We start from the raw sequence: 41,231 nt of genomic DNA, 5'->3' as shown, positions 1-41,231 counted from the left end.
CCGCGACGGAAGGCCTGCCGCAGCGCGAGGCCCCCACCGGTCTGCCGCAGCGTCCTTCGGCCGCACCGTCGCCCACCGGCCTGCCACAGCGGGAACCGGGCGCAACAGTGATGCCGCAGCGCGAGGTGCCGCCGGGAGTCGGTCTGCCGCAACGGGAACGGACGGTGCAGCCCGCCGCGAGCAACGCGGAGCAGGGAGCAGCGCCGAGCGCCCCGGCGGCCGGCCGCGACCCCGGCAGGCACAGCTACAAGTCCAACCCATCGAAGACGGCGTCGTTCTTCCAGACTCGCCTGCAGCCCGCGGACGAGTCCGGGTCGCCGATGGACAGCCCGATCTTCGCCGAGATGATGTCGGCGTGGCTGGCCGATCCGAACCCGGATCGGTCCCAGATCGCGGCCTCCTTCGAGTCGCCGGGCGACGAGGGTTGGCAGGCCGCACGCAGGGCCAGTGAGGCGCAGGCCGAAACAAAGACGGCTGCGGGCTTGCCTCAACGCAATCCGGGCGGGAGGCTGGTCCCCGGCGCCGTCAGCGGCACCGCGGGTCGGGCTGCGAGCCGAGATCCGGAATCGATCAGGTCCAGCTTGAGCCGTCACCAGCAGGGCGTCCGGGATGGCCGTGCGATGAGAGAAATGAACCTAACCGGAGACAAAGGAGACCGATGAACCCCGATCTAGGTGGTACGAACCGTCAGCTGGATTGGCTGGTTTCGAACTTCGCCAACGAGGTTCCTGGCGTAGCTCATGCCGTACTGGTCTCGGCTGACGGCCTACTCATGGCCGCGAGTGCCCAGCTGCCCGTCGACCGCGCTGAACAGCTCTCGGCGGTCACCGCCGGCCTGGCCAGCCTCTCGGTCGGCGTCTCGAACCTGTTCGAGGGCGGCACGGTGCTGCAGTCGGTCGTGGAGATGGAACACGGATACCTGCTGCTGATGGCGGTCGGCGACGGCTCCTATCTCGCGGTGCTGACCAACACGTCCTGCGACATCGGACAGGTCGGCTACGAGATGGCTCTGTTGGTCGAGCGTGTTGGCCAGACGGTACAGGCCACGCCACGCGTCACGATGGGTTCCTGATGGTGGGATGGACATAGAAGATCACCGCGTGGGGAGCGCCGAGCCGAGCCTCGTTCGCCCATACTCGCTGACCGCAGGCCGCACCAGGCCCACGTTCGAGTTGGCGCTCGAGGCCCTCGTCGCATCGCATCCGGTCGCCCTGGAGCGGCAGTTCGAACTGACCAACATCGAGACGTCAATCGTGGAGTTGTGCAGAGAATCGCCGTCCGTTGCCGAAGTAGCGGCACGACTCGGAATTCCGATCGGTGTGGCACGGGTACTCGTGGCCGACCTCATCGAAGCCGGGCATGTACGCGTTTCGGCGACTTTGAAAGACGATTCCAGCGACGATGAACGTCGCGAGCTGATCGAAAGGGTTCTCAGTGGACTCCGGCGTATTTGATTCGACGGCACAGGTCGATACCCGCACCAGCAAGCCCACCTCGGCGAAGATCGTGGTCGCTGGTGGCTTCGGTGTCGGCAAGACCACGTTGGTCGGTGCCGTCTCGGAGATCGTTCCGCTGCGTACCGAGGCATTGGTGACCAATGCCAGTACGGGAATCGATAATCTGACCGGCATTCCGATGAAGTCCACCACCACGGTGGCCATGGACTTCGGCCGGATCAGCCTTGCGGACGATCTGGTGCTGTACTTGTTCGGTACGCCGGGCCAGTACCGGTTCTGGTTCATGTGGGACGACCTGATCCGCGGCGCCATCGGCGCCGTGGTGCTCGTCGACACCCGCAGGCTGGAGGACAGTTTCGCGGCCGTCGACTACTTCGAGGCCCGCAACCTACCTTTCCTGGTTGCGCTCAACGAATTCGACGACGCACCGCGTTATCCGATCGAGGACATCCGGCAGGCACTCGCGGTGCCCGCGGACGTGCCGATCCTGTCCATCGACGCGCGGCGGCGCGAGCCCGCCAAGCAGGCGCTGGTCTCGCTCACCGAGTACGCCCTGCGCAAGGTGATGCAGGGCTACTGATCACCGGGGACGGCCGCGGTTCGCCGCGGCCGTTTTCGTCACCGAACGATCCGCGGCGCGGGCGGCTGTGCCGTCCGACCGTGCGGATATGCTCGCGCGATGCGGATTTCGGCGCGGGAGTGGCTCGGGCAACTGCTCGACGGGGAGTCGTTCGTCAGCTGGGATCGGCCACCGCTCGAGGTCGCCGCGTCCCCGCGCTACCGCGATGATCTGCGTAAAGCCGCGTCGACGGCGGGCACCGACGAGTCGGTGCTCACCGGTGAGGGTCTGCTGCGCGGTCGGCGGGTGGCCGTGATCGCCTGCGAGTTCGGGTTTCTGGCCGGCTCGATCGGCGTCGCGGCGGCCGAACGCATCGTCGCGGCCGTCGAACGGGCCACCGAAATCGGTCTGCCTCTCGTCGCGTCACCGACCTCAGGCGGCACCCGCATGCAGGAGGGCACCGTCGCGTTCGTGCAGATGGTGAAGATCGCGGGCGCGGTCGCCGCGCACAAGGCCGCGGGCCATCCCTATCTCGTCTACCTACGCGACCCGACCATGGGCGGGGTGTTCGCGTCGTGGGGCTCGCTCGGCCACATGACCTTCGCGCAGCCCGGAGCGCTGATCGGCTTCCTCGGTCCGCGCGTCTACAAGGCGCTCTACGGCAAGGACTTCCCGGAGGGCGTTCAGGTCGCGGAGAACCTCTATCACCGTGGCGTCATCGACGGCGTGGTGCCGGTGCACGTCTTCCGCCGGATCGCCCATCGCGCGCTGAGCGTGCTCAGTGGAGAAGTGCGCGACGAAGAGCCGGCCGCGGATCGGCGTCCCGGTCCGGATCCGGCCTCGGTCGCGCACGGTACGGTCGCCGATGCCGATTCCGCCTGGCAATCCGTACTGGCCTCGCGCCGCCCTGACCGCCCCGGACTCCGCCACCTGCTGCGCCATGTGACGCAACGGGTTCCGCTCAGCGGCACCGGCCAGGGCGAGACCGATCGCAGCGTGGTGCACGCGCTCGCCAGATTCCGCGGCCAGCCCTGCGTGGTCTTCGGGCACGACCGTGCCGGACGGCTCGGCGAGACCATGGGCCCGGCCGCGTTGCGCGAGGCGCGCCGCAGCATGGCGTTGGCCGAGGAGTTGCGGTTGCCGCTGGTGCTGGTGATCGACACGGTGGGCGCGGCGCTGTCCAAGGAGGCCGAGGAGCGCGGACTCGCTCCCGAAATCGCCCGCTGCATCTCCGATCTGGTGACACTGGACACCCCGACCGTCTCGGTGCTGCTCGGCCAGGGCACCGGCGGCGGTGCGCTCGCGCTGCTGCCCGCCGACCGAGTCCTGGCCGCCACCAACGCCTGGCTCGCGCCGCTGCCCCCGGAAGGCGCCAGCGCGATCGTCTTCCGCGACACCGAGCACGCACCGGAACTCGCCGAGGCTCAACGCATCAGCGCACCCGCGCTGCTCGCCGACGGCATCGTCGACCGCATCGTCTCGGAAGACCCCGACGCCGCCGACGAACCGGTCGACTTCGCCCGCCGCATGGTCGCCGCCATCGGCGCGGAATTGGCCCGCCTGCGCGCGCTGCCGCTGCACGATCTCGAACGCGCTCGGCGTCAGCGCTACCGCAGGCTCGGGCGTCCGGCCTACTGAACCGAGCGCTGTGTCCGCTATCGTGCAGCAACGGTTTCGCTATCGACGGGCAACGAAATCCGCTTCCAGCGCCGCCGACCCGAGCGCATGGGCGAAATGCCCAGTTCAGCAGCATTATTGCGGGCGAACACGCGGGTAAGCGTCGTTGACGGTTCGCCCGCGCACTTCTACGGTCGGACGGGTGAGCTTCCGAAGCGAAACCTCCGCCGTGCCGTCGATCGTGCTGAACGACGGCAACGTCATCCCGCAGCTCGGATTCGGTGTGTTCCAGGTGCCGCCAGAGGACGTGGCAGACGTCGTAACCGCCGCGCTAGGCGCCGGTTACCGCAGCATCGACACCGCCGCGATCTACGGCAACGAGGAGGGCACCGGGCGGGCGATCCGCGCGGCCGGCCTCCCGCGCGACGAGATCTACGTCACCACGAAGCTGTGGAACGCCGATCAGGGCTACGAAGCCACCTTTCGCGCCTTCGACGCGAGCATGGCGAAGCTCGGCCTCGATTACTTGGATCTTTACCTGATCCACTGGCCGGTGGCCATCGCCGACAAGTTCATCGACACCTTCCGCGCTTTCCAGGAGCTCAAGCGCCAGGGCCGGGTTCGCTCGATCGGTGTGTCCAATTTCACCGTGGCGAACCTGCGGCGGGTGATCGAGGAGACCGGCGAGATCCCGGCGGTCAACCAGATCGAGTTGCACCCCGGTTTCGCCCAGCACGAGCTGCGCGAATTCCACGCCGCCAACGCCATCGCCACCGAGGCGTGGAGCCCGCTCGGCCAGGGCACCATGCTCGAGGACAAGACCATTACCGCGATCGCGAACGAGCTCGGCCGCACCCCGGCGCAGGTGATCATCCGGTGGCACCTGCAACTCGGCAACATCGTCATCCCGAAGTCGGTCACGCCGTCGCGCATGGCCGCCAACTTCGACGTGTTCGGCTTCGAGCTCGCGCCCGGACACATGGACGCGATCGACGCGCTCGACCGCGGCGGGCGCATCGGCCCGAACCCGGACAGCTTCACCGCCGGTCTCTGATCGGACAGCTCAGCCGCAGTCGCCGATACCGAGGTACTCGGTCAGCTCGACGGCGGCCGCCCGGCCGGCGCGGTTCGCGCCGATGGTGCTCGCGGACGGTCCGTAGCCGATCAGGTGGATGCGCGGATCGACCGCGACCTGCGTCGCGAGACGTCCGGTCATGGTGATCCCGCCGCCGGGTCCGCGCAGCCGCAGCGGGGCCAGATGGTCCAGCGCGCTGCGGAACCCGGTGGCCCACAGGATGACATCGGCACGCTGGAACGTGCCGTCCGCCCAGCGGACCCCGTCGGGTTCGATGTGGTCGAACATCGGCTTCCTGCGCAGCGCGCCGCGCGCCTCCGCGGCGCGCAGCCGGTCGTCCCAGCGCAAGCCGGTCACCGAGACCACCGAACCCGGCGGCAGGCCGTTGCGCACCCGGTCCTCCACCAGCGCCACCGCCGCCCGGCCCGCCTCGTCGGTGAACTCCGCGTCACGGAACACCGGCTCGGCCCTGGTGACCCACGTGGTCGTGGTGACCTTCGAGATCTCGTCCAGCAGCTGCACCGCCGAGATGCCGCCGCCGACGATCACGACGTGCTTTCCGGTGAACTCCTCGGCGGCGTGATAGTCGCGGGTGTGCAGCTGACGCCCCGCGAAGTTCTCCTGACCTCGATAGTGGGGGATGAACGGCCGCTCCCAGGTTCCGGTGCCGTTGATCAGTCCGCGCACCCTGATCGTGCCCGCGGTGTCGGTTTCGGCGTTGAGGACGGTCCCGCGCCCGTCGCAGCGCAGGCCGTCCTCGGTGCGGTCGCACACCACGCCGACGGACACCTGCCTGCGCACCCGAAGATCGAAGCGCTTCTCGTACAGCTCGTAGTAGTGCGGCACGGCCGTGGCCGCCTGCGCGCTTTCCGAACCGGGCGGCAAGGTCTCGGCGAACGACATCCCCGGCAGATCGTGCACCCGATTGACGGTGCTCAGCGTGAGCGATGGCCAGCGGAACTGCCAGGCCCCGCCCGGTCCCGGCGCGTGGTCGACGACGAGAAAGTCCACTCCCGGGCGCAGCCCGAGGCGGCGCAGGTGGTAGCCGGCCGACAGCCCCGCCTGACCAGCGCCGATCACCAGGATGTCGAAGTCGGTCGGCACAGCCGCCGATCGTATCGCCTGCGGCATCCCGCTCCGCCGCCTGTGGCAGAGTGAAAGTAACCAAACGACACTTTGAGTCGGGGAGGATGCATGCTCGGAGTTAGCCGAGATGGTGACGTCGTCACCATCGAATTACAACGCGAGGAGCGGCGCAACGCGCTGAACCACGAGCTCGTGACCCGGCTACGCGAGGCCGTGCTGGCCGCCGTCGCCGAGGGGGCGCGGGTGATCGTCCTCACCGGGCGCGGCCCGATCTTCAGCGCGGGTGCGGATCTGTCGGGTGTCTACTCCGACGATTTCCTCTCCGATCTGCTCGACATGCTGCACACCATCGAGTCGGTCCCGGTGCCGGTGATCTCCGCCATCAACGGCGGAGCGCTCGGCGCGGGCGTGCAATTGGCGCTCGCCTCGGATCTGCGGGTGATCGCGCCGGACGCCTACATCGCCATCCCGGCCGCCAAACTCGGCATCACCGTCGACCGGTGGACCGTGCGGCGGCTCGTCTCGCTGATCGGCGGCGGCCCGGCTCGCACCATTCTGCTTGGCGCCGAACGTGTTCCGGCCGCTGACTGCTACTCCTTCGGCTTCGCCAACAAACTCGGCACCCTCGCCGACGCGCAGGAGTGGGCGAAATCCATCGCGGAGCTGGCGCCGCTTTCGCTGCGCCACATGAAACTGGTGCTCAACGACGACGGCACCCGCGAACCGGAATCCGCGCAGCAGCGCGCGGCGCTCGAAGCCGCGTGGACCAGCGCCGACGCCCACGAGGGCCGCACGGCGCGGGCGGAGAAGCGCGCGGCGAAGTTCGTGGGGCGATGATGAGGACGAGGAAGATGCTCGGTTTCGCAGCAGCCGCAGCCGGTCTCACCTGGGTGGTCAGGGCCGCGTGGGGCATACCGTCGTCGATCGGCGCCTCGATGTCGGCCATCCAGCCGTACGCGGCCGGGTCGGTGAGCTACCGCGACCGCCAGTTCCACAACAGCGAGCCGAGCACCCAGATCGCGGCGGGTTCGGTTCCCTCCCTGCTGTATTCGGCGTTCACCAAGCGCAATCTCGGGCGCCCGCGCGGAGTCGTTCCGCTGCAGAAGCCGCAGCCGCCCGCCGAGGCCGCCGATCTCGCGGTGACCTGGTACGGCCACGCGTCGGCGCTGATCGAGGTGGACGGGTATCGGATCCTCACCGATCCCGTATGGAGCGAACGGGTTTCGCCCTCGCCGCTGGTCGGCCCGGCGCGGTTGCACCCGGTGCCGGTCCCACTCGCCGAGCTGCCTCAGGTGGACGCGGTGATCATCTCCCACGACCACTACGACCACCTGGACAAGGAGACCATCCGGGCGCTCGTGGTCGGGCAGTCCACGCCGTTCCTGGTCCCGATCGGAATCGGCGCGCACCTGCGGCACTGGGGTGTTCCCGAACACCGCATCGTCGAATTGGATTGGGGCGGGTCGGTTTCGCTGGCAGCACTGGGCCGGGAGCGGGACGGGACCGATCTGGTGCTCAGCTGCACTGAGGCACGGCACTTCTCGGGCCGCGGCCTGGTGCGGAACACCACGCTGTGGGCGTCCTGGTCCATCGTCGGCCCGACGCGGCGGGTGTATTTCGGCGGCGACACCGGCTACACCAAGTCGTTCGCCGAGGCGGGCGCCGCGCTCGGCCCCTTCGACCTGACGCTGCTGCCGATCGGCGCGTACGATGAGCGCTGGGCCGACGTGCACATGAACCCGGAGGAGGCGGTGCGCGCGCACGCCGATCTGTGTGTCGGCGATCCCGGCCACGGCCTGCTCGTGCCGATCCACTGGGCGACGTTCAATCTGGCCTTCCACGGATGGTCGGAGCCGGTGCACCGGATGGTCGCCGCCGCGCAGGACGCGGGCACCTCGGTCGCGGTGCCGATGCCGGGACAGCGCCTGTCGCCGCATGCCCTGCCTCCCCGCGATTCGTGGTGGGAAAATGTAGGTTGACCTGTCGGTATCTCCGACACCCGATTGGCGGCAGGAAAGGAACGAGGGCGATGAGCCTGACGGACACTCTGAAGGGCCTGGTCGGCAAGGGCAAGGAAGCGGCGGCCAAGAACTCGGGCAAGATCAACGAGGCGGTCGACAAGGCAGGCGACTTCATCGACCAGAAGACGCACGGGAAGTACTCGGACAAGATCGAGAAGGGCAAGGAGGCCGCCAAGAAGGTGGTTCCTCCGGAGCAGCCCGGCCAGGGCCGGTCACCGCAGGCCTGAGGATCGCACGGCCGGGGACCGCCGACCTGTCGGTTCCCGGCCGTACTATCGAGTCATGGTGTCCCGCCGTGCATTCGGTGGTGGTCCGGGCCGACCCGATGTCGAGGTCGAACTCAGCAACCTCGACAAGGTGCTGTATCCGGCGACCGGGACCACCAAGGGCGAGGTGATCGCCTACTACGCGGCCATCGCTCCGGCGATGCTGCCGCATATCGCCGGGCGCCCGGTGACGAGAAAGCGCTGGCCCAACGGGGTCGACCACCCCTCCTTCTTCGAAAAGAATCTCGCCGAACACGCCCCTCCCTGGCTAGAGCGCCGCGCGCTCGCACATTCCGATCGACGGGTGGTCTATCCGCTGATCGATTCCGAGGCCGGTCTGGCCTGGATCGGGCAGCAAGCGTCACTGGAAGTGCATGTGCCGCAATGGCGTTTCGACGACGACGAGATGGGGCCTGCCACCCGCCTCGTCTTCGACCTGGATCCGGGACCCGGCGTCGGACTGCCGGAATGCGCGACGGTCGCCCTGGCCGTGCGGGAGATGGTCGAGGGCATCGGGCTGCACGCGTTCCCGGTCACCAGTGGCAGCAAGGGAATTCACCTCTATGTGCCGCTGGATCGGGTGCTCAGTCCCGGCGGCGCGTCGACCGTGGCCAAGCAGGTGGCGGGCAATCTGGAGAAGCTGCACCCGGACCTGGTCACGGCCGCCATGGCCAAGTCCGTCCGGCGCGGGAAGGTGTTCCTGGACTGGAGCCAGAACAACCCGGCCAAGACCACCATCGCGCCCTATTCGCTGCGCGGCCGCACCGAGCCCAATGCCGCGGCGCCGCGCGCCTGGGCCGAGATCGAGAACCGGAAGAAGCTGCGGCACTTGCGTTTCGAGGAAGTGCTCGTGCGCTACCGGGACGACGGCGATCTGCTCGCCGAGCTGGATCCGCCGGATGCGGGCGGCGCCGACGCGCTGAGCAAGTACCGCTCCATGCGCGATCCGGCGCGCACCCCCGAGCCGGTGCCGTCGGCGCGGCCCGTCGCAAGCGCCGGAAATCGTTTCGTGGTGCAGGAACACCACGCGCGCCGCCTGCACTGGGACGTGCGGCTGGAACGCGACGGCGTCCTGGTGTCCTGGGCGGTGCCGAAAGGTCCGCCGACCTCGACGCGGCAGAACCGGCTCGCGGTGCACACCGAGGATCATCCGCTGGAGTACCTGCACTTCCACGGCGAGATTCCCAAGGGGGAGTACGGCGCGGGGGAGATGACCATCTGGGATACCGGCACCTACGAGACCGAGAAGTGGCGCGACGACGAGGTGATCGTCCGCTTCCACGGCGAGCGGCTCACCGGCCGCTACGCGCTCATCCAGACCAACGGCAACCAGTGGCTGATGCATCTCATGCGCGATCAGCAGCCGGAATCGAAAGACGCCGAAGCGCAGCGAGATTCGTCCCGGAGCCCAGCGAAACGAGAGCCGTCCAACGGATCCGGCGGTGAGTCCGCGGCTCCCGAACCGATCGAACCGCAGGCGCCGACAGGCGACGCGCCGTTTCCCCGTGGTCTCGCGCCGATGCTGGCCACCTCCGGCGATGTGGGCGAATTGGACGAGGTCGAATGGTGCTTCGAGACGAAGTGGGACGGCTTCCGCCTGATCGCCGAGATCGATTCCGGCGCGGTGACCTTGCGCAGCCGCGCGGGCAACATCGTGACCTCGCGCTATCCGGGTATCGGGGTTCTCGCGAAGGAGCTGGTCGGCCACCGTGTCGTCCTGGACGGCGAGGCGGTCGTCTTCGACGACCACGGCGTCGCGAATCTGGGCCTGCTGCAAGCTGATGCGGCCCGCGCCGTCTTCGTCGCGTTCGATGTGCTGTATCTGGACGGCACCTCGCTGGTGCGCAAACGCTATTCGGACCGCAGGCGAGTGCTGGAGGCGCTCGCCGCCAACTCGCCCTCGTTGCGCGTGCCGCCCCGGCTGGATGGTCCCGGGTCCGTGGCGTTGCACTACAGCCAGGAACACGGCATGGAGGGTGTCATCGCCAAGCGCAAGGATTCGGTGTATCTGCCAGGCAAGCGCGGACATTCGTGGGTCAAGCAGCGCAACTGGCGCACCCAGCGGGTGATGGTCGGCGGCTGGCGGCGCAGCGACGCGCGCGAGTTCAAGTCGCTGCTCGTCGGAATTCCGTACCGGGACAGGTTGATCTACGTGGGCCGCGTCGGCACCGGCTTCGGCGAGTCCGGCATGCGCGAGCTGGCCGCCAGGCTGCGCAAGCTGGAACGCAAGACCAGCCCGTTCGACAACCCGCTGACCGCCGAGGAACGCAAGGAGGCGGTGTGGGTGACCCCGAAGATCGCGGGCACCGTGCGCTTCATGAACTGGACCGAGACCGGACGTCTCTGGCATCCCGGCTGGGTCGGCGAGTTCGACTGAGGCACGGGGGTGTGACGCCGGTCGCCAATAGTTTGCCAGACCGGTCGCGCGCGGCTCGGTATCGTGAAATCGCGGTTGTTCGAACTCGAGAACGGGGAGTGCACGGTGGACTTCAAGAACCTGGCCGCCAAGGCGATGGACCTGGCCCAGCAGAACGCGGACAAGGTCGACACGGTGATCGACAAGGCGGGTGACATCATCGATCAGAAGACCGGAGGCAAGTTCGCCGGGCAGGTCGACGCGGCTCAGGACGCCGCCAAGAAGGCCATCCGCAAGGAAGGCTGAGCGGTCTCCCGTCGTCCGGCCAGCGCCGGACGACGGGAAGGTCTCACTCCTTCTCGCCCGCGAGCAGCGGCGTGATGGTCGCGGAATCCGTCACGATCGCATGTCCCTGGAACTCGAAATCCGCGTAGGAACGCGCGATCGCGTCCTGATCGCGGCCGCCGCACGCGTCGCTGATCACGACCGGGACGAACCCGAGATCGGTGGAGTGGACGATCGTCGGCGCGATCCCGATCTCCATCGCGACGCCCATGATCGCGTACGCCCCGATCCCGAGATCCCGCAATGTGCTGGCCAGCGGGGTGCCCTCGAAGGCCGACATCGAGGTCTTGTCGAAGACGATCTCGTCGTGCCGCGGCCGCAGTTCCGGCACCAGCTCGAAGGCCGGGGTGTCGCGCTGCAGAATCGGTTTCAGCTCGTCGACCGAGTCCACCCCCTGCCAGGTCATCGCCATCCGCAGCGCGAACTTGCCGCTGAGCCGGTGCGGAAGGAAGAAGTGCCGCAAGAAGATCACCGGGTAGCCGCCGCGCCGGGCCGCCTCGACCACGGGCACCACCCGCTGGATGATCTCTTGGCCGTCTGGCAGCTGCGCCAGTACCCCGACCTGCATGTCGTAGACGATCACCGCCATCCGGTCCGGGCCGCACACATCGGCGAGCCCTTCCGGGATGTCCAGTCCGTTGCCGTACCGCATTATCAGCTCTCCTTCTCGATGATCGAACGTCGCCGCGACCCACGTCGGGCGGCGAATCGGTTGCGCTGAGGGCACTTTCGCACCACTGTAACCACGAGCGCCTCGCCTGTTGCCGGGCGGTCGCCTCCGCAGTACCGTCGAGTGTGTCGAGGCGGAGATAGCCGCGCCTCGGTGAGCCTTGGAGTCGGGATGAGTACGAAAGGCCTATGTTCGTCGGGGGCTTTCGGTGCGCTTCGCGAGCGCGCGCTTGCCATGTTCTCCCGTTCGCCGAGGGGGGTGAGGGCCCGGAGTCGGCCCGGGTTCCGTGCTTTCGGAGTTGTCTTGCTGGCGGCGGCGCTGTCGCTGAGTCTCGCCGTGCCGGGCGCGGCGATCCCGCGACCCGACGACGATCCGTTCTACGCCGCTCCCGCCGACCTCGCCGGCTACCCAGCGGGCGCGATCGTTCGCTCGCGTCCGATCACGCTATTGGGTCTGCCGCTGCCGGTTTCGGCCTGGCAGGTGCAGTACCGGACCAACGACGCGGACGGCCTTCCGACGCCGGGCATGGCCACCGTGCTGGTGCCGAACCTGCCGTGGTGGGGTGCTGGGGAGCGGCCGCTGCTGTCCTACCAGGTGCCCGAGGACAGCCTCGGCACCCAGTGCGCGCCCTCCTACGCGCTGCGCGGCGGCTGGGAGATGAGCGGTATCACGACCTACACCGACACGCCGTTCTTGGCGGACGCGCTGCGTCGCGGCTGGGCGCTGGTGGTCAGCGATCACGAGGGACCCTGGTCCCGCTTCCTGGACGGGATGAATGCCGGGTACGCCGTGCTCGACGGCATCCGAGCCGCTCGCGCCTTGGCCCCGGGCGGCGTCGGGGCAGCGAGTCCGGTGGGCGCGTACGGGTATTCGGGCGGTGCGTACGCGACGCTGTGGGCCGCGCAGCTGCAACCCGGCTACGCTCCCGATGTCGAGTTCGCGGGTATCACCGCGGGTGGGGTGCCCGCCGACTGGCCCGCGATCGCCCGCGGCGTCGATGGTGGCGCGCAGGCCGGGCTCGCGCTGCTGATCGTGCTGTCGGTCGCGCGTGACCACCCGGGTTACGGCGTCGCCGAGCTGCTGAACGAGCGCGGCCGCGCGCTGCTGGCCGAGGACGGGTCGGCCTGCGGATTGGACCTGGTGCTGAAGTACGCGAATGCGCGCGTCGACGATTTCGCGCTCGAACCGAATCTGCTGTCGCACCCGGCCTTCCTCGCGGCGACGGCGGCGCAGGAGTTGGGCGGGACCGCACCGCGGGTCCCGGCCTACCTCTACCACAGCACCACCGACGACGTGATTCCCGTCGCGGGCTTCACTGTGCTGGTCGACCGCTACTGCGCACTCGGCGCCGACCTGACCGTCACGCATTCGACGCTGTCCGGCCACAATCCGACCGCGATCGTCGAGGCGTTCGGAGCGATGAACTATCTCGGTGACCGCTTCGCGGGCGCGCCCGTGGCGGCGGGGTGTCACGCGCGCTGAGCCGGGCGCCGCAGAGCTCCGGTGCGAGCGGCCGACACCGAAACTCGGCCCGGACGACAAGCGACGCGCACCGACTCGAGGGGTGTAGTCGGTGCGCGTCGCGTTCGGAAAGGGCGGTTCAGTTCACCGGGACCCCGGCCTGCTCCGTCCACTTGGTGGTACCCGGCGCCGCGGTCAATGTGCTGATCAGATCGATACCGGCGACCACCAAGGCGGGGCCTCCCACGAGGATGGTCCCGATGATGCCCCCGATCGAGGCGCCCGTGATGACGCTGGCGATCACGCCGGGACCGGTGATGATGCCGGACAGACCGATGAGGGCGCCGAGCGCGGTGCCGATGAATCCGCCGACCGCGGTCGCGATTCCGAACTGCGAGGCGAACGCGTTCATCGCCTGCTGGTTCTCCATCAGTGACGCGACGGGGACGGCCTGCACGGGCCGGGCCTGCGCGGTGTTCTTGACCGCCGTCAGCTCCAGCACCCGCCCGTCGTCGCGAACCTTGTGCGGCAGCGGGTATTCCAGTCCGTCCTGCCGGACCGAGAGCGGCAGGGTGACGACCGCGTTGCCCTTCGAGTCCTTGATGGCTACCGAGTTGCCGGTCAGCTCGAAGGAACCGTTCGTCAGTGTGGTGATGATCGTGTCGCCGATCAGCTTCGCCTCGTACCCGATGTCGGGCACGGGCGCGGCAGCCGGTTGTGCGTGCACAGCGCCCGCGCCGACGGCGACAGCGGCGACGAGCGGTACGACGACCGCGGTGATCTTGCGAAGAATCATTTTGCGGTGTTCCAATCTTCGTCAGGATTTCATGCCCTACGAACACCCCGCACGCCGAAAAACCTTCCCCCTCAACGCGCGCGAAGCCTGGATGTGATTCAGAGAACAGCAGCGCTAGGTGTCACATTACTGGGCGATCGCTGGTTTGGGCCGCAAAACTGCGGGTAATGGTGCCTCTTGTCGATCGCGGTCGTCACCCCCTTGTCGAAGGCGGTATGTCACTTGGCTATATGTGCACGTCAAACCGTTTTCGTGTGAATAACCAAGGGCTTGCTACAAGGTCTGATACGCGACGCGCCGGAAGGCGGCGCGCCGTTGCCGCTGTCCAACGGATCGCGCCGTCGGCTCGGCGGATCCCGTTCGAGATCAGATCAGCACGTCGAGCAGCACCGAACCCGCGCAGACGAGCACGACCAGGCCGAGCGCGACCGCGTCGCGGCGACCCGGCGCGCTGGGCCGGGCGGTGAGCTGTCCGGTGCCGCCGCGGGCGGTGATGGCCTCCCCCAGCTCGGTGGCGCGGCGGGTGGCCACGGCCATGGCCGCGGTGAGGATGTCGATGATCGGGCTGTCGGACGCCCGGTCCAGCAGGCGGTCCTTCGGCCGCAGCCGCCGGGCCGCGCGCAGCACCCGGATCTCCTCCAGCAGCAGCGGCAGTCCGCGCAGCGTCAGCGCCACCACGACGGCCCACTCGTCCACCGGCACTTCGAGTTTGCGCAGCGGCGCGCCCAATCTGGCAAGGGCGGGAGCGATCTCGCCCATCGGAGTGGTCCATGCGATGAGGAACGAGGCGGCCACCAGGATCAGGCCGAAGACCATCGTCTGGGTGTAGCGCAGTACCGCGGCGCCGCCCACCGGCACGTTGATCAGCGCGCCCGCGCCGATCAGCGCCCAGAACCACCACGGCAGCCTCGGGAGGGTGCCGAGCGGAAGCCGGGCGATCAGCCCGATCGCCAGCAGGAAGACGACCATCGCACCGAGTACCGGCCAGGACGGCCAGAACATCAGCAGCAGGCTGATCAGGAACGCGGCGATCATCTTGGTGCCCGCCCAGAGGTTGTGCACCGGGCTGGACACCGGCACCCGGCGGAACAGGACCGTGCTCATTTCGCGCCTCCGTGTCCGAAGCGCCACGCCGCGTCACCGGAGTGCGGCGTCGCCGATCGCGGGCCGCGGTGCGGGTCGAAGCGACGCGCCGCGGTGGCGGCGTCGGAGGCCGGCTGAGCCTCCAGGATGCGGCCCGAGCTCAGGTGCACGGTGCGGTCGCACACGGCGGACATGTCCTCGACGTCGTGTGAGATGACGATCAGCGTCAGCCCCGAATCCCGCAGCCGCGCAAGCAGTTCCACGATGTCGGCGCGGCCCTCTGGATCCAGTCCGGCCAGCGGTTCGTCGAGCACGACCACCTGTGGCCGGCTGGCCACGATGGCGGCGAGCACGACGCGCTTGGCCTGCCCGCCGCTGAGTTCCTCGATGGAGCGCGCGGCCAGCGCGCGGTCGAGGCCGACGGCGTCCAGCGCCTTGCCAACCGCGCCGGATCCGGTGGCCCGCCCACCCCAGTCGGCGATCTCCGCGCCGACCGTCTGTTTCTGCAATTGCAGCCGGGAATGCTGGAACGCCAGCTCGACCCGGCCGATCTGCCGCGTCACCGGGCGGCCGCCGAGTTCACAGCGTCCCGAACTCGGTTCGATCAGGCCCGCGATGATCCAGGCGAGGGTCGACTTACCCGAACCGTTGCCGCCGACCACGAGCAGCGCCTCGCCGCGGCGCACCACCAAGTCGACGCCGTGCAGGGCGGGCGCCTCCCACGGCGTGCCCCGGTTGTAGGTGTGCCGGACGTCGCGCAGTTCCAGAACGCTTTCGCCCATCGGGCGGCGGCGCGCGTCGCGCACCGGCTGCGGCCAGGCGGGCAGCCGGTCGACGGTGCGGCCCGCCGCCAGATGCACCACCCGGTCCGCGGCCGCGGCGTCGGCCTCGTGGTGGGTCACCAGCACCACTGCCATCGGGTGGCGGCGCGGCAGCCGGGCGAGCAGTGCGACCAGTTCGCCGCGGCCCGCCGGATCGATCATCGAGGTGGCTTCGTCGGCGATGAGCAGCGCGGGTCGGCGGGCCAGCGCGGCCGCCACCGCGAGGCGCTGTTGCTGGCCGCCGGAGAGGGTGGTGGTCTCGCGTTCGCCCATGCCCGCCAGACCGACCTCGCCGAGCAGCGCTTCCACGTCCACCTCGGCGGCGAGTTCCTGCGGAAGTCCCCAGACCACGTCGTCGGCGACCTGGACGCCGAGGGTCTGGCTTTCCGGTCGTTGCAGCACCAGCGCCGTCCCGCCGAGGTGGCCGAGGCCCGCGGAGCCCGGTCGCCGCACCTCGCCCGAGGTGGGCGGCAGCCCGGCCAGCAGCCTGGTGAGCGTGGACTTGCCCGAGCCGTTGTGGCCGACGATCGCGATGAACTCCCCGACCCGGACGCTGAGGTCGATATCGCTCAGCGCGTCGGTGCGCGCGCCCGGGTAGCGGAAACCCGCCGCGTAGAGCGTCACCGGCAGCGGGCCGATCGGCCGCTCGTCCACCGGCGCGTCGAGGCGATCCCGAGCGGGCAGCCAGGCCAGCCGGTCCAGTACCGAACCGAGCACGAACCAGGAGAACAGCGCGCTCACCACCACGCCGAGCGCGACGCCGGCGCCTATCCAGACCCACCACCAGGCGAGCACGGTGTCGGTGAATTCCGACGCGGCCCGGCCGAGCGGTTCCAGCGCGGATTGCCGCTCGGCGAGTCGCTGCACGCCGTCGGCGGTATTGCGGATGGTGTCGAACAACAGCTCCCTGGTCCGCCCGGCCACCAGCAGCGATCCGATGGTGAACGCGGCCCACAGCACGCCCGCCAGCAGTGCGAGGAAGAACACCGAGAACAGCCCGCCGCCGCGGCGCTTGACGCCGCCGATGATGCCGCCGATCGTCGCCGAGGCGACAACGCCGAGCGCGGGCATGACGCCTGCGGCGACGAAGGTGACCAGGGTGGCCGAGGCGGCCGCGGTCACCAGCGCGCGCGGCCGGTAGCGGTGCGCGAGCATGCCCATCGGAACCGCGGCGACGATTTGCAGCGCGGCCGCCAGCGGAACCACGGACCCGACGGTGACCAGCCCGACCGTGACCCCGCCGAGCACGGCGCCGGTAGCCAGCTCGATCGGGCGCAGCGGGCCGCGCTCCGCGGAACCGGTCCGGCCGTCGGCCGTGGGCAGATCACTCACGCAACAAGTCTGCCAGCAGGCGCGCCGCGCGGCCGGTTCGCCGGATCAGGCGACCCTGGTCAGGGTGTAGTCGTCGCGGTTAAACCGACGGGTACGGCGGCGGTATCTGGACACGGTGCCAGGCCAGTTGTTCGTGATGCGGCCCGAGGCGGTGCGGTACCAGCTGGTGCAGAAGTTCCACGGCGTGCGGGCCAGTCGTCGCTGGAGCGCGTCGTTGAATTCGCGCTCGAGTTCGTCGCGGACCTCGATGGTGTGGCCTGGCCGGTCGGCGAGCAGCCGCACCGCCTGCCGGATATAGCGGGCCTGCGATTCGATCATGTAGATGATCGAGCCCGCCGCGAGGTTGGTGTTCGGCCCGTAGACAAGGAAGAGGTTCGGGAAGTCGGGCACGGTGATGCCGAGGAAGGCGTGCGCGCCGTCGGCCCACGCGTCGGCGAGTTTGCGGCCGCCGCGGCCGTAGATCCGCATCGGCCAGAGAAATTCGGTTCCCTTGAAACCGGTGCCGTAGATGATCACGTCGGCCTGGTGCAACCTGCCGTCCGCGGTGCGCACGCCCTGGGGAACGACCTCGCTGATCGCCGTGGTCTCGACCGCCACGTTGGGCTGGGTGAGCGCGGGGTAGTAGTCGTTCGAGAACAGCCCGCGCTTGCAGCCGATGGGGTAGTCGGGCGTGAGCTTGGCCCGCAGCTCCGGGTCGGCGACCTGTTTGTGCAGGTGCTTCTCGGCGATGCGGCCGACCATCCGTGCGATGCCGGGGAATTCGACCAGCCCCAACGAGACGAATTCGCCCGCCGACCACCAGCCGAACCGCTCGACCAGCAGCGCGCCGGGCAGTTTCGCGAACAGCTTGTGCTGGATGGGTGAGTAGTCGGTGTCGAACTTGGGGATGACCCAGGCCGCGGTGCGCTGGAACAGCGTCAGGTGCTCGACCTTCGGCTGGATCTCGGGGATGTACTGAATGGCGCTGGCGCCGGTGCCGATGCACAGGACGCGCTTTCCCGTCAGGTCCACGTCGTGGTCCCACTCGGCGGAGTGGAAGGACGCACCGGCGAAGGTGTCGATGCCGGGAAGGTCGGGGAGCTTGGGCCGGGAGAGCTGGCCGACCGCCGAGATCAGCACATCGGCGATCCTGGTGGTGCCGTCGGCGGTGCGGACGGACCACCGGCCGGTCTGCTCGTCGAATTCGGCGTCGGTCACGTCGGCGCCGAAGACGATGGCCTCCAGCAGTTCGTGCCGCCGCGCGACCCCGCGCAGGTAGTCGTGGATGGCGTCGCGGCCGGAGTAGCGCTGCGGCCAATCCGGCTTCGGTTCGTAGGAGTAGGAGTAGAGCGGCGACGGCACGTCGCAGGCCGCGCCAGGGTAGGTGTTCTCCCGCCACACGCCGCCGAGGTCGGCGGCCCGCTCCAGGATCGTGATGTCGCGGATGCCGTTACGGCGCAGCTCGATCGCGGTTCCGATACCGCCGAAACCCGCGCCGATGATGAGAACCGATGGCCGGTCGCCAGCTGTCATGTGACACTCCTCACAACATCCGATGTCTCCACTCTAGAACCGGCGCCGACGGGTGCATCGAGACTTTCGGCCATAATGTGGGCTGTGGAGCGGGTGCTGGCTGCTGGAATCCGCGACTGGAACTTCCCGCGCGGGATCGCCGGCGTGGCCCTGATGGTGGGGTACGCGGGCGAGCACGGTGTGTCCGCGGCCCGCATGCTGGCAGGCACCGGACTGACCGACGCCGTGCTGCGCGACCCCGACGCCCAGATCGACGCGCACACCGAGCTCGCGGTGATCCGCAATCTGGTCCGCGAGGTCGACGAGCCCGCGCTCGGCGTCGAGCTGGGCAGGCGGTACCGGATCACCACCTTCGGCATCTTCGGCTTCGCGTGCGTGAGCAGTCCGACCCTCGGCGAGGCGATCTCCTTCGCGCTGCGGTTCCTCGATCTGAGTTTCGCCTTCTGCCTGCCGGTCGCGCACTGGGAGGCGGGGGAGTTCGTCGCGCGGGTGCACGACGAGTCGGTGCCCGCGGACGTGCGCCAGTTCCTGGTCGAACGCGACGTGACGGCCATGTACCAGGTGATGAGCGATCTGCTCGGACGGCCGGTGCCGCTGTTGCGCGCCGAATTCCGTTTCGCGGAACCTGGATACGTCGACCGGGTGACCGAGGTGCTCGGCGTGCGCCCCGCGTACGGTCGGGCGCACAACGTGTTCACCATCGATCCCGCGATGCTGGAACAGCCACTGCCGCAGGCCAATGAGCACACCTGGGCGATGTGCCTGGCCCAGTGTCGTCAGCTGGTGGATCGCCGCAGGGCGCGCACGGGCATCGCCGCGGAGGTGCGCGAGCTGCTGGTGCCCGGCGGTGCGGACGGTTTCGCCGCGCCGCCGGGTATCGACCTGGTGGCGCGCGAGCTGAACATGAGCACCAGGACGCTGCGCAGACATCTCGACGCGGCGGGCACCAGCTATCGCGTACTGCTGGACGAGGTGCGCCGCGCCCTCGCCGAGGAAATGCTCTCCGCGACACCGCTTTCGGTGAGCGACGTGGCGATCCGCCTCGGCTACGCCGAGTCCTCCACCTTCATCTACGCGTTCAAGCGCTGGACCGGCGTCACGCCTGCCGCGTACCGCCGCGAGCGAGTGACGCTGCGCTGATCAGCCGGGCTGCACGCCGAGATAGCCGCCCATCGAGACGGGGCGGAAATGTGTTGTCAGGCCGCCTTTCTCGTCGATGACGTGCAACGCGACGGCCGGGTCCGGCGCGTAATCCATCACGTGGCCCGGCAATTCGAGCTCCCACTCGCCGCCGAGCACCGAGGCCGTGCTCGGCGCGACCAGCAGCGGGCGACCACCGAAGGTCGTTGTCGCCGCGGAGTGCGCGTGTCCGGTGAGCACGCCGAGAATGCGCTCGTCCCCGGCCACCAGCGCGGCGAGGCGATCGGGGTCGGCGAGGGTGATGCCGTCGATGATCGGGCTGTGCAGGTGCACCGGCGGGTGGTGCATCGCGAGCAGGATGGGTCCGTCGGCGGGCGCGTCGGCGAGCACGCCGTGCAGCCAGTCGTAGGTCTCCTCGGCGAGCGCGCCGCCCGCCTCCCCGGGAATGCTCGAATCCAGCAGGGCCACAGTCAGTTCGCCGATCCGGTGCGCGTGGTTGATCGGCGTGGTCGCGGCGGGCTCGCCGAGCAGCGCGGTGCGGAAGTTGGCGCGATCGTCGTGATTTCCGGGAATGGGGTAGACCGGAATGTCGGCGGCCAGCGCGACGCGGGCCTCGGCGTACTGTTCGGCCTTGCCGGAATCGGTGATGTCACCGGTCACCAGGATGGCGTCGGGCTTGCGGCGTAAATCGGCGAGAAAGGCCATCACCCGCTCCACGCGTTCGGCGTTACGGGCGCCGAGATCGAAGTGTGTATCGCTGACCTGTGCCACCAGGATCATCGGCGTTCGCTTTCTCTGAGGGATCGCTGCGTTGCGTCAGAGTGTGCCCACATCGTGTGCTCGGCACTGTCCCAGGCTAGATGACCTGCGCATTGTCCGTCTTCATGAGGCTCGCCACCGTGCGGGGCGGCACCGCACGAAAGTGGCGACGGTCACATTCGCGGCGCCTGGGAGCCTCGCTCGGCGGTGACGTTCGCCCAGAGCGTGTGCAGCGTGCGGAGGAATGCCTGGCGATCGGCGCGCGGGAGCGCGGCGAGCATTTCTTCCTCTCGGTCGCGGATCTCCCGCTGGGCGCGGTCGCGGACCGCCTTGCCTTCCTTGGTGAGCGAGACCAGGTTGACGCGCCGGTCGGTGGGGTCGGGCGCGCGTTCGATGAGGCCGCGTCGTTGCAGGTCGTCGAGGACGCCGATGATGCGAGTCTTGTCCGCGCCGATGGCCTTGGCCAGCGCGGCCTGCGTGTACACCGGCTCCAGTTCCAGGCCGAGTAGCACTCCGTAGGCCCACATGGTGAGCCCGTTGCGTTCCAGGACGGGCAGTTCGGCCGCGACGAGTGCGCGGCCGAGCGGCACGACCATCGCGGCGAGATCGGGTCGGTCGGGGTCTGGCATGCCTAGAAAATACTTCTTGGCAGATGATAAGCGTATGCTTACGATAAGCGCATGAGTATCGAATCCGAAGGAAAAGCGACCGACACGACCGAGTCGAACGAGCGGCTGCGTGCGCTGCACGCACGGGCCGTGCGGCTGAGCGCGGGTGCCGTCGCGCGGGTCGACGCCGCGCGACTGACCGACGAAACACCCTGTGCCGGTTGGGATTTACGCGCTTTGCTGGCACACATGGCCACCCAGGACCGCGGGTTCGCTGGTGCGGTGCGCGGAGCCGACGACCCCGGCGCCTGGGAGGTGCGGCCCGCGGCGGATCCGGTGGCCGACTACCTGGCCGCCGCGGAGGAGGTCGTCGCGGCCTTCGCCGAGCAGGGCGTCTTCGAGCGCACCGTGCTGCTTCCCGAGTTCTCCACCAGGCATCGGCTTCCCGCCGCGACCGTCATTCGGTTCCACTTGGTCGACAGCGTCGTGCACGCGTGGGACGTGGCGCGTTCGATCGGCGAGACCGTCGACCCCGATCCGGAATTGGCGCTGATGGCGCTCGAGGTCGCGGCGGCGGTTCCGGACGGTCAGGAGCGTTCGGCGCCCGGCGCGGCGTTCGCCCCCGCGCTGACGGCGGATGGCGCGGGTTCGACCATGGACCGGGTGCTCCGGCAGCTCGGGCGCGCGCCCGAGTGGACGCCGAAGTCGTTGCGCGCGTAGCAAATCGAAGCAGCTCCGGCGCGGTAGCGGGCGGAAGGGTCAGGAGACCGTGCTGAGCAGTTCGGCCGCGCGGTCGAGGAGTACGGCCGGATCCGGCGGAGCGACCGGCGCCCAGAAGTCCGCACCGGGCGATGCGTCCAGATCCAGCTCGGGCGGGGTGCGCCAGGACGCGGCGAGACCGAGCCGCCACGAATGCAGGTGGGCGCGCGGATAGGCGCCGGACTTGTCGAAAAGCGGGTCGCCGAGGATCGGGTGCCCGATCCAGGCCAGGTGCACCCGGATCTGGTGGCGACGGCCGGTCACCGGGCGCAGCGCTAGCACCGTGTGCCGCTCGGCGCGCGACACGGTCGCGAAGCGAGTCAGCGACGGATAGTTCTTGGTGTCGAGCAGATCGCTTTCGTTCACGAACCAGCGCCCGCTCTCGTCGCGGATGCTCTCGCGCGGCGCCGCGATCCGCACCCGGTTCTTCCGGCCGACGCTCAACGGCAGATCGATCACGCCGCGCTCGGGCAACCCGGTGGAATCGACGATCGCCAAATACGCCTTGTCCGCGGTCTGCTTGTTGAACTGCCTGGTGAGCTCACCGTGCGCGCCGAGATCCTTGGCCAGTAGCACCAATCCCGAGGTCACCTTGTCGATCCGGTGCACCGGGTACAACGTCTCACCCGCCGCCGCGGCCAATTCCACGATGTCGGTGTCGTGCCGCTCGCCGGTGACCGAAATCCCCGCGGGCTTGTTCAACGCGAGAACCGCCTCGTCCTCGGCGATCAGACAGTCCTCTCGCAACCGCGCCCACTCGATACCCATCCGCACGACCCTACGTGCTCGCCGAGCCGCTCCCACAGCCCGTGCATACGCCGCACACAGGTACCGGCTTTGTGTGGCGTATGCGAATTGTGTGGCAGGGGGTGTCAGCCGCGACGCAGGGCGTGGGGGCGCAGCCGGTTGAAGCCGCGGACTCGGACGCTGCGGAGGTTGCGCACGTCGAATTCCGGGTCGTCGGCCAGTTCCGCGGCCGCGGCGTCGTCGACGAGGACGGTGCCTGGGCGGGCGACGCCGGTCAGGCGGGAAGCGATGTTGACCACCGAGCCGTAGAGGTCGCCCCACCGTTGCAGCACGGGGCCGTAGGCGAGGGCGACGCGCAGGTCCGGCGTTCCGCCGACCATCATCGTCGACTCCTGGATGGCCAGCGCGATGCGCGCGGCCGCCTGCGCCGTCTCCGCCGCGAACATCACTTCGTCGCCGACGTGCTTGATCACCCAGCCGCCGTTCTCGGTGATCGCCGCGTTCGTCGTCGACTCGAACGCCTCCAGCAGCGTCGACAGCTCGTCCGGGTGCAGGTGCCTGGTCAACCGGGTGTAGCCGACCATGTCGGCGAAGCCGACCGCCAGCTCCCTGGTGGAGTCCTCGGCCCGGCTCTCGTTGTCGAAGGAGCGGGCCAGCGCCGCGGCCAGATGGCGGCGCCACGCGTAGGTCTGCAACTCCTCGAGCACCGAGATCGTCTCCTCGGTGGCGAGCCTGGCGATCTCCGCCGTGTCGGCGCCGTCCTCGCGGGTGGCGTCCGCGACTTTGGTCGAGATCTCGGAAATGACCAGATCGGCCTGCCATTCCGCCAGCCGCGCCATGGACTGACCGAGTGTGCGCGCGGCCGCGGCCTGCTGGCGCATATCGGAGGCGGCGACCACTTTCAGGCCGCGGAAGTGCTGCACCGCGTCGACATCGGCGTCGGTGTAGTCGATGGCGTCTTCGGGATTCTCCGGAAAGCCGAGGGCGGTCCACAGTCGCCGGGAGATCGCGGGGGACACCCCCGACCGCTCGGCCACCTCGGCGCGGTTGTACCTGCGCTCGCCGTCGAGCAGATACGACTCCACCACCGACTGGACGAGCTCGGAGATCTCGGGCTTCGACATGATCGCAACCTTACGGCCAGGACGCGCGTGGGTGGAGTCCGTCGATGCCGCCTTGGGGGACGTCACAGCACAGCGCGGGTGGGCTCGGGCCGATGGTGCGAAGATCACCGCGGCAGACGTCCGCCGAGTGCGGCCGGGCGACCTCCGACCGGGCCTGGCGGCCGCGGAGCCGGTGGGTTCACTCGCGAACGACGCGCACCGTTTCCAGGCTGGAATCCGCCGCGTCCGGCACGTTCATGCCCTCCTCGTGACCCGACCGCAAGTACTCGACCACCGCTTCGTTGAGCCGCTCGCCGGGCACCGCCACCGGAATGCCGGGCGGGTACGGGGTGAGCTGCTCGGCCGAGATTCGTCCCGGCGCCTTGGCGATCGGGACGATCTCGACGTCACCGAAGAACGCCTCGCGCGGCAGCTCCACCGTCTCGAGCTGCAGCTCCTTGGGGGATGGCAAACGGATCTGCGAAGGCCGCGGGTCTTTCAGTTGGTCGCGCCACGCGGCAACGCCGTCAACCAAGGACGCGACGGTTTCCTTGTCGTCGGCGATCGACAGCGTCGCGAGAATGCGGCGGTGATCGACCAGCCCCATGTCGATGTGGCGGTGCTCGCGCAGCCAGTCGGCGGCGTCGTAGCCCGTCGATCCCGTCCCGGAGACGTCCATCAGCACCTGGAGCCGATCCAGATCGTGCGAGGCCTCGACGCCGAGCAGTTCGTCTGCCATCACGGTGATGCCCGGTATCCGGGCCAAATCGGCGCGGGCATCGTCGGCGACGCGCAGGGCCGCGTCGAGCAACTCTCGCCCGTGCTGCACCATCTGCCTGCGCCAGCCGTCGAGCGCGGTGTAGACCAGCACGCTCGGGCTGGTGGTCATGAGCAGATCGGCGCACGCGCTCAGCCGCGCCGGGTCGACCAGATCGCCCTGGAGATGGAACACCGAGCCCTGCTCGAACCCAGCCCCCATCTTGTGCACGCTCACCACGCACAGGTCCGCACCCACATCCATCGCCCAGGTGGGCAATTCGGGATGGAAAGGCAGGTGGGCGCCCCACGCCTCGTCGACGATCAGCGGCTTGCCGCGCTCGTGACAGACATCGGCGATGCCTGCGATATCGGCGCAGGTGCCGTACGGGCTCGGGCTGACGATCAGCGCGCCCGCCGCGTCGGGATTGCGTTCCCATGCTTCGCGCACCTGTTGCGGCGAGGGCGGATGGGAGAAGTGCCGCTCGGCGTCCCAGCGCGGCGTGATCCAGTGCGGCCTGACGCCCGCGAAGATCAGCCCGGCGACGATGGATTTGTGGCTGTCGCGGGCCACCAGCAAACCGCCACCCTGGCCGCCTGCCACCGCCATCATCGCGGCCTTCACCGACAGCGAGCTGCCGCAGGTGGAGAAGAAGGCCGTGTCGGCGCCCACCGCGTCGGCCATCAGTTCCTCGGCCTCGGCCAGATAGCCGCCTCTGGCGAGGCGGTCGTCCAAACCGGGTCCGATCAGCACATCGGAGCGGAACGCGTCCCGCCCAATCGTGTCGAGCACACGCTCGTCGACACCGCGACCCTGTCGGTGGCCCGGCGGGGTGAACCCGTACCGGTCCGAGCGGTGATACGCGGCGAGTGCGTCCACCAGGGGAGCTCGTGAGTGGTCCATGATCGGGAGCTACCCGCTGCCCGGTCCGCTAATCTCCGGCTGACCTGGGGAAGCGGCGCTGCTGTGGGATAAGTCCCGCGCTGTCGCGGTCGGGTCCTGTGCGCGACGACGGGCCGCGCGGCAGTCGACGAGCAACTCCGGCGTTTGCCCGCTCGCACCGCCGGGTCCGTGGTTGTCTGGCTGAGGCTGTCCGGTGTTGGCCGACGAGCGCCACGCAAGGTCGACGCGACGCCGATGGCCGCGCCCTACTCGCTCGTGTCGGTGTTTGCGGTTGGGCTCGGATGACGGCGAGGCCGACGTTACTTGGCTTAGTTTGAAACCGGTTGTGGCACAACATATTACATGAAAATGTCGACTATCGCCCAGGTAGACGAGTTGCTCGGCCTGTTCCATCGCGCGGCGCTCCGAGGGCTTGGAAGTCGACGCTCGAGGGGTCTTGACTCGTGCGATAAAGTTGGAAAAATTGTGAGTTTTGCTAACTAGATGGCTTCTCGCGGAAGAAGCCGAGAGGATTCGCAGTGCCCGTCGCCAGCTTCGACAACACCGCGTTGGTACTGATCGATCTTCAGCGCGGGATACTCGAACGGCCGACGGTGCGTCCCGTGCGCGACGTGCTGCGGCAGAGCGTCCGCCTCGCCAAGGCGTTTCGCGCCAATCGGTTACCCGTCGTGGTGGTGCGCGTCGAGTGGTCCGAGGACAGCGGCGACTTGCCGCCCGCCGCCTGCGATCGCCCCGGCCCGGCCGCCGCCCCTCGGCCACCTTTCGGGGAGATCCCGGCCGAGCTGGTCGACCTGGCCGACGTGTTCATCACCAAGCGGCACTGGGGTGCGTTCACCGGCACGGAGCTCGATCTCCAATTGCGCCGCCGCCGCATCGACCGGCTCGTACTAGCGGGCATCGCCACCAGCATCGGCGTGGAGTCGACCGCGCGCTCGGCGTGGGAGCACAGCTATGAGCTGGTCTTCGCCGAGGACGCGACCACCGACACGGACGAGGCCTCGCACGTGCACTCTTTCACCAAGATTTTCCCGCGCCTTGGGCGTGTCTGTTCGACCGAGCAGATTCTCGCGGCGCTGGGCGCCTGACCGGCCGTCCGGCCACTGTGTCCAATTGGACACGGTCGCGTCGCCCAAAAATACGCGTTGCAATGAACGGTAATTCGCTTGCGCTGTGCAAGACTCTTTTTGCCAGAGTTTCTTGCACTCCTCACGCTCGGAGGACTGTCCATGACGAATTCTGTTGCGCCACTCGAACTGCCCAAACCCCTGGTGGTCACCTTGGGAAATCTGAAGGGCGGTGTCGGAAAAACCACTTCGGCCTTCTTCCTGGCCTCCTATTTCGCCAGAGTGCACGACCTGCGGGTGCTGGTCATCGACGCGGACCCGCTCAGCCAGACCGGATATTCCTGGTATCGCAGGCTGATCAAAGGACGGGTGGCGGTGCCGTTCGAATTGATCGCCTTTCCGTCCCGGCACGTCGACGACTGCATCCACGACAACGCTCACAAATTCGACGTCGTCATCGTCGATGCGGGCGGTGAGTCGGCCGAGATTTTCAAGGCGGCTATTCCGGTCAGTGACGAACTCATTTTGCTGACCAGTGTGAGTCCGTCGGAGGTCAAGCGTGTGCCGAGTACATATCAGGCCGCAGCGGAGGCCGCCGCCGGAACCGACCGGGAAATCCGGGTACGAGTGCTGATGACCAAGGTGCCCGTCACCATGAAGAACGGTGTGAACGTCTCCACCGAATACCGCACGCAGCGCGGCAATTTGGAGGACGCGGGCTACGACGTATTCGGCCCGTACCTGAGTGCGTGGAAGTGGTATCGCGAGGCCGCGGACGGTGAGGTCGGCGAAGGCGCCGAGAACCCGATCGCGGACCTCGGCGAATACCGGCAGGTCGGCGACGAGTTGGTCGCCCCATATCGACTAGCGGTGGAGGTGCCGGCCTGATGCCTCCGCAACGTAGAAAAGGGTCCATCGGCGGGGCCGCGAATCCACTGTCCGACAGCGCCGAACACACCCCGCCGGTCTCGCCGCTGCGCGACGCCGAATGGCGATCGGAGCGGCTACGGCCGGTCGCGGAGGAGTTTCCGCGAGGAACCGAGCCGTCCCGGCCGGTTGTCGCGGACCCGCTGCCGGCGACCCAGCCACTCCGCCAGTCCGCGTCTGTCCCAATCGAGACGCATGCGATGCCCTCGGCCGCGTCGGCTCCGGTCGAGGCGCGAGTCGTGCCGCCGGTCGCGCCCGTCCCCGCAGGCACGCAAGCGATGCACCCGGTTTCGGCGGTTCCGGCGGAGCCGCAAGCGATGCGCCCGGCCGCGCCCCTCCCGGCCGCGACGCAAGTGATGCCGCAGGCGCCTGTCATGCCGGGGGCGCAGGAGATGCGTGCGATTGTCGCGACGAGCCCGAGCGAGACGGAACAGCTGGCCGACGTGCTCACCATGCCGCTGCCCACGGCGGGCGAGGGACCGCTGAACCGGCGTGAACAAGAGCAGCTCAGCGCGTGCGAGTCCTCGATCGACTCGCTGCGTATCGCGTTCTGGGCTGCGGGGCGCGCGTTGCAGATCGTCCGGGACGGACGCCTCTACCGCGACCAGCACCCCAGCTTCGACGACTATGTCGAGCAGCGCTGGGATATGCAGCGTTCATACGCGCACAAGCTGATTCGCGCATGGCCGCTGGCCGCTCGGCTGCATCCCGTCGCGCCGACGATCAACGAGGGGCAGGTGCGCGAACTGCTCCCGGTGGCCGCGGAACACGGTGAGGACGCGGCGGTGACCGTGTACACGACGATCGCGGGCGGCCCCGGCGGCAAGGTCACGGCGGGCAAGCTGCGCGAGGCGATCGCGCTGCTGCCGGATCGTTTCGACGAGGCCGAGGTGATCGCGCGGTTGCAGGCGTGGCTGCGCGGGGAACTGACCGAGGCGGGCGGCCACCGCCCCGTCGATCTGTTCTCCACCATGGAATCGCGCTTGGTCGCGCTGAGCAGGCGGGTCGTCAAGGGTTCCAGCGGCGATCCGGCCGCGGCCCGCGAATTCGCGGCCCGTCTGCGCACGCTCGCCGAACAGATCGAGGAGCAGATCACCGCCTGACGTTCTCGCGAAAACGGCGCCCCGCTACGGAAAGAATTCCGAGCGGGGCGCCGTATTGTTTTCTGAATATCTAATTAGTGACATTTGGTTATTGTTTCGTTATGATAAAAGGGCGTGTTGGTGTTTGCGGCCCTACTGGACCGGCGCAAGATGGACGCTCGGATCCGCTGGACTGAACACCGTGATGTTTTTCGAATCGAATTCGAAGGTCGAGGTGACGTCCCTGCCCGCCGAAATTGCGGCGCCGCACGGCAGGCCGAAAACCTTCGATATGAGCATCGGAGGACCGCATCATGGCATCAACCGCTGAGGGTCGATATTCGCGCTTCCTGCGTCGCGCGATTTTCTGTGGCCTGGCCGCCGCCGCGGCGGCGATCGGCGCCCTGCTCCTGGGCGCCGGACAGGCCTCGGCCAAGCCGGTCGAGATTCCCGGCATCGGAGTTTTCGAAGTTCCGGACGCGATTCCGGTACCGCCCGCTTTCACCGAATTCGATTATCCAGATATTCGAGTACGCCCATCCCAGGTTGTGCCCGCCATCATCGACGAGCCAGCTGCCTTCGACATTCCGGTCGCGGTCGATGACCCGGCTGTCGTAAATGTTCCGGCTGCGGTCGATGTTCCGGCTGTCGTGAGTGTTCCGGCTGCGGTCGATGTTCCGGCTGTCGTGAGTGTTCCGGCTGCGGTCGATGTTCCGGCTGTCGTGAGTGTTCCGGCCGCTGTCGACGCTACGGCTGTCGTGAGTGTTCCGGCCGCTGTCGATGTTCCGGCTGTCGTGAGTGTTCCGGCCGCTGTCGACGCTACGGCCGTCGTGAACGTTCCCGTCGCGGTCGGTGTCGCTAACGGCATGGAGATTCCGGCCGCCGCGGAGGTCTCGGTCGCGGGCGTTCCGGTCGCCACGGATGTTGCGGCCGTCGAGGATCTTCCGGCCATCTTCGGCATCCCTCTTGTCGACCTTCCGCGCATGATCCAGATGGCGGAGCAGTCGCTGCCGGTGACACATGCTCCCGCGCTCGCCAGTCCCGCCGAGGTGGTGTACACCGCCCCGCTGAAGGTGATCGAGTTCGCGGCGACTCCGCCTTCCCCGGCGGATTCGCAGACGGCGGCGACCCCGCCGACCCCGGCGATCACGACGCCGTCGACGGCCATCGATCTGCTGCGCGCCCATCTCCCGTTCCTGGCCGGACTGCTCGAACCGGTGCTGCCTGCGCCGTTCGCGGCGCCGAAGCCCCCGGTCGTCGAGCATCCGTCTCCCGGCGCCATCGCGGTCGAGGCCGCGCGCCGCAAGATCGGCTCCGACTACAGCATGGGCGCGACAGGACCCGACGTCTTCGACTGCTCCGGTCTGGTGCAGTGGTCCTACGAGCAGGCAGGCGTCGAGGTGCCGCGCACGAGCTACCAGCAACTGTCCTCGGGGAAGGCGATATCCCAGGAGGAGCTCGAGCCGGGAGACGTCGTGTCCTTCTACGGCGGCGGCCACACCGGTCTGTACGCCGGGGACGGTCAGGTGATCCACGCCTCGACGTACGGCACGGGCGTCGTGATGTCGCCGATGTCCTCGATGCCCTACGCGGGCGCCCGCCGATACTGATGGCCGCCTGGTGGCTCGCCTTGTGGGCACTGCGCAGCTTGGACGCTCAGCCCGGCAGCAGCAAGCCGTCAGTAAACTCGGATTCGGGGCCTACCGTGTACGGAAGGCGGACGGACTATGGAGTGGCTGCTGGTTTTGATCGTGGTCGTGGCCGTGGCGATCTTGCTGCTCATGCGTGGGCGCGAGGGCAAGCAGCGGACGCAGACCGAGCTGGCCGACGCGCTCGCCGACGCCCGTCAGGTGAACGAGCGGCTCGCGGGTCAGATCTACAACCTGAGCGGCAGCAACGATGCGGCGAAGCAAGCACTCGTGGACGCCTCGGAGCGATACGCCGCCGCGGGCTCACAGCTCGACCAGGCCGCAACGCCCGCCCAGGCCCGGCTGGCGAAACAGACTGCGCTAGAAGGTCTCTACTACATTCGGGCCGCACGCTCCGCGATGGGCATGGATCCGGGCCCCTCGATCCCCGAGCTCGACGGCCAGGCCGTGGCAGGGCGAGTGAGCGAGGATCGGGTGATCGCCTTCGAGGGCAGAGAGATCGCCGCCTCACCCAACCCCTCCCAGGCCACGCCGAACTACTATCCCGGCGGCCGCGTCGCGGGACGGCCGGTGCCCGCGGGCTGGTACTCCGAACCCTGGTGGAAGCCGGCGCTCATCGGCGGCGCATGGGGGCTCGGCTCCGCGCTCTTGTTCACCTCGCTGTTCGCCGGAATGTCGGGTGTGGGGTACGGCGCGCAGGGATTCGAGAGCGGCTACGGCGAGGGATATCAGGACGGAGTCGCGGCGGGCGAGGGTAACGCGGGCGACTGGGGTTCGGACACCGCCCCGTACGACGGCGGTGGTTACGACGGGGGTTACGACGGAGGTGGCTACGGAGGTGGCTACGACGGGGGCGGTTACGACGGGGGCGGCGGCTTCGACGGCGGAGGTTTCGACGGCGGGTTCTGAGCGCCGAGCGCGGCGTACGGGTGGGCCGATCACCACCCGATATTCGCGCGATCGGCACGATGCTGTTCCTGAGCGCCCGACCCGGTAGACTGCGACAGTCCCACCAAACCGGCCTTCGTAGCTCAGGGGATAGAGCACCGCTCTCCTAAAGCGGGTGTCGCAGGTTCGAATCCTGCCGAGGGCACTTCATTCGCTCGGTGAGCCATGCTCGCGGAGGGCGCTCGCTGGGGGCTCATTTCGTCATTTTTGTGGGGGTTGCAACCCCCACGCCCCGCCCGGCGGGCTTCGCCCCCGGACCCCCTTGCGGTGGTCGGCTTTTGTTCGGGGCGGACCTGCTTGTGTAGGTCGGCTATTCGTGGGATTGCTCGTAACGGTGCGTGGTCGGTTGTTGCGTTCGGGGACGTTGTTGCTCTTGGGTGCTCTGTGAATCATTCTCGGCTGTCCCAGGTTTCCTCTCAGCGGCGCTGGGCGCGATGAGAGCAGCCGATGCGATGCGTCACGCCGCGGTGCTCACCATGGACCGCGCGTTCGGCCAACACTGCGCACTCGACGCGCGTCCTGAGGACCTGCCTCGATTCGCCGCGTCCTTCGCGGGCGGAATCCGTCGCGAGCGCAAATCGGCCCTTTCGATGACCCGCGCTCCCATCACGCGTTCGGCGGCCTGTCTCAGGTCGTCGCGTCCTGTCGCGCCCGAACTCCGTCGCGAGTTTCGGCCAGTAACTCCATGACTCGTGCTCCCATTGCGCGTCCGGCGGAACGCAGCGGCTCTGCCGTGCGCAGGGTGCGGCTCAGGACGAACGCTCCCTCCAAGGCGCTGAGGATCGCGAGGATCAGGTCGCGGGCCGCGGTGGGTTCGACGCCGCGGCGGACGAAGTAGTCCGTTCCCTGCTCGACCCAGTCGCCGATGACCTCCGCCGCGACCTCGCGGAGGGTGGGCTCGCTGTCAGCGATCTCACCGGCGACGGTGCCGACGGGGCACATGTTGATCCAGTCGGCCTGCTCGATCTGTTCGGCTGCGGCGGCGAAGGCGGCGGGCACCGCGGCGCGTAGATCGTCGTACGGGTCCATGAGTAAGGGGAGCAGCTGGATGTAGGCGGCGCCGGAGGTGCGCAGGGCGGCGGCGGCGATCTGTGGTTTGCCCGCAGGGAAGTGGTGGTAGAGCGAGCCCATCGGCGCGCCCGCCGCGACGGTGACCTGTTTGACGCTGGTGCCGCTGTACCCGTGGGTGCGCATCAGTTCCGCCATGGCCGTGACGAGGCGATCGCGGGTGCTTGTTGACATCTTCTCGGTCACCGCTACAGACTAGAGCAAACACTCTAGAGCGAACGCTCGAATGGAGGAATTCGATGCCGACGATCGATCTTCCCGCTGGTCGAGTGCACTATGCCGAGCGCGGCGACGGGCCGCCGGTGGTGCTCTTGCACGGCTTGCTGATGAATCACACGGTGTGGGACGGGGTGCTCGATCAGCTGCCCGCGGGGTTCCGTTACGTGCTGCCGGACCTGCCACTCGGCGCGCATCCGATCCCGCTGAAACCAGGTGTCGACCTGAGCCTGCGCGGGCTGAACCAGCTCATCGCGGACTTTCTCGCCGCGCTCGACCTGCGCGATGTCACCTTGGTGCACAGCGACTGGGGCGGCGGGCTGTTCCTCACCGCCTACGGTCTCGACGAGCGCGTCGGCAGGCTGATCGTGCTGCCCTGCGAGGCCTTCGACAACTTCCCGCCCGGCCTGCCAGGCAAGATGGCCACCGTCGCGACCGCGCTGCCAGGCGGAATATCGCTGGCGCTGCGGCAATTACGCGTGCGGTGGCTGCGCTCCTCGCCGCTGCTGTTCGGGTGGATGGCGCGCAGGCCGCTGCCCGACGACCTGGTGCGCGGCTGGACCGAACCGGGCCTGCGCGACGAACGCATCCGCCGCGACCTGCTCGCCTACACCAAGTCCGGCTTTCCCAAGGCCGAGCTCATTGCGAATACCGAAGCGCTGAAACACTTTTCGGGCGACGCGCTGATCCTGTGGTCAGCCGAGGGCAAGGTGATGCCGCGTGAGCACGGCCGCAGGCTGGCCGAGTTGATCCCGCGCGGACGGCTGATCGAGATCGAGGACGCCTATGTGCTGTCGATGCTCGATCGGCCCGACGCGGTCGGCGCCGCCATCTCGGAGTTTCTGACCGGCGACCGAGCGCAGCGCTAGCGCCCCCGATCCGGCCGCGGGTCGCAACCGCGAATTCGCGGCCGGATCGACCACACTTGGCTCGTGGCCGCCCACCCGCCCGACGCCGAGCCGGGTCCCGAGGCATCGGAGCCGACCGGCTCCGAGATCGCGGCGCGCGAGCAGCCGGCCCCGGAACCCGAGCGCAGGCGGATGCCCCCGTGGTTGCCGAGGGCGCTGGTGCTGGCCTTCCTGCTGCTCGGCGCGTTCCAGTTGCTCGACTGGGCGGCGCACCGGCTGATCGGGTTGTTCGTCGTGCTGTTCGTGGCGTTCTTCGTCTCGCTGGCGATGGAACCCGCGGTGGACAGCATGGCGGCGCGCGGCATGTCCCGTGGACTCGGCACCGCGGTGGTCTTCGTGCTGGTCTTCTTGTTCGCCGCGGGCTTCATCGTGGCGCTCGGCACGCTGCTGGTGGAGACCGTCCACGACCTGGTGATCGAACTGCCGCGGCTGGTGAACGACTCGGTCGACTGGGTGAATCACACGTTCCACCAGGACTTCACCCTCGATCAGCTGCGCGGCCAGCTGACCGAGGACACGCACACGCTCACCGGATACGCCGAGCACGCCGCGGGCCACGTGTGGGGTCTTTCCGCCACGATCGTCGGCGGGCTGGCCAAGGTGCTGCTGATCGCGCTGTTCAGTATCTATCTCACCGCGGGAGGGCCGAAGCTGCGGCACTCGCTGTGCTCGCTGCTGCCGCCGACCAAGCAGAACGCGGTGCTGCACGCCTGGGATCTCGCCATCCAGAAAACCGGCGGCTACCTCTACTCCCGCGCGCTGCTCGCGGTGATCTCCGCGGTGGCGCACGGCATCTTCCTCGCGGTGCTCGGCGTGCCCAACGCCATCGCCATGGGGGTGTGGTTCGGCGTGGTCGCCTCGTTCGTGCCGACCGTCGGAACGTATCTGGCCGGGGCGCTGCCGGTGCTGGTCGCACTCACCATCCGGCCGCTGGACGCGGTGTGGGTGATTCTGTTCGTGATCGTCTACCAGCAACTCCAGGACTACGTCCTGCAACCGAAGCTGACCGCGCGCACCGTCGACGTCAATCCGGCCGTCGCCCTGCTCGCCGTGCTCGCGGGTGGTGCGCTGCTCGGCGCGGTGGGTGCGCTGCTCGCCATCCCGGCCGTCGCCACGGTGCAGTCGTTCGTGAGCCTGTATCTGAAACGCTATGAGGTGACCGAGGATCCACGCATCGACCGGGCCCAGGCCAAGCGGGCCCGCCGGGTCGGAACCGAGGCGGACAGCTGACGGCGCGAAGCCCGGTCGCGCGCAACGCGACCGGGCTTCGCGGACGCTCAGGAAAGCGTCGTGACGGTCAGATCGCCGTCGGCGTACTGGGCGCGCAGGCGCTTCTTGTCGAACTTGCCGACGCTGGTCTTGGGCACCTCGGCGATGAACGTCCAGCGTTCCGGCAACTGCCATTTCGCGAACTTGTCGGCCAGGAAGTCGCGCAGCTCCTCGGCCTTGGCCTCGGCGCCCTCGGCGAGCACCACCGCCACCAGCGGGCGCTCGTCCCACTTCTCGTCGGGCACGCCGATGACGGCGGCCTCGGCGACGGACGGGTGGCCGATCACGGCATTCTCCAGATCAACCGACGAAATCCATTCGCCGCCGGACTTGATGACGTCCTTGGAGCGGTCGACCAGGGTGAGGTAGCCGTTCGGGCTGATCTTGCCGACGTCGCCGGTGCGCAGCCAGCCGTCGTCGAACTTGTCCGGGTCGATGACCCCGCCATCGGGGGAGTAGTAGGAGGCGGTGATCCACGGACCGCGAACCTCCAGCTCGCCGAGCGATTCGCCGTCGTTGGGCACCACGGCGCCGTCGTCGCCGACCAGCCGCGCCTGCACGCTGGCGGGGAAACGGCCCTGGGTGTAGCGGTATTCCCACTCCTCCTCACCGGTGACGCCTGCGGGCGGGTGCGCGACGCTGCCGAGCGGGGAGGTCTCGGTCATGCCCCACGCGTGCAGGATGCGCACGCCGTGCTGCTCCTGGAACGCGCGCATCATCGAGGGCGGAACCGCCGAACCGCCGACGACCGCGGTGCGCAGGTGCGAGATGTCCTGCGGCTTGGCCGCGAGACCCGCGAGCACGCCGCCCCAGATGGTCGGCACGGCCGCGGCGAAGGTCGGCAGCTGATCGGCCATCATCTCCAGCAGCGGCCCCGGCTGCAGGAAGCGGTCGGGCATCAGCACATTCGCGCCCGACATCAGCGCGGCGTAGGGCAGGCCCCAGGCGTTGGCGTGGAACAGCGGCACGATGGCCAGCACGTTGTCGGATCCGGTGAAGCCCATGCCCATCGGCGAGCAGACCTGCATGGCGTGCAGCCAGTTGGAGCGGTGCGAGTACACCACGCCCTTCGGGTCGCCGGTGGTGCCGGAGGTGTAACACATTGCCGCGGCGGAGCGTTCGTCGATCACCGGGAAGTCGAAGGTGTCGGGCTGGGCGGCGAGCAGCTCGGTGTAGGAGTGCACCTGCACGCCCTCGGGGGCCTGCAGCGTGGACGCGTCACCGTTGGCGACGATGACGTGGCGCACCGTCTTCAGGTTCGGCAGATACTGGGCGAACATCGGCACCAGGCTGCCGTCGACGATGACGACCTGGTCCTCGGCGTGGTTGGCCACGTAGACCAGCTGCTCGGGGAACAGGCGAATGTTGAGCGCGTGCAGCACCGCGCCCATGGCGGGCACCGCGATGTAGGCGACCATGTGCTCGTTGTTGTTCCACATGAAGGTGCCGACCCGGTCGCCGACGCCGATGCCGAACCCGCGCAGCGCGTTCGCCAGTCGAGCCGCCTCGGCGCCCATCTCGCGGTAGGTCATGGTCCGCACACCGGAGCCGGTCCAAGTGGACACCGTGCTCTCACCCTGGAAGGTCGAGGCGTACTTCAACAGCGTCGCCAGCGAGAGTGGTTCGTCCTGCATGGTGCTCAACATCGGTAACTCCTTCATCCTCAGTGGCCGGCATGAGCCACGTCACAGCGGCGATGCTACCCAAACGTCGTCACAGCGCGACCAGCCACGACCCGAATCGGAAACGGGGGCGTCCGCCCTCAGTTTCCCCAGGTCAGCACGGCAACCGAAAAGCTAAAGCTGTCAATGGTTGTGGGCCGGATACGCGTGGACGAGGGCGGTGTCCAGCTTCGGTACTGCATGCGTGAGGGTGTGCTCGGCCTCGTGCGCGAGGCGGTGCGCGTCGGCCAGTGTGATCGTCGGCACAACATCGATTTCGACGTCCGCGTGCAGCCGGTGACCGATCCAGCGCATGCGCAGACTGCGCACCCCCTCGACACCAGGCTCGGCCGCGAGCGCCCGCTCCGCGTCCGCCACCAGAGCCGGTTCCACCCCGTCCATCAACCGGTGGAAGACATCGCGCGCCGCGGTGCGCAACACGGCCAGAATGGCCAGTGTGATCAGCAGGCCGACGATCGGATCGGCCTGCGGGAAGCCGAGAGCCACCCCGGCCGCGCCGAGCAGCACGGCGAGCGAGGTGAATCCGTCGGTGCGCGCGTGCAAGCCGTCGGCGACCAGCGCCGCCGACCCGATGCGCCGCCCGACCCTGATCCGGTACAGCGCCACGGTCTCGTTGCCGAGGAAGCCGATCAGCCCGGCCAGCGCGACCCAGCCCAGGTGCTCGATCGGCACCGGATGAACGAGCCTGCGCGCCGCCTCGTACCCCGCGATGAGCGCCGACAGTGCGATCATCGCGACGACGAAGAGCCCGGCGAGATCCTCGGCCCTGCCGAAGCCGTAGGTGTAGCGACGAGTGGCCGCCCGGCGGCCGAGCGCGAACGCGATCCACAGCGGGACCGCGGTGAGCGCGTCGGAGAAGTTGTGGATGGTGTCGGCGGCCAGCGCCACCGATCCGGAGACCACGACGACGAGGACCTGGAGCAGGGCGGTGAGTCCGAGCACCGCGAGGCTGATCTTGACGGCTCGGATGCCCACCGCGCTGGCCTCGAGCGCGTCATCGATGCTGTCGGCGGCGTCGTGGCTGTGCGGGGCGAAGATCTCGCGGAGGATGCCGCGCAGACCGCCGGGGTGGTGGTGATCGTGGTCGTGCGTGTGTGGATGCCCGTGGTCGTGCGCGTGTCCGTGGTCGTGCGCGTGCCCGAAGTCTTCGTCGCGCCCGTTAGCGCGCCGCGCATCGGCGTGCCCGGCTCCGTGCCGGTCTCGGCCCTTCCGCTCGGAGTCGTGGCCGGTCAGCTCGGAGGGCGGCGAATCCGCCTGTCCCCGAGGGCGTTTCGTATGGCTCACGGCGTCGCTCGTTTCCGCTCCGGCAGTTCGAGCACCGCGCCCGCGCCGCGGTGGTGCGGCGGGATGCCTGGTCCGGCGTGCTCGGCGTTGTAGACCGCGTCCACCACCAGCTGGCGGACGTGCTCGTTCTCCAGGCTGTAGAAGATCGTGGTGCCCGCCCTGCGCGTGCGCACCAGTCGCGCCATGCGCAGCTTGGCCAGGTGCTGGGAGACCGACGGCGCGGGCTTGCCCGCCTGCCCGGCCAGGTCGTTCACCGAGAGCTCCCGATCCACCAGCGCCCACAAGATCTGCACCCGGGTCGGGTCGGCCAGCATGCGGAACACCTCGACGACCAGCCGGACCTGGTCCTCGGCGATCGGCGGCCGCAGTGGCTGGTTATCTGCATTCATACGCAGATAATAGAGCATGTAAACCCCGGAGGGTATGGCCGCGATGTGGCCGAAAATATGGATTAGGTGACCGGTGATGCCTCGGCGGCGGCCGTCGCCCGCTTTACGCTCGAAACATGTCAACGCCGTCCATCATCATCATCGGAGCCGGATTCGCGGGGCTCGGCATGGCGCTCGAGCTGCGGCGCGCCGGGCTGGAGAACTTCACCATCCTGGAACGGGCCGCCGATCTCGGTGGGGTCTGGCGGGAGAACACCTATCCCGGCGCCGCGTGCGACGTGCCGTCGCCGCTCTACTCGTGGTCCTACGAACCCAAATCCGATTGGCCGCGGCGCTTTTCCGAACAGCGCGACATCCACGACTACATGCGCGGAGTCGCGGACAAGCACGACCTGGCCCGCTACATCCGCTTCGGTACCGAGGTCACCGACGCCGAATTCGACGAGCGCACCGGGCGCTGGCAGATCAGCACCGGCGATGGAACGCGGCTGAGCGCGGACATCCTCATCCCCGCCGTCGGCCAGCTGTCAAGGCCCGCGCTGCCGAACCTGCCCGGCATCGACACCTTCACCGGACCCGCCTTCCACTCCGCCGAGTGGAACCACGACATCGACCTCACCGGAAAGCGGGTCGCCTGCATCGGCACCGGAGCCAGTGCGATCCAGTACATTCCGCGCATCCAGCCGAAGGTCGAGCACCTCACGCTGTTCCAGCGTTCGGCGGCCTGGGTGCTGCCCAAGCGCGACGTCGAGTACAGCGCGCTGCATCACGCTTTGTTCAAGTACTTTCCGCCGAGCCGGTGGGCCGAGCGGTTCGCGATCTGGTCGTTCTTCGAGGTGCTCGCGCTCGCGCTGACCGACATCCCGGCCATGAAGACCCCGGTGATCGCGCTGGCCGACCGGCATCGCGAACAGCAGGTGCCCGACCCGGAATTGCGCGCGAAGCTGACGCCCGACTACGCCGCGGGATGCAAGCGCGGCTTGTTCTCCAACGAGTACTTTCCCGCGCTCGCCCAGTCGAACGTCACGGTGGAGACGACGGCGATCGAGGCCGTCACGCCGACCGGCATCCGCACCGTCGACGGTGTCGAGCACCAAGTCGACGTGATCGTCTACGGCACGGGCTTCAAGGGCACCGAATTCCTCGCCCCGATGAACATCTACGGCGTCGGCGGCCGCAAGCTCGCCGATGTGTGGGGCGACGCGGGAGCCCGTGCCTACCTTGGCCTTTCGGTTCCGTACTTCCCGAACCTCTTCATGATGTACGGCCCGAACACCAATGTCGGCTCGGGCTCGATCATCTACATGCTCGAATCCCAGGCCCGCTACATCCGGCAGGTGGTGCAGTACCTGGCCGAGCATCCCGGCCGCTACCTCGCCGCCCGCGCGAAGGTCGAACAGGATTGGGACGACTGGCTGCAGCGCAGGCTGAAGGACACGCCGTGGAATTTCTGCTCCAGCTGGTACCGCAACGCGGCGGGGCGCATCACCAACAACTGGCCCGGCGCCACGGTTCTCTATCGATGGAAGACGAGAACTTTCGACCCGTCCGATTACGACGAGGCTCGCGCCACCGCTTGACGCACGACTCGCCCCCGTCCGGTCGGCCCCTGCACCGACCGGACGGGGGCGAGTCGCCCGCTGTCTCAGCAGTTGCGCAGCTCCGGGCTCTGGTTGAGCAGCTGGGCCCTGGTGCCGATGAACGTGCTGTAGGTCTCGCCGCCGACCGCGGACACCGGGAAGGCCGCGACGCGGTGGCAGTTCTGGAAGGCGAGCTTCACGCCGAAGTGCCGCTCGAGGCCGCCGCGGATGGCGTCCGAGGCGAGCGCGCGCAGCAGCTGGCCGCGGGCCACCTCGTCCGGCGGGGGCACTACGTTGTCGGCGAATTCGGCTGTGCCCGAATTCAATTCACCGACCACCCGGCTCACGACCTCCCAGGCGTATGGCAACGAGTTCCGGACGCAGTCGACGAAATCGGCGTCGTCGATCTCGCCGCGTTCGGCGCGTTCCAGCAGTGCGGCAGGTACGTCGAGGGACATGGCGCTCTCCTCCTTGGGATGGGGTGGATGCCGTGCGATGCGCCTTGAAGTCTAATCGAAAGTGGTTGTCAACAATCCTGGATTCGTCGCGAAAGTGCCGACTCCAGTGCGCTTTTCGTCGCGGCGGCCAGCTGGGCGACCAGTTCGCGGGCCGGTAGCTCGGGCGTCAGAGACTGGGTCTGGCCCGCCCACAGGTTCACTTCCTCGGGATTGCCCGCAGCCCGTGCGGTGGCCCGCAACGGCGCTGTCGCGTAGTGGATTTCGGGATACGCGGCGGGCGCTGTCGCGCTGTGCTCGACCATGAACTCGTTGCGCAGGCCGCGGGCGCGGCGTCCGGTGAAGGCGCGGGTGAGCATCGTTGGCGCTTCGCTCGGCACGGCCGCGCGGTGCACCGGGTTGGTGCCCGCTTCCCGGCAGCGCAGGAACACGGTGCCCAACTGCGCCGCTGACGCGCCGGCGGCGAGCGCGGCGGCGATGCCTGCGCCGGTGGCGATTCCGCCCGCGGCCACGATCGGCACGTCCACCGTGGCGGTGAGCAGTTGCAGCAGGGCGAGCAGACCGAGCGGATCGACCGCGTCATCGGCGACTCGGTCGACGAAGGTGGCGCGGTGCCCGCCCGCTTCGGCGCCCTGGGCGACCAGCACGTCGGCGCCTGCGGCGACGGCGATCTCGGCCTCGGCGACCGACGTGACGGTCACCCAGACTTCGGTCCCCACCGCGTGCAGCCGGTTCACCTCGGCGGCGGTTGGGCAGCCGAAGGTGATGGTGACGACCGCGACCGGCGTCTCGACGAGCAGGTCGAGCTTGGCGTCCCAGTCGTCGGTGTCGTGCTTCGCGGCGCCGAGCCGGTGCCCGGCGCCGAGTTCGGCCAGGTAGTCCGCGTAGTCGGCGGGCGGAGTCGGCGGGCCAGGCGCGAAAAGATTCACGCCGAGCGGCGCGTCGGTGAGTGCGCGGGTCGCGGCGATTCGGTCGGCGGTATCGGCCGCGCTCAGGTAACCGGCGGCAAGAACGCCGAATCCGCCCGCTTCGGCGACCGCGGCGGTGAGCTCCGGAGTGGAAGGACCGCCCGCCATGGGAGCGAGCACGATCGGGATGCGCAATTCATCGATGATCACGGCCCAAGTCTCGCCCATCGAGACCGGTTATCCAGCTCTCACCTGCGATTTCAGAATCGAAGGTTGCGGAATGGTCACGACGGGGTAGAGTTCCCGTCACAACGGATGCCGAAACGTTACAAACTTCGGTCACCGGGAAATCCGAACCCTCGGACATCGCGGGTTTCGGCCGGACCGGCAGCACGTTCGCGACGCGGCGGCCTTCGTTCACCAATGTAGTCGGACGCTAGGACGAAGCTTTGTCGCAGCACCGGGTAGGCCCCAGTTCCATTACGGTCGAGAGCCTTATCGGCGATGGCGTGACGGGTCGGCCGACGCGGCACCGCGCCGAGTCGCAGGCCGAGCGGGTCCGCGCGGCC

Annotated in this window: 39 protein-coding genes, 1 tRNA gene and 1 pseudogene; 23 read left to right on the top strand and 18 right to left on the bottom strand. The window is 68.6% G+C overall.

What is annotated here, in order from left to right; genetic code table 11:
* The 6 genes and pseudogenes from NX1_RS37075 to NX1_RS31325 all read left to right on the top strand — a co-directional run.
* Positions 1-662, top strand: a pseudogene (locus NX1_RS37075) (sensor histidine kinase); the annotation flags it as partial.
* Positions 659-1,072, top strand: a complete 414-nt coding sequence (locus NX1_RS31345) for a roadblock/LC7 domain-containing protein (RefSeq protein ID WP_011207200.1) — start codon at positions 659-661, stop codon at positions 1,070-1,072. The pseudogene NX1_RS37075 and the gene NX1_RS31345, both read left to right, overlap by 4 nt.
* A gap of 7 nt (positions 1,073-1,079) precedes the next feature.
* The gene (locus NX1_RS31340; RefSeq protein ID WP_068067495.1) at positions 1,080-1,454 is read left to right on the top strand and encodes a DUF742 domain-containing protein; all 375 of its coding nucleotides are present in this window, start codon (positions 1,080-1,082) and stop codon (positions 1,452-1,454) included.
* Positions 1,435-2,037: a GTP-binding protein gene (locus tag NX1_RS31335; protein ID WP_174414979.1), complete on the top strand. Its 603-nt coding sequence runs from the start codon at positions 1,435-1,437 to the stop codon at positions 2,035-2,037. Before NX1_RS31340 ends, NX1_RS31335 begins: the two co-directional genes overlap by 20 nt.
* 99 nt (positions 2,038-2,136) lie before the next feature.
* On the top strand, positions 2,137-3,654 hold the full coding sequence (locus NX1_RS31330; RefSeq protein WP_068067492.1) for a carboxyl transferase domain-containing protein: 1,518 nt from the start codon (positions 2,137-2,139) through the stop codon (positions 3,652-3,654).
* Between the two features lie 181 nt (positions 3,655-3,835).
* Positions 3,836-4,687 (top strand): aldo/keto reductase, encoded by an 852-nt coding sequence (locus NX1_RS31325; RefSeq protein ID WP_068067489.1) that lies wholly within the window; start codon positions 3,836-3,838, stop codon positions 4,685-4,687.
* 9 nt (positions 4,688-4,696) lie between these two features.
* On the opposite strand, the gene NX1_RS31320 is transcribed toward NX1_RS31325, so the two are convergent.
* Positions 4,697-5,812, bottom strand: coding sequence for an NAD(P)-binding domain-containing protein (locus tag NX1_RS31320; RefSeq protein WP_068067485.1), 1,116 nt, complete (start codon positions 5,810-5,812; stop codon positions 4,697-4,699).
* Between the two features lie 90 nt (positions 5,813-5,902).
* On the opposite strand from NX1_RS31320, the gene NX1_RS31315 reads away from it, so the two are divergent.
* The 5 genes from NX1_RS31315 to NX1_RS31295 all read left to right on the top strand — a co-directional run bounded on the left by NX1_RS31315 (position 5,903) and on the right by NX1_RS31295 (position 10,743).
* Positions 5,903-6,631, top strand: a complete 729-nt coding sequence (locus NX1_RS31315; protein WP_068067482.1) for an enoyl-CoA hydratase — start codon at positions 5,903-5,905, stop codon at positions 6,629-6,631.
* Positions 6,631-7,773, top strand: coding sequence for an MBL fold metallo-hydrolase (locus NX1_RS31310; protein ID WP_068067479.1), 1,143 nt, complete (start codon positions 6,631-6,633; stop codon positions 7,771-7,773). The genes NX1_RS31315 and NX1_RS31310 overlap by 1 nt, the downstream gene beginning before the upstream one ends.
* Before the next feature lie 50 nt (positions 7,774-7,823).
* Positions 7,824-8,042 carry an antitoxin gene (locus NX1_RS31305; protein ID WP_068067476.1) on the top strand — a complete coding sequence of 73 codons (219 nt, stop codon included), beginning with the start codon at positions 7,824-7,826 and terminating at the stop codon, positions 8,040-8,042.
* Positions 8,043-8,097: 55 nt separating this feature from the next.
* Positions 8,098-10,458: an ATP-dependent DNA ligase gene (locus NX1_RS31300; protein ID WP_068067473.1), complete on the top strand. Its 2,361-nt coding sequence runs from the start codon at positions 8,098-8,100 to the stop codon at positions 10,456-10,458.
* Between the two features lie 135 nt (positions 10,459-10,593).
* A complete protein-coding gene (locus tag NX1_RS31295; RefSeq protein ID WP_084501893.1) occupies positions 10,594-10,743 on the top strand; it encodes an antitoxin in 150 nt (49 codons plus the stop codon).
* A gap of 43 nt (positions 10,744-10,786) precedes the next feature.
* Here the strand turns inward: NX1_RS31295 and NX1_RS31290 are convergent, their stop codons facing one another.
* Positions 10,787-11,434, bottom strand: a complete 648-nt coding sequence (locus NX1_RS31290) for a cysteine hydrolase family protein (protein WP_068067467.1) — start codon at positions 11,432-11,434, stop codon at positions 10,787-10,789.
* A 321-nt stretch (positions 11,435-11,755) separates the two neighbouring features.
* Between NX1_RS31290 and NX1_RS31285 the strand changes: the two genes are divergently transcribed.
* On the top strand, positions 11,756-12,934 hold the full coding sequence (locus NX1_RS31285; protein WP_169812317.1) for a lipase family protein: 1,179 nt from the start codon (positions 11,756-11,758) through the stop codon (positions 12,932-12,934).
* Between the two features lie 118 nt (positions 12,935-13,052).
* Here NX1_RS31285 and NX1_RS31280 read toward each other — a convergent pair whose 3' ends face one another.
* From NX1_RS31280 to NX1_RS31265, 4 genes are all read right to left on the bottom strand, one after another.
* Positions 13,053-13,709, bottom strand: coding sequence for a DUF8020 domain-containing protein (locus NX1_RS31280; protein WP_068067521.1), 657 nt, complete (start codon positions 13,707-13,709; stop codon positions 13,053-13,055).
* 366 nt (positions 13,710-14,075) lie between these two features.
* The gene (locus NX1_RS31275) at positions 14,076-14,813 is read right to left on the bottom strand and encodes a CbiQ family ECF transporter T component (protein ID WP_068067465.1); all 738 of its coding nucleotides are present in this window, start codon (positions 14,811-14,813) and stop codon (positions 14,076-14,078) included.
* Positions 14,810-16,945, bottom strand: coding sequence for an ATP-binding cassette domain-containing protein (locus tag NX1_RS31270; RefSeq protein WP_068067462.1), 2,136 nt, complete (start codon positions 16,943-16,945; stop codon positions 14,810-14,812). The genes NX1_RS31275 and NX1_RS31270 overlap by 4 nt, the downstream gene beginning before the upstream one ends.
* A gap of 45 nt (positions 16,946-16,990) precedes the next feature.
* The gene (locus NX1_RS31265) at positions 16,991-18,457 is read right to left on the bottom strand and encodes a flavin-containing monooxygenase (protein ID WP_068067459.1); all 1,467 of its coding nucleotides are present in this window, start codon (positions 18,455-18,457) and stop codon (positions 16,991-16,993) included.
* 84 nt (positions 18,458-18,541) lie between these two features.
* On the opposite strand from NX1_RS31265, the gene NX1_RS31260 reads away from it, so the two are divergent.
* Positions 18,542-19,597 (top strand): AraC family transcriptional regulator, encoded by a 1,056-nt coding sequence (locus tag NX1_RS31260; RefSeq protein ID WP_245668776.1) that lies wholly within the window; start codon positions 18,542-18,544, stop codon positions 19,595-19,597.
* Here the strand turns inward: NX1_RS31260 and NX1_RS31255 are convergent, their stop codons facing one another.
* Together NX1_RS31255 and NX1_RS31250 are read right to left on the bottom strand one after the other, a co-directional pair.
* Positions 19,598-20,377: a metallophosphoesterase gene (locus NX1_RS31255; RefSeq protein WP_068067453.1), complete on the bottom strand. Its 780-nt coding sequence runs from the start codon at positions 20,375-20,377 to the stop codon at positions 19,598-19,600.
* 152 nt (positions 20,378-20,529) lie between these two features.
* Positions 20,530-20,985, bottom strand: coding sequence for a MarR family winged helix-turn-helix transcriptional regulator (locus tag NX1_RS31250; protein WP_068067450.1), 456 nt, complete (start codon positions 20,983-20,985; stop codon positions 20,530-20,532).
* 51 nt (positions 20,986-21,036) lie between these two features.
* On the opposite strand from NX1_RS31250, the gene NX1_RS31245 reads away from it, so the two are divergent.
* On the top strand, positions 21,037-21,684 hold the full coding sequence (locus NX1_RS31245) for a TIGR03086 family metal-binding protein (protein WP_068067448.1): 648 nt from the start codon (positions 21,037-21,039) through the stop codon (positions 21,682-21,684).
* A 39-nt stretch (positions 21,685-21,723) separates the two neighbouring features.
* On the opposite strand, the gene NX1_RS31240 is transcribed toward NX1_RS31245, so the two are convergent.
* From NX1_RS31240 to NX1_RS31230, 3 genes are all read right to left on the bottom strand, one after another.
* A complete protein-coding gene (locus NX1_RS31240; RefSeq protein WP_068067445.1) occupies positions 21,724-22,491 on the bottom strand; it encodes an RluA family pseudouridine synthase in 768 nt (255 codons plus the stop codon).
* 104 nt (positions 22,492-22,595) lie between these two features.
* Positions 22,596-23,597 (bottom strand): adenylate/guanylate cyclase domain-containing protein, encoded by a 1,002-nt coding sequence (locus NX1_RS31235; protein WP_373864935.1) that lies wholly within the window; start codon positions 23,595-23,597, stop codon positions 22,596-22,598.
* 175 nt (positions 23,598-23,772) lie between these two features.
* Positions 23,773-25,233: an aminotransferase class I/II-fold pyridoxal phosphate-dependent enzyme gene (locus tag NX1_RS31230; protein ID WP_068067441.1), complete on the bottom strand. Its 1,461-nt coding sequence runs from the start codon at positions 25,231-25,233 to the stop codon at positions 23,773-23,775.
* 518 nt (positions 25,234-25,751) lie between these two features.
* On the opposite strand from NX1_RS31230, the gene NX1_RS31225 reads away from it, so the two are divergent.
* The 3 genes from NX1_RS31225 (at position 25,752) to NX1_RS36675 (ending at position 28,327) form a co-directional block, all read left to right on the top strand.
* The gene (locus tag NX1_RS31225; RefSeq protein ID WP_068067438.1) at positions 25,752-26,318 is read left to right on the top strand and encodes an isochorismatase family protein; all 567 of its coding nucleotides are present in this window, start codon (positions 25,752-25,754) and stop codon (positions 26,316-26,318) included.
* Between the two features lie 141 nt (positions 26,319-26,459).
* The gene (locus NX1_RS31220) at positions 26,460-27,185 is read left to right on the top strand and encodes a ParA family protein (protein WP_157120257.1); all 726 of its coding nucleotides are present in this window, start codon (positions 26,460-26,462) and stop codon (positions 27,183-27,185) included.
* A 431-nt stretch (positions 27,186-27,616) separates the two neighbouring features.
* Entirely contained in the window at positions 27,617-28,327 is a 711-nt protein-coding gene (locus NX1_RS36675; protein WP_157120255.1) for a hypothetical protein, read from the top strand.
* A gap of 299 nt (positions 28,328-28,626) precedes the next feature.
* On the opposite strand, the gene NX1_RS36670 is transcribed toward NX1_RS36675, so the two are convergent.
* A complete protein-coding gene (locus NX1_RS36670; RefSeq protein ID WP_157120253.1) occupies positions 28,627-29,328 on the bottom strand; it encodes a hypothetical protein in 702 nt (233 codons plus the stop codon).
* Between NX1_RS36670 and NX1_RS31210 the strand changes: the two genes are divergently transcribed.
* The 3 genes from NX1_RS31210 to NX1_RS31200 all read left to right on the top strand — a co-directional run bounded on the left by NX1_RS31210 (position 29,290) and on the right by NX1_RS31200 (position 31,048).
* Positions 29,290-29,916: a C40 family peptidase gene (locus tag NX1_RS31210; protein WP_245668774.1), complete on the top strand. Its 627-nt coding sequence runs from the start codon at positions 29,290-29,292 to the stop codon at positions 29,914-29,916. The genes NX1_RS36670 and NX1_RS31210 overlap by 39 nt on opposite strands.
* Positions 29,917-30,033: 117 nt before the next feature.
* Positions 30,034-30,864, top strand: a complete 831-nt coding sequence (locus tag NX1_RS31205) for a hypothetical protein (protein ID WP_068067431.1) — start codon at positions 30,034-30,036, stop codon at positions 30,862-30,864.
* A gap of 111 nt (positions 30,865-30,975) precedes the next feature.
* Positions 30,976-31,048, top strand: a tRNA-Arg gene (locus NX1_RS31200).
* Between the two features lie 482 nt (positions 31,049-31,530).
* Here NX1_RS31200 and NX1_RS31195 read toward each other — a convergent pair.
* Entirely contained in the window at positions 31,531-32,157 is a 627-nt protein-coding gene (locus NX1_RS31195) for a TetR/AcrR family transcriptional regulator (protein WP_245668772.1), read from the bottom strand.
* 53 nt (positions 32,158-32,210) lie between these two features.
* Here NX1_RS31195 and NX1_RS31190 point away from each other — a divergent pair, with 53 nt between their 5' ends.
* Both NX1_RS31190 and NX1_RS31185 read left to right on the top strand, forming a co-directional pair.
* A complete protein-coding gene (locus NX1_RS31190; RefSeq protein ID WP_068067426.1) occupies positions 32,211-33,056 on the top strand; it encodes an alpha/beta fold hydrolase in 846 nt (281 codons plus the stop codon).
* 63 nt (positions 33,057-33,119) lie between these two features.
* A complete protein-coding gene (locus NX1_RS31185) occupies positions 33,120-34,325 on the top strand; it encodes an AI-2E family transporter (protein ID WP_068067423.1) in 1,206 nt (401 codons plus the stop codon).
* 47 nt (positions 34,326-34,372) lie between these two features.
* On the opposite strand, the gene NX1_RS31180 is transcribed toward NX1_RS31185, so the two are convergent.
* The 3 genes from NX1_RS31180 to NX1_RS31170 all read right to left on the bottom strand — a co-directional run bounded on the left by NX1_RS31180 (position 34,373) and on the right by NX1_RS31170 (position 37,719).
* The gene (locus NX1_RS31180) at positions 34,373-36,010 is read right to left on the bottom strand and encodes a long-chain fatty acid--CoA ligase (RefSeq protein ID WP_068067511.1); all 1,638 of its coding nucleotides are present in this window, start codon (positions 36,008-36,010) and stop codon (positions 34,373-34,375) included.
* Positions 36,011-36,169: 159 nt separating this feature from the next.
* Positions 36,170-37,105, bottom strand: coding sequence for a cation diffusion facilitator family transporter (locus tag NX1_RS31175; protein ID WP_068067508.1), 936 nt, complete (start codon positions 37,103-37,105; stop codon positions 36,170-36,172).
* 221 nt (positions 37,106-37,326) lie between these two features.
* On the bottom strand, positions 37,327-37,719 hold the full coding sequence (locus NX1_RS31170; RefSeq protein ID WP_068067504.1) for an ArsR/SmtB family transcription factor: 393 nt from the start codon (positions 37,717-37,719) through the stop codon (positions 37,327-37,329).
* 116 nt (positions 37,720-37,835) lie between these two features.
* Between NX1_RS31170 and NX1_RS31165 the strand changes: the two genes are divergently transcribed.
* Entirely contained in the window at positions 37,836-39,299 is a 1,464-nt protein-coding gene (locus NX1_RS31165; protein ID WP_068067417.1) for a flavin-containing monooxygenase, read from the top strand.
* A gap of 65 nt (positions 39,300-39,364) precedes the next feature.
* Here NX1_RS31165 and NX1_RS31160 read toward each other — a convergent pair whose 3' ends face one another.
* Positions 39,365-39,757: an SCO5389 family protein gene (locus tag NX1_RS31160; RefSeq protein ID WP_068067414.1), complete on the bottom strand. Its 393-nt coding sequence runs from the start codon at positions 39,755-39,757 to the stop codon at positions 39,365-39,367.
* Between the two features lie 68 nt (positions 39,758-39,825).
* The gene (locus NX1_RS31155) at positions 39,826-40,890 is read right to left on the bottom strand and encodes a nitronate monooxygenase (protein ID WP_174555550.1); all 1,065 of its coding nucleotides are present in this window, start codon (positions 40,888-40,890) and stop codon (positions 39,826-39,828) included.
* Between the last annotated feature and the right edge of the window lie 341 nt (positions 40,891-41,231).

Origin of the sequence: Nocardia xishanensis NBRC 101358, assembly GCF_001613365.1 — a bacterium.
In the GTDB taxonomy this organism is placed as follows: Bacteria; Actinomycetota; Actinomycetes; order Mycobacteriales; family Mycobacteriaceae; genus Nocardia; species Nocardia xishanensis.
The sequence above is the reverse complement of the archived record's forward strand: the minus strand, read 5'-3'. Positions and strand labels throughout refer to the sequence as shown.

Coding starts and splice junctions, on each gene's coding strand:
- NX1_RS31205 (WP_068067431.1), top strand. CDS start 30,034: ATGGAGTGGCTGCTGGTTTTGATCGTGGTCGTGGCCGTGGCGATCTTG.
- NX1_RS31165 (WP_068067417.1), top strand. CDS start 37,836: ATGTCAACGCCGTCCATCATCATCATCGGAGCCGGATTCGCGGGGCTC.
- NX1_RS31220 (WP_157120257.1), top strand. CDS start 26,460: ATGACGAATTCTGTTGCGCCACTCGAACTGCCCAAACCCCTGGTGGTC.
- NX1_RS31330 (WP_068067492.1), top strand. CDS start 2,137: ATGCGGATTTCGGCGCGGGAGTGGCTCGGGCAACTGCTCGACGGGGAG.
- NX1_RS31255 (WP_068067453.1), bottom strand. CDS start 20,377: ATGATCCTGGTGGCACAGGTCAGCGATACACACTTCGATCTCGGCGCC.
- NX1_RS31280 (WP_068067521.1), bottom strand. CDS start 13,709: ATGATTCTTCGCAAGATCACCGCGGTCGTCGTACCGCTCGTCGCCGCT.
- NX1_RS36670 (WP_157120253.1), bottom strand. CDS start 29,328: ATGTGTCACCGGCAGCGACTGCTCCGCCATCTGGATCATGCGCGGAAG.
- NX1_RS31345 (WP_011207200.1), top strand. CDS start 659: ATGAACCCCGATCTAGGTGGTACGAACCGTCAGCTGGATTGGCTGGTT.
- NX1_RS31275 (WP_068067465.1), bottom strand. CDS start 14,813: ATGAGCACGGTCCTGTTCCGCCGGGTGCCGGTGTCCAGCCCGGTGCAC.
- NX1_RS31210 (WP_245668774.1), top strand. CDS start 29,290: ATGATCCAGATGGCGGAGCAGTCGCTGCCGGTGACACATGCTCCCGCG.
- NX1_RS31315 (WP_068067482.1), top strand. CDS start 5,903: ATGCTCGGAGTTAGCCGAGATGGTGACGTCGTCACCATCGAATTACAA.
- NX1_RS31230 (WP_068067441.1), bottom strand. CDS start 25,233: ATGGACCACTCACGAGCTCCCCTGGTGGACGCACTCGCCGCGTATCAC.
- NX1_RS36675 (WP_157120255.1), top strand. CDS start 27,617: ATGCGTGCGATTGTCGCGACGAGCCCGAGCGAGACGGAACAGCTGGCC.
- NX1_RS31160 (WP_068067414.1), bottom strand. CDS start 39,757: ATGTCCCTCGACGTACCTGCCGCACTGCTGGAACGCGCCGAACGCGGC.
- NX1_RS31180 (WP_068067511.1), bottom strand. CDS start 36,010: ATGTTGAGCACCATGCAGGACGAACCACTCTCGCTGGCGACGCTGTTG.
- NX1_RS31300 (WP_068067473.1), top strand. CDS start 8,098: ATGGTGTCCCGCCGTGCATTCGGTGGTGGTCCGGGCCGACCCGATGTC.
- NX1_RS31240 (WP_068067445.1), bottom strand. CDS start 22,491: ATGGGTATCGAGTGGGCGCGGTTGCGAGAGGACTGTCTGATCGCCGAG.
- NX1_RS31295 (WP_084501893.1), top strand. CDS start 10,594: ATGGACCTGGCCCAGCAGAACGCGGACAAGGTCGACACGGTGATCGAC.
- NX1_RS31190 (WP_068067426.1), top strand. CDS start 32,211: ATGCCGACGATCGATCTTCCCGCTGGTCGAGTGCACTATGCCGAGCGC.
- NX1_RS31245 (WP_068067448.1), top strand. CDS start 21,037: ATGAGTATCGAATCCGAAGGAAAAGCGACCGACACGACCGAGTCGAAC.
- NX1_RS31290 (WP_068067467.1), bottom strand. CDS start 11,434: ATGCGGTACGGCAACGGACTGGACATCCCGGAAGGGCTCGCCGATGTG.
- NX1_RS31265 (WP_068067459.1), bottom strand. CDS start 18,457: ATGACAGCTGGCGACCGGCCATCGGTTCTCATCATCGGCGCGGGTTTC.
- NX1_RS31305 (WP_068067476.1), top strand. CDS start 7,824: ATGAGCCTGACGGACACTCTGAAGGGCCTGGTCGGCAAGGGCAAGGAA.
- NX1_RS31340 (WP_068067495.1), top strand. CDS start 1,080: ATGGACATAGAAGATCACCGCGTGGGGAGCGCCGAGCCGAGCCTCGTT.
- NX1_RS31250 (WP_068067450.1), bottom strand. CDS start 20,985: ATGCCAGACCCCGACCGACCCGATCTCGCCGCGATGGTCGTGCCGCTC.
- NX1_RS31170 (WP_068067504.1), bottom strand. CDS start 37,719: ATGAATGCAGATAACCAGCCACTGCGGCCGCCGATCGCCGAGGACCAG.
- NX1_RS31310 (WP_068067479.1), top strand. CDS start 6,631: ATGAGGACGAGGAAGATGCTCGGTTTCGCAGCAGCCGCAGCCGGTCTC.
- NX1_RS31155 (WP_174555550.1), bottom strand. CDS start 40,890: ATGGGCGAGACTTGGGCCGTGATCATCGATGAATTGCGCATCCCGATC.